The organism is Cerasibacillus sp. (genome assembly GCF_036516575.1).
Taxonomy (GTDB): Bacteria; Bacillota; Bacilli; order Bacillales; family Amphibacillaceae; genus Cerasibacillus.
This window is the reverse complement of the sequence record NZ_DATBTY010000018.1, coordinates 57,672-115,342: the sequence shown is the minus strand read 5'-3', so window position 1 is coordinate 115,342 and position 57,671 is coordinate 57,672. Positions and strand designations below refer to the sequence as shown.

Here is a 57,671-nt window from a genome sequence, read left to right as displayed (position 1 = left end):
CGCTGACCCACTGGGTGGATTGCAATCATTAGCACAGTTGGGTTTCGTCGGGGTGATGATTGATGGAATTGGAACGCCACAAAGAAATAAGGCTTTTCATGATTATTCATATCAAAACTTACAAGCTTGTTCCGGACTTAAAGATCATGTACATGTCATAAAAGAATTGGGAAAGAGTTATCCATATCTGGACTTAGAACGTGTCGGAGTGTGGGGATTTTCTGGTGGTGGATATGCAACTGTTCGTGCTATGTTTGAATATCCAGATTTTTATAAGGTTGGTGTATCAGCGTCGGGAAATCATGATCAAAGACTGTATAATGCTGCATGGGTAGAACGGTATAACGGTTTGTATGAAGAAGACGTTTATCAAAAGCAAGATAACACAAAGTTAGCTCACCGATTACAAGGAAAATTATTACTTGCCCATGGTGATCTTGATGATAACGTGCATATCTCACAAACAATTCGCTTAATTGACGCGCTAATTAAAGAAAATAAAGATTTTGATTTTGTCTTTATGCCAAATGAGTATCATATTTTATTATTTAACTTATATTTCATAAGGAAAAAGTGGGATTTCTTTGTTAAACATTTATTAGGTGTAGACCCTCCACAAGAATACCCTTTATAAAAAGGTAGAGAGTAAAAGTTGATTTACAAAACATAGGGAAAAAGGTTTGAAGTCCTTTTCCTTATGTTTTATATTTTGGTACTTTAATTATAAGTCCTAGTACATGAACAATGGATTAATAAAAGATATATAGTCTATACTTGGAGCAGAGGTGGTGGGGATATAGACCACTCTGCATCAGTCATAGGTGCCTTTGAATGCGATATGAATTTTAATAAACTTGATTTATTTAGTCAAAAGAACCTGCTGTTACACCAATATTTTCAGAACCAAATGCTAAAGAAAAAATCTTGTTCGTTATCTTTTCAGTTTCTACCCATGCTTCAGGATGAGTGTGAAAGGCTTTGTCGTTCTGCCAATAATTAAATAATCATACTTAGGGATTACTTTTTTAATTACCTCTAATTCATCAGGGTGAGAAAGACACCATGTCACCATTCGTTCAAGGTCACTGTAATGAAAATAATGATGTGGTGAATCTTTGACCAGTCGGAGTATATCTCTTCTCGCCTATGCGGCACCTTTTTTTTCTACAGTGTAGACGATGTAGCCAGAACCTGTTAATGTCTGTTTTATTTTATGATCTGTATTTTCACTTAGAGCAATATAGCCATTAAGATAGTATTTTTTAATACAGGTAATGCTTGCTTCAAGTTTAGTAATAATTTTCCCCCGGGATTATGCATAATTAATATAAAAATGACATCTTTTATTTTTACACTTCCCTTATTTCGTTCGTCCAGTTCAAGTGTGCACATAAATGTTGTCTTGCAACAAGTTATAATAGAAGTTTGCAGAAATATCTATCATTTTTTAATGAGAAAAGAAAATCCAATTTACTATTGGCTGGTCACTTAGATTTATTAGAAAAGGTTAACGACTCCCATCCAATAAAGCTACTATACAATTGATTTTTTAAACAATTCCAATTATAATGATGTAAACGCATACAATGCAAATTGATGAATTAGAAGTACAGATTCAATATTTTTGACTATAAAATGAATGATTACTCATTCAGGGAGGGTGTTTACGATGAAAGGTGAAGTTGTTATCGTAACAGGTGGATCGAGTGGTATGGGGAAAGCAATGGCAAAGAAGTTTGCCGACATGGGAGCGAATGTTGCCATAACAGGGCGAAATGAAGAAAGGTTGCTGGCGACGAAAGAAGAGCTTGAAAAAACAGCGAAAGGAAAAGTGCTATCAATCGTTATGGATGTTCGTAATATTGCTGATGTTGACCGCATGGTAGAAGAGACAGTAGCTGAGTTCGGCACGATTGATCATCTGGTTAATAATGCAGCTGGTAACTTCATTGTGAAAGCCGAAGACCTGTCAGTCAACGGATGGAATGCTGTTATTGATATCGTATTGAATGGAACGTTTTATTGTAGTCAACGTGTCGGAAAATATTGGATTGACGAGAACAAGAAAGGATCGATTTTAAACATGGTCGCCACCTATGCTTGGGATGCAGGGGCTGGTGTCATACATAGCGCAGCAGCTAAGGCTGGTGTGTTAAGTTTAACACGCACATTGGCGGTTGAGTGGGGTGGTCGTTACGGCGTTCGTGTCAATGCCATCGCTCCTGGTCCAATTGAGCGTACAGGTGGAGCGGACAAACTCATGCTGTCTGAAAAAATGGCTGAGCGCACACGACAATCTGTCCCATTGAAGCGCTTCGGTACACCGGAAGAAATTGCAGGGCTCGCATATTTTCTATTATCCGAAGACGCCGCCTATATCAACGGAGAAGTTGTGACGATGGATGGTGGAATGTGGTTAAATCAGTTTCCGTTTTAGTAGGTTAATGGGAGTAGTTTGTCAGTAGAATAGTAGGTTAGATATACGAGTTTTTTTAAAAAATAAACCACGTGATATCGAATGTAAAAACCTAGATCTCATGTGGTTTTATTGTTCGAGTTACCGTTCTTGCAAAATCGCGCGACCCCGGGCCAGAATCGCGCGACCATAGCAACCTCTATTTAAAAACGAGCACCCCCTAACTTGTGTGCTCACGTTTTTGTTTGTAAACATGTCATGAACAGACAGAAAGCATCTTGGTAACAGGTAAGGTTGCACGTATCGGATTCCATAAAGCGCGGTAGCCCTTAGATTTATTATTTTCCTTTAAACACCGGTTTTCGTTTTTCTAAAAAGGCGCGCACTCCTTCTTGGTGATCTTCAGTACTTCTCATTTTGAGTTGGCCTTGTTTTTCTCGCTCCAAGAAATGCCGAAGCTCATCTTTTTTCTCTTCATGATAGATTATCTTGGATTCAATGATGGCTTGAAGGGGAGCGGCTTGTAATTGGGTTGCTAGATGTTTGGCTCCCAATTGTGCATCCTGATCTGTTAGGATTTCGACAAAGCCGATATTTTTCGCTGTTTCACCGCTAACTTGTTTCAGGCTCCAAATAAACTGCTTTGCCTGATGTACGCCGAGGCGTTCTTTTAGGAAGAAGTGTCCACCACCATCTGGAATTAAAGCGATGCCAGCAAAAAGCATGCCGAACTTCGCTTCTTGATGGGCGACAATATAATCGGAGTTTAGCGCTAAGCTTAATCCCAAACCAACAGCTGATCCGTTAACAGCGGCAATCGTAATTTTAGGAAGCATATATAATTTCAATGCGATGGCTTCTAGTGTTAGCATCACATTTTTAAACTGAGTGGCATCATGAAGTTGTTTCATCATAGCAATATCGCCACCAGAACTAAACGCCTTGCCTGCACCGGTCATAATGACAATGTTGTCATCATTTTTTTCTACTTGTTCAATTTTCTCTAATAACTGTTCCATCGTTTCGACATCAATCGCATTATAGCTATCTGGTCGATTTAGCATAATAGTTGAAACGCCATTTTCTCTAACTAACTTAACTTTTTCCATCCATATCACTCCTAAGTTATTTTTTCTTTGTCTTACTCCTCACCAACTACCTCCAAACTCAGATTCAGTAAGGAGTAGAGTACCGCACTCCCCACAAACTTCACAAAAATCAAGAATAAACAAGGAGTGGTATCTACGCCCAACGCTCGAAACAAAGCCCGCATTAAATCTAATGAGTCTCATGGGGAAATTTACACTTTAAATTACAATTTCTGTCATTCCTTCTCATCCTTAATAAACGGATTGCTACTCTTCAATATCGAATCATTTTTGCTCCACACAAATATGAATGATTACTCATTCACTGCGTATGCCATTCATTATAATAGATTATTCATAAAATTGAAAGTGTTAATCTAAACGGTAATGCAACTGCCAATCTGCTATTTGTTTCCTATTTCTAGATCAAAAATGTTTCCTAAACGAGATGGTAACTCAAGTTAAATAAATTATTATCTGAGTAGAGCAACTTAATCGGTGCACATTTTTTCTATTGAATCAGCATATTAATGAAAAGGTAATGCATTTTTTTAAACAGGAAAATATAGGAAATTTCAATCAATTGATTAAATGGGAATGAGGGATATCTATGATGAAAAGGAAGTGGAAGCGAATTAAAGTCATGACTATTTTTGGCACAAGGCCAGAAGCGATCAAAATGGCGCCGCTTGTTTTGGAATTAGAGAAGCGGAGAGAGATGTTTGAATCGATTGTTACTGTAACGGCCCAACATCGCGAAATGCTTGACCAAGTGTTAGATATTTTTAATATCACGCCGGATTATGATTTAAATATTATGAAACAGAAGCAATCTCTCGTAGACATTATGAACCGGACCTTAGCTGGGTTGAATCAAATCATGATAGAAGAAAAGCCTGATCTAGTTCTTGTTCATGGTGATACAAGTACGACATTTGCAGCCTCTCTTGCAGCATTTTATAACCAAATTAAGATTGGGCATGTGGAGGCAGGGCTTCGAACATGGAATAAATTTTCGCCATTCCCGGAAGAGATGAATCGTCAATTAACAGGTGTAATGGCAGATTTTCATTTTTCGCCGACAGAGACTTCAAAGCAACATTTGTTAGATGAAAATAAACGAGAAGAAAGTATTTATGTCACAGGGAACACTGCTATTGATGCACTGAAAACAACGGTAAATGAATCGTATACACATCCACTTCTTGAAGAAATTGGAGACAAGCGTTTAGTTCTAATGACGGCTCACCGGCGGGAAAATATCGGTAAAAACATGGAACAAATGTTTCGTGCTATTAGGCGCTTAGTTGAAACACACGATGATATTCATGTCGTATATCCAGTACATTTGAATCCGGTTGTTAAACGAACAGCCCATTCCTTTTTAGGAAAGCATGAGCGGATTCATCTTATTGAACCGCTCGATGTCGTCGATTTCCATAATTTTGCCGCCAAATCGCATCTTATTTTGACAGATTCTGGTGGTGTGCAAGAAGAAGCGCCTTCGTTAGGTGTTCCTGTTCTAGTTTTACGGGATACGACAGAACGCCCAGAAGGGATTGAATCAGGGACATTAAAACTAGCCGGAACAGAAGAAGATACCATTTTTCATTTAGCTAATGAACTCTTAACGAATCAAGGAGCATATGACAATATGGCACAAGCTAAAAACCCATATGGTGATGGCGACGCATCCATTAAAATTGTCGATGCGATTGAAGATTTCTTCAACAAATCAGTTCTAAAATTAGGGCATGTTTTAGAAGTATAGAGCTGATTCATGTGGGCTATGTGTTTGGGGATGAGTGAGCTGAGTGAATTAGAAATATTAATGAGAGAAAAGATTTTTGGCAAAACTGGATATAAAGCAATAGATAAACAGTTGAATGTGAAGCTATGACAGTTTTTGGTTATGGTTATAGCTTGAATCATTCCTTTTACATGTCAGAAGACGACTAGTAATTGAAGATTTTTTCATGGCTAACATGAACACAAAGGAGCGAAATAAGTGTCAAGGAAAACATCTATTCTCATACTCATTATGATCATCTCACTTGCCCTTATTTTTTTCACATGGCAAGGTTTGAAAAACAATCAAGTCGAATTGGATGAAGTCAAGCATACAACCACTCTAATCAAAAGGGAGTATGAACAATTGAAAAAACAAATAGCACAGCCAAAATATAAGAGTGATGAATTTCAAGCTGGTATGAATGTTCTTATTTATGGTCATCCAGAAAAAGAAGCGGCGATAGAGATGTTTCAGCATTTGCGTAAGTTAGGGATTAATAGTGTGGCGATTGTTTTTCCGATTTATCAAATGGGCATTCAAGCAAATGAAGTAAAAAACAACCCCATGATTACACCGACGATGACAGAAATTCGGACACTCATAGATGAAGCTCATGCAATCGGTCTTAGTGTCATGCTAAGACCGATTCTTGATGAAGAAAGCTTTCAGGCTGCAAATATGTGGCGGGGACAGATTAAACCGACAAATCCTGAAGCTTGGTTTGACAGTTATCAATCCTTATTGCTCACATACGCTAAATTGGCACAAGCGACTGATGTTGAAATCTTTAATATCGGGACAGAGTTTAATTCACTGCAAAAAAGTTATCAAGCTCAGTGGCAACGACTTATTCATGCATTGCGCGAAGCTTATCAGGGGGAACTGATTTATTCTTTTAATTGGGATACGGTTCATGATATCCCTAGGATTGAGTTCGTTGATTTACTTGATTATGTCGGGATTGATGCTTATTTTCCATTACATGCTTCTAACGGTGCGAGTGTTGAAACATTGGAAAAGGCATGGGATAAATGGATTGATCAAGTGAAGCGTCCACTTAAAAATAAGTCCGTCGTCATCACGGAATCGGGGATTGTTCCCGTTCGGGGTGCCTATCGAACGCCTTATTCATGGCAATTTCCAAACGGTAAGCTCGATTGGGACGCTCAAGCTCATTATTACGAGGCGACATATCGGGTTTGGAAACCGCTCATTCAGGGGATTTATTGGTGGAGTGTCACGTTGGATGAGAATCCGGGTGCCGTTAATTATTCACCACTTCATTCGCAAACAGAATTTGTCATCAAACGTCACTTTTTAAAGAATTGGAAGAATGATTAACCTTGTAAAACAACATCGGAATAAATGTAAATATAACGACGAAAAATGACTCATTTAGTTAAGAAAATGAATGAGTCACTTTTTTATTTCATTTTTTGGTCTTTTTTCCCTTGCTCCTTAATAACATAGCCTTAGCGCTAAAGAAGAATATATTTATAGAAGGGATAGGGAAATGAGAGAGAGTATGAAGGTCGTATGCACACTAATAATTATCGGAGTGGTTATTTTTTTGCGTGTAACAAATCATGTTGTTTCTGCTGAGAGTGTGAGCGGAGAAAATCCTAATGTATTAGTTATTTATTCGTCCGAGAATAAGACAATCGATGAACATCAAAAAATGCTAGATATGTTAATAGGGCATTTTACTGAAAATATTCGATTTGTATCGACTTCAGAAGTGGAGAAAAAGGATATAGAGGAAGTGGATGTCGTATTTTACTATGGTCAACGAAAGGAGCTGTTACCAAGAATGTTAATCAGCACAGTCGCGAAATTTACAGGTGTAATGGTTGCGATAGGACATAATGTCGAACAGTTCGGGGAACGTTTTTCTTTCATAGACTGGAGAGTGGATAGTGCTGTGATCGAGGAAGTGATTCATACAAAGGAAATAGATAAGCAGATTTCTATTGTTCCCCAAAGTATTATAAATATTGACATTTCCAGGCAACAGCAAGCAATAGCAATATTGCTTGGAAAGAAGAAAAATGAGACACATCCATTATTGGTGAAGTATAAAAAAGACTATTATTTTGCTTCCAATCTATTAAAACAACCTTTTTCGATTGTATTTGCTGAAGCTCTTCACGAGGTATTTTCTACTGAGACTAGAGAAGATGCGGAGTCGCCGCTTGGTTATATTCGCCTAGAAGATATTCATCCATTAGTAGATCCTGAAAACATGATGGCCATTGCTAATATATTAGCGGAGAAAAATATTCCATACATGATAGCAGTCATTCCTGTGTATACAAACCCAGAGACAAAAAAACAATATCATTTATCCGATTCACCCAAATTATTAAAAGTACTAAAGTATATGCAAGATAATGGTGGCAGTATTGTTTTGCATGGCTATACACATCAGTTTCGTTTAAGTGAAACGGGGGAAGGGTTTGAATTCTGGGATGTAGAATACAATATGCCGATTTACCACGGACCGGATGATGCCGTTCGAGTGAAAACAAAAGATGATTTTGGAGATGAGGATGAATATGAGCAATTTTTAAGTGAACAAAAAGCGTATGAAAGGGAATATATTGAAGAACGATTAACGAAGGGGATTCAGGAATTAGCTAATTACGGTTTATATCCGCTTGCTTTTGAAGCGCCACATTATACGATGTCCCAGTATGGATATGAGGTGGCTTCTGAATTCTTTTCAACGTATGTCGGTCAGTTGCAACTGAGTGATGAAGATTGGGAAATCATGACGACAGTACCATATATGTCTAAGCCAAGTTTCTTGCATGGTATGCAGTTACTTCCAGAAACCATTGGCTATGTCAAACCTGATGATTCACAAGCGATAGAAAAAATGGTACTAAACGCGCAAGATTACCAGTTTGTTAGAGATGGGATAGTGGCGGGATTTTATCACCCTTATCTTGGAGTGAAGCTGTTTGAGGAATTGATAGCGGAGTTGGAAAAATTCCCACAAATAAACTGGATTGACTTAAAGCAGCTGAATCATCGTGTACAAACGGATTACGTGGATATAAAAACCAAAAACGGAGAAATCGTTGTAAAGATAAACCATTTAGGTCTTTTTAAATCCTCATTTGATTACTTTGGTTATCACATGAATAACATTCTCGTCATTATACTTTGGTCTGTTGCTGGTATTGGGGCACTTGCGGTTGTGAATTTTATATATCGAATTATTTCTATAAGCTATAGAAATGGGCGGATAAAACGGGGGTATTCGATTGACTAACCAATTATTATATGTATCGCTATTCATTATATGGTTAAAGCTTTTTTATCACATGATTTTGATTCAAGGCGGTTATTATTTTTCTTTAAAATATGAGCGTATCATGAAGTTGTGGTTAGAAGATTCGCCAGATCCACCGACTGTTAGCATCCTTATTCCAGCACATAATGAAGCAGTTGTTATAAAAGAGACGATTGAATCAATGATTCGATTAAATTATCCGGAAGATAAATTAGAAGTCATTATTATCAATGATAATTCATCGGATGCAACGGGTGAGATTACCGATTCGTACGCCAAGGACCATGCCTTTATCAAAGTCATACATAATAAACCACCTTTAGCAGGGAAGGGAAAATCAGGCGCTTTAAATGTAGGGTTAAAACAGGCCACTGGCGAGATTATTGTTGTTTATGATGCTGATAACACACCCGAGCCTGACGCTGTTCGGAATCTTGTACTAACCTTGCAACATGATAAAAAGGCAGGAGCAGCTGTTGGGAAATTTCGGGTTGTCAATGCGAAGAAAAATTTACTCACCCGTTTCATTAATATTGAAACGATTACCTTTCAATGGTTAGCCCAAGCTGGAAGATGGTTTTTATTTAAAATGACGACGATACCGGGAACAAATTTTGCCATTAGACGGTCTATTTTGGAAAGATTAGGTGGGTGGGACGAAAAGGCCTTATCAGAAGACACCGAATTAAGCATCCGTGTGTATAACTTAGGTTATTATATCCGGTTTAATCCAGCGGCGATTACTTGGGAACAAGAACCAGAAACATGGAACGTATGGTGGAACCAAAGAACACGATGGGCACGCGGAAATATGTATGTCATTGGCAAATATTTAACACGATTCCACCAGTTAGCGAATAAAAAAGTGTTGATCGATTTAGTTTATTTTCTATTAACTTATTTTTTATTTTTTACAGGTGTCTTGATCTCTCATAGCATTTTCGTCATCAATTTATTTGTCGACTTGGACATTTCCATTGGTCATGTTTCCGTTGTGTTATTGGTCGTCGGTTTTTTGCTTTTTGTTACAGAGGTATGGCTGGCACTATGTATTGAAAAGCAATTGAACGTAAAAAATGCTGTTATCGTGTTCCTCATGTATGCCATGTATTCGCAACTCTGGTTATTGTTAATCGTTTATTCCGCGATGATGGAGTTTAAGCGGGTCATGCTTAACCAGGAGGTAAAGTGGTATAAAACGGCTCGATTTAAGGAAGGGTCATAATGCATTGTTGGCATTAATTGAAACGGTCACGCTTGGAAAAGTGCGGCCGTTTTTATCTATTTTATCCGCCATTCTCTAGTTCCCGTTGTTTCGCCAAAAGGGCACGGACCCTAGCACGAAATGGGTCTTCTGGAATATAGACCTCGACTGTTTGATACACTCGTGTTTGGCAGCTGAGGCGCATCCCTTTTTCGATTTGTTCCTCGCCGAGTCTTTGTACCTCATTATGCCCGGGATGAGAAATACTATTTTGTTCATGGATTATTACTTTGCATGTCGTACAAGATGCTCTACCTCCACATTTATGTCTTAATGGAATACGTCCTTGCTTTGCAGCCCGTAAAATGGTATGTCCTTCGCGAATCGTTACTTCTTTTATATTTTCGTCTGCATCATGAAAAATCACTTTTGCCATTGTTTTGCTCCTCTATTGTTTTATTTTATTATATATGAATGAGCTCACCATACGTGTCATATTCATGCGTATAATCTGACTAATCGTGCAAGTTACCTCTTGCAATTTGCACAAATGATGTTGTCGCCCTGATTAATAGTGCAAGTAAATCCTATCAATATTCTAATTACGTACATCAACCGAGTAATAGGTACAATTGCCTACTTCAATTTGCTCTAAACTCGTGCATAAATCTCCAAGTAGGCACATTGTTATCACCATACCTTGGATGGCGGAGTGATGTGTATCATGGTTTGACTCCTTATTTTTATTTTTAGTATAACGGATGTTGAAAAACGAGGCGAGTAATTGTTATATATGATATATCAATTATCGTAGGTGAGATGTGTTGTAAGTTACCCTCTTTCTATGAGCATCGTTTGCTCGTTTCCATGACAGATGCTATTATTCTGATAGAATAGAAAGATATTCCGATGTGAAGTCGTGTCAGAAACGAACCCTATAACTCGCAGAGACCACCTACCCGATGTGATCTTGCCCAGAACAGGATAATCATAACGGATAGAATTTTTTACCCGATGTGAAGCGGGTGAGAAGCGTAACCCGCAACTGGTAGAGGTCCGCGCTTAATATGAACACATTCACGTAATAGAAAACGCAAAGAGTGCGAACGTAGACCTGATAAATATTCATAACCTTTTGCAATAAATAGAGTGTTAGCTTCTTAAAAATCAACTTTCGGAGGTCTTACATATGAAAAAAGTATTATTGACAGGTTTTGACCCGTTTGGAAAAGAAACAATCAATCCCGCTTTGGAAGCAGTGAAACAGCTTGATGGTTTGGTGGTTGATGATATCGAGCTTATCGCTTTAGAAGTGCCAACAGTGTTTCAAAAATCGATTGAGGTCGTTCAGAACGGGATAGAAAAGCATAACCCTGATGTTGTGATTTGTGTCGGACAAGCTGGTGGAAGAACGCAAATCACACCCGAAAGAGTCGCAGTCAATATCGATGATGCACGCATTCCGGATAACGAAGGCAATCAGCCAATCGATGAACCAATTGTAGAAGGAGGACCCGCTGCATATTGGACAACCCTTCCGATTAAAAAAATGATTCAAGAGATGCGCCGTGCAGGTGTGCCAGCTGCTGTCTCCAATACAGCCGGGACTTTTGTGTGTAATCATCTTTTTTATGGAGTGATGCATCATCTTCACGAACAAGCCCCTCATGTTCGCGGTGGCTTCATCCATATTCCTTTTATACCAGAGCAGACGTTAGAAAATGGTGCGGCAAGCATGAGTCTTGATGTGATTGTGAAAGGATTAAAGGGAGCTGCAGTCATAGCGGTGAAAGTAAAAGATGATATTCGTGACGGGGGAGGAACATTGCATTAGACGGAGACACTCGGATTTCGCTATGCTTGTTTTGATGCCTGTCCTAAATTAGAATGGGCATCCCTTATTTTTGGCCTTTTTATTGTATTTTTTCAAAAGAAAAGCCTCTTTTATTTTAAGGGCTTCTATGTTAATTTTTTTATCATAGGTGCAGCAAGAATATTCCTTAGTTTAACTTTTCCTTTACTCTTTGTATAAATTTCTCTTTATCAAGGATTTGCATTTCACCTTCTTTGATTGTGAGGTGAGTTTCATCAAATGTCTCAGAGCTTCTCTCAATATCTTTTAATTCATCCAACGGCTCACCTAGTTTTACAATATGTTCATCTGAATTAATATAAAACATGCCTGTGTCGGCACCAAAAAACCAATAATCTGCTTCACCAGCTACAATCTTTTTCATAAAAAGGATATATTTTTCTCCAGGGTGAAATGGCTTTAGATAGCTAAAAGGCCATTCCTTAGTACCTTCTTGTTTGATAGTGATTTTCTCATTGTCTTCGTTCCCTTTGATTGTATGGTTAACCTTGGCTTGGAATACTGAATATGGAATCGGATTTTCATCGACTTCCTCTATTTTCCCTATAATTTCAATTTCAGCAATTAAATCGGCGTCTTGTGCACCTTCAGTTAAATTAAACGCTAAGATTGTGGCATCAATATGAACTAATTCATCGTGATTGTTATTCTGCTTTTCTTCTTTATTTGTTTCTTTAGCATCACAGGCGATAAGGAATAGGACACAGATAAGCAGGCAGAGTAATTTTACTTTATTTATCATCCCTACATACCCCTTATGAGATATCGTATAATGAATGTTAATTAATACAAGTTGTGAATGAAGGATTAAACGCAGAGTAACGCGCTCTCCACTTCGCACAAACTCCGATAAAAATAAAAATAAAAATAAGCGAGGAGTAGAGCCTTCCACTTCGCGTAAACTCCAGTAAAAACCAAAGTAGACGAGGAGTAGAACACTCTCCCGCGCAAAAACATAGAATTTCCATCCCGCTAGTACATAGCCTTTTAAATAATACTCGTCAAATCCCCACCTGTTTGTTGCACAACTTTAGCTGCAATATCATTCCCTAATTGGCAGGCTTCTTTTACCGATAAACCTTGTGCGATTCCGCTGATGAAAGCGCCAGTATGTGCGTCGCCAGCACCGATTGTGTCAACGGCTGTTACAGGATGAGCGGGAATAACGCCGGATTGATACCCATCAAGAAAAAAGCACCCCTCACTTCCCAACGTTACAACGACAGCTTCATTTGTTATCTGATGGAGTTTTCTCGCGCTTTCTTCAAGGGATGCCGCTGGAACAAGTGCCATTAATTCATTCAAGTTACAATGCAAAATCGTACGTAAATGTAAAATAGCATCTAAAACAGTTTGATTGATATAGGATACGCGAGGTCCTGGATCGAAAACAACCACTGCATGGGGTGCTTTTTTTGCTTGCAATTGTTTCAATAAGACCACGCCTGATGGGCCTTCTAATTCATATCCTGATACATAGATGTAGTCATAGTCATGGAGTGCTACACCTTCAAACCATGCATCTTTCCAATTCGTCTCTAACCCAGGAACAGAAAGGAAAGTTCGTTCGCCATCGGGCTCGACAAATGAAATATTCCAGCCGTTATCTTGTGATGCATCATCGACCATCAGTGGGATGTTGAGCTTCTTAAAATGTGAGCGAATGATATCAGCGTACGGTCCGCTTCCAACTGGGACGAACAAAGTATTTTCCAAAGAAAAATTTCTAATGACCTGTTGGACATTATAAGCACAACCGCCGACCATTGTTTCGATATGTTCACCGTAAATATCTTCACCGGATTTCGGTAGTTGGCTTACTCGTACGATGACATCAATAACTGCAGCCCCGATGATTAAGATGTTTTTACTTGGCTTGTTGTTTCGGCTCACTGATGTGTCCTCCCTTGTTTATGAACGGATGTAAGATGATATAGGACAGATAACTACTCATAAATGCGAGTAATAATCCTAAGCTATTGTCCCGGAAAATTCCAATTGCAAACGGTCCGTCAAAAAAGTCCGTATTCGTAAATAGAAAACCGATAATAGTTCCGACAAACCAACTGATGACACCAACTTTGTTCAATGCATGATTCCCATTCGGGTTGAGTAGTGCTAAATCATAGCCTTGTTTTCTATTAAAATAGTAATCTGCTATAAAGACGGCACCCCATGCAGCGATTCCGATACCTAGTAGGCCTAAAAACAACTCGAAATTATATAAAAAGTCTTGAGAAATAAAGAGCACATAAATCGGAATAAAAATCATAATCGCACCATGTATCGTTAATGATACGCGGTCAGATACACGAATATTCATCGTTTCTAAATTAACGCGTGCCGACTTCAAACTAATAATACATTGTGGAATTAATCCACCCACCGCTGTTATAAAATAAATAACTGAAATCCATGACGGTAAAGCATGGGCGATGACATCAATTGGATTAGCAGATGTCGCGATATCTGGTAAAGATGTACTAAGCAAAATCCCAACAAACATAATGATAAATAAAGGAATAACAGCACCCAATACAACACTATACATGATTGCTGAATTCTTGTTATCTGGTGATTGATAGGCACTATAGTCTGCCCCAGCAATTGACCAACTAATTCCGGTACCAGCCATAATAATTGATACAGCAGGTAAGAACCCTGTTAACCAACTGCCATTTGGCATATTAAATAGTTGTTGCCAGTTGGTATCCGGAATAAGGATTGCTAAAACTATTAGAGTTAGACCGCCGAAGACATAGGTGAAAAATGTTTGTAGTTTTGCAAGTTGCTGTTGATTTAATAGTCCTGAGAGTAAAACTAATGAAGCAAAAATAAGTAGGCAGATAATCGTCGTGGTGTTATTTTGACTCATGTTAAACACATTCATCAAAGAAAGTAAAATTAATGTTCCAGTGACAACATTGACAGCAAGCCAACCGACTAGATTTAACCAACCTAGAAAGTTTGGAATCCAATTTCCTTTTATTCCAAAGGCGGCCCTAGATAACATAAATGTCGTAATCCCATTTTTCTTTCCAATCACACTAATATAACCGACCAAAATAAATGACAATGATGCAATCAATGCGGCTAATGTTGATTGAATGAAACTTAGTTGAAATGCAACAATCATGGCACCATAAACAACACCTAGAATACCAATATTAGCAGCAAACCAAATAAAGAATAAATCTTTTGGTTTCCCGACTCGTTCATCCTTTGGTACTGTAATCAATTCTTTATTTTTATTCATTTCTTACCCTCCAACTCGTTCCCTATAATTTAAAAGAAATTGCGCATAATGATTGAAGTCAACTTGATTATTTTCATTAATAATACGAATGTAGTTTTTATTGATTTGGTCTACTCCTTGTTTTGCTCCACAAATTGCGGTTGCCATTGCTCCGATGGTATCTGTGTCACCTCCTAGATTCGCACAAAAAATCGCGCATCGCTCCACAGTTTTCGTGTAATAGGCAATGCTTAGTGCAGCGGGTACGGATTCACTCGTTAATACACCCGCTCCAATGACATCATAAATATGCTTAGCGAATGTTTCTTCATCATCTGAAAATTCATGAGCATATGTGAGACCGAGTTCTAAACGTGCTTTTAATGAAGGACTAAATGTTTCAGAACCATAGCTAAGTGCTTGATCATAGATAGTTATCGTATCAGTCATAATCTCATCCCATGATTTTTGCTCCATTGCTGAGCTAACTGCTCCTGCAATCATGGCTGCTCCAGCAATCGCAACATCAGAAGCATGTGTCACTTGACTCACTTGCCAGACATAATCAATGAGAGCGTTGGATTGATTGGAATTAAATAAGCATCCGATTGGTGCAATACGCATCGCTGCTCCGTTTGTTTCAGCTTGTGCTGTGATTGTTGTTGGGTCTTGTCCATTTTTTACAGCGAAGAGCGCTGCTTTCGAATTGGGTCCAAGTATTTCATTATCAAATGCTCGGATGCGGTCAGCCCATTCAATTAGTTTTTTTGCGATAAGTTGTTGGTCTGGTTGAAAATCGTTTGCGATAAGTGCGTCTAAGAAGATGAGAGCTTGAGTGGTATCGTCGGTATACTGTCCTTTTGTAAAGTGTTTGGCTACTTCATTTGATTGTGGCCCATCTAGAAATGTATCGATTTTTCCGAAGTAAGATTTCACCTTGTTTCGGCTCCATAATTCAGATGGCATGCCCATTGCATCGCCTATTGCTAGTCCATAAAGTGTTCCTAATATATGATTTTTCATGTGATTCCTCCTTGATGCCTTACCACTTCAAACATAATTAAATACTAATAACAACATTAAAATCTGCCTTCTCATTATAGACGACATGAACTTCTTCTATCGCTCTTCTGCGCGTATCGAATACATAGCCTTGGACGGTTAACAATGGGGCGGGTGTGTCTAAACCAAAATAATTCATTAGCTTGTTATCTGCTAAGATTGCTTTTACATTTAATCGTGCATGATCTGGTGTTGTGTTGAATTTATTTTGGAGTGTGTCGTATAGTGACAAGCGAGAGAAATCATATTCTTCCAAACTAGGAAACATATCTAGATTTAAAATAGATGTATCTAAGGTGATCCACTGGTTGTGATCTGATTGTTTAAATCCACGCAAGCGCACGAGTTTTAAAAAATTAGTTTGATTAACTGTAAATATTTCGTGATTGATCACTTCTGTAACCGGCACTTGATTCGCTTTTTTTGCATAGGTTGAAAAACTACTGAAGTTCCAGATGTTTTTACGAACTGGACGCAATCGTACAAAACTCCCTTTCCCGTGAATTTTTTCTATAATTCCATCATTAACCAAAATAGCTAGCGAGCGCTGAATCGTTGTGCGTGTGACACCAAATTGCTCAGCGAGATCATTTTCAGAAGGTAGCTGATCACCATTTTTATATTCTCCTGATAAGATTCTCGTTCTCAAGTCCTCACTAATCTGAATGTAAATAGGGATAAAACTCTCTTTGTCAATAGCCAATGATGTTCGACCTCCTATAAGATGTAAATCATGTTGCCACTAAATGAACTTATGATTCTGATTGGAGCGAGATATTCGCCGTAGAACAACACAATTTTATAGAAACCAAACGTCACTTAACTACTTGAGTAGACAAGTTAATAAAATGTGACCGTTTACATTATATTAGACTTTTTGTCAAGTTGTGTCAAACATTATTCAAAAAATTTAAAATGATACATAGATTATTGTCAACTTATATAGGTTATAAATAAAATCGTAATAGATAATATGTTATAATTTATGAACAAATCAATATATTTATGGGGAAAGTGATATGTGGAAGGTTCTATTATTCATAATTCTTTTTTAGCCATGTTTTTTTGTTAGGTATTTTAACATATAAACGTAATTTGAGAAAAGATAAGTTCGATCTTTTAAGTTTTTATGAGCAAGAATAAAGAAAACCTTTCAGTTACGATGATAGCAAATGGAGAAGTAACACTTGAATATTGTGCAGTTTACAAGGATCCAGTAGTATTGCTAATGATAGGGAGTTTATAGAGAAGTTACAAACAATATTTTAAATGAAAATGTGATTTCTTAGGACTTTCATGGCTTTAAAAAATCCATATAGGAGAAGGTGATTTTATTGCCTAATCGCTCGGAAAACAAAAATTTCTTACGGATCTTTTTACCAATTTATTTATTGCTTATGTTTTTTTCATATGGTCTATATCTATTTTTAGAAAAATATCGTTTATTGCAAGCTGAGGAGCGTATGATGCAGAACGATATAACAGAGCAAGATATGAGTTTGATGGATCAACTCGGGAAGTGGCCGATGTATGCAGAAGAGGCGTTTTTCTTCATATTTATTGTGACAGCTGTGTATTTATTTATTAGGTATCGGAAAAATCGTCGATATGTGAACGTCTTCTTAGTTGTGAATGGAATCTTATTTGCTGGTATTTACCTCATCAGTTTATTACTAACTAGATTATTAGACATGACTATAGGCAATATGTATCAGCCGATGATTGTACCTGCACAGTTTCTAATATTACTATTCATTTATACATTATTCCGAAGAAGAAAGGAGTGTCAAGAGCGTTGTGTTCGTCAGTTTGTAAAATGAGTCTTGATAGAATTGAAAGGTAGAAAAAAGATCTAATATTTTAGTGAAGTGAATCGCAAACAATTATACCATCCTCATCTCAAAAAATAATCCGTGAAATGAAACAAGCGGAGAAAACCAGTTTTCTCCGCTTGAGTTTTTAATTGCTTACTTTTTTTGTTGAGATGTTTACAATAGGATCAATGCTGTGTATTCCTAATAAATAGCTCTTTGTTTCTACGGACGATAAAGCTAACTAGGATAAGTAAAAATCCCGAAATCATGAACACTACTCGTATTCCTATAACATCTGCTAGGACTCCCATCGCGAGTGAGCTAACACCAAAAATGCCCGTTGCTATCGCGCTCAGTGATGTGTATACTGTTGACAATTTTTCTTTTGCTACACTCGTTTGAATCACCGTTTGTTGGGGGATGCTTTTTATTTGCCCGAAAAACCCCACACAAAGTGATAGGAAGAGCGCCATAATTGGAAAGCTATTCACACTAAATAGAATGGTAACGCCGGCACTTGCTAAAGAACCGATGAAAATATATAAGCCTAATTTCTTTTCAATTAAATGGGCGTATCGGATGCAATATATACTTCCAATAATTAGGCCGACAAAGAATGCCCCATTGATAAAGCCCCACCATGTTTCATCAACATGAAGTGCATCGCTTACAAAGACGTATAGAATTGCCGCAATCCACACTGTTCCCGCGATCGTTTCTAATAGTTCAATCCAGACAATTTTTTTCAATACGGGTACTTGTGATAATGTTTTCCAACCAGCTTTTATTTGGTCGGATGCTTCTGGCGTTTCGGTTGATTCGTGTATGACATTTTCGAGTAAGCATAGAATGATACTTGAAATGAAAAATAATCCACCCACAATCCAAATTAATTGCTGTTGATCCATGACGATCAAAAATAAACTTCCGACAAACCACATGACCGTTTGGATGATTTGAGCAATTGTGTCGGCGAGTCCATTGGCTTTTAGTAATTGCTCTGGTTTCACATAATGTGGTATGAGAGTACTGCCTACTGGATTGGCGCAACCATCGAGAAAGGCGATCAGTCCGATGACGACAAACACAAGATAGTAATTCTCAGCTGTAATGTGAGTAAAGATGCCACCCAGTATGACCAGTAGGATTGTTTTTCCTACCTGTGAACTAGCTAATAGCCATTTCAAGTTGACTTTACCAATTAAAATCGGTGTCAAAAGGCTCGATATGAACATCGCTGTCGTAATTGTAAATGGAACAAATGATGCAACAGTTGCTGAATCAGTTAGGATGAAAATCGTGCTTATGATACTCACCATATAAAGGACATCACCAATATCAGCAAATGATAGTCCAAACAACAATAAAGAAAAATTTCTATTCAGTTTCATTTATTTCCCCCTATTTTTATGTCAATCTTTTTTTAAAAAAAGGGGTTAAATCAGATTGGACGAATCATTTGATGACTCCTTTTATATTAGAGGATAAATCTGGGGGAGCGAATTTATCCTTTTTTTATCCATGAAAAATATCTTTAATTTAATCATATATTATCATATAATTTAGAAAAGATATACTTTGTTTGGTATTACAAAAATTTCTTATAAAAGTGTTGCTCAAAATCGCGCAATCCCAGGCTAAAATCGCGCGACCCCGGCGAAAAATCGAGCATCCAAATTTTCAACCCGAACATGGTCCCCTTTAACAGTGTGTCCTAATCCCGAGCCGTCTTCTATACCCAAGTTTCCAATCCTGGTTAATCCATTCGTCTCACTGCTCAATCATTCGTGAGCGTTTCAGAATGGGTTGTACCTCTAATAAAATGATTGTGATTAAAAACAAGCTTAATAAATACCCACCGATGACATCACTTGGGAAATGAACGCCTAAGTAAATTCTACTCATACCAACAAATAAAATAAGGAGACTACTCGCGACAATCATTAAAACTTTACTGCGGCGCGATTGTATGTATGTTAATAAAATAAGTGCCATCATACCGTAGGCAGCAAATGCCCCCATTGAGTGTCCACTTGGAAAGCTGTAACCTGTTGCTTCTGCTAATCGATAAAAGCTTGGTCGTTCGCGTTGTATCGCGTATTTTAATGCTTGATTTATTATCCCCGTACCGATAATGGTCACTGATAAAATGATGATATGATTCGAATGTTTCCCCTTTACATATAAAAAGCCGGTCATTACCAAAAATACAAGCATAATGGTTTTGTATGAACCAATTAAGGAGAATATATTCATCACCATTGTCATAAAGGGTGATTCTAACCCTTGCACAATTTCAATGATAAAGAGGTCGAATGTTTGTAGACCGTCTAAATATACGAATACTGCTATAGCAAGAAAACCGATTAATGAGAGATAACTTATTGTAGCAAGAAGGCGCTTTTGGTTGCGCTCCATATACTATCACCTGCTTTGTGAAAAAATGATTGCTTTCAATTAAAATACTAAAACTTTATTATATAGTTATTTCCAGTTTCTTATCAAATAATGTTATTTCTTATGGAGTATACTTCCATATAGTTACCCAAAAATAAAGAACATGTTTAAAAAGGCAACACTTCTTCATAAAGGTACGTCTAATAGAGAAAGGGAGGAAGAGCTAAAATGCGGCCATTCATTGTTTCGATTTTACTCATTATTGTTACTGTTGCAGGATGTTCGGCAGGGGAAGAAGAAGTAACTATTGACACGATTGATGCTGAAGAGGTTTTATCATTGGATCCCGATGCTGATATTTTTCAATTCGATGGTGTCATTTACCAGACTAATATTGATTGGGTAGAAGAATTAGATTTAACAAAGGACGTTCAAATTGGTGAAATAAAAAAGAGGAATGATACGAATACAGACTTTAGTGATGACATGTCTAATAAACTTCCTGTTGGTACAAAGATTTTTTCAGCAAAAGAAAGAGGGGATATTTTACTGGTTGAATTCTATGGGGAAATCTTGAAATACCTAGTAGTTGTTGAAGGTTAATGTGATATTTTAAGGAGGCTGTGACATTAAGAATGTACTAACTTCAAAGGCGAACATGTTACGATTTTAGCAGAGGGAATATACGTAGCTTCCAATTGAGAAAAAGGCATGGTGAGACCCAGAGTGCGTTAACACAAGGAGGCTCACCAGCAGCTAGCAGATGTCGCGCTAGTACCCCGAGTGGTGAAAGCGAAATATATTTTCGAAGCGGTGGATATGGACTTCGTTCGGATTTTTCTTTTGTAAAATACATTTTGTCTTAGCCTCTTCTAATGTGATTTTTTTGGAAACAAATTTTTTGAGATGGCGAGGTTATTTATATCTGTTTACCAAATCAATTTTCCTTAATCATGATCATATTCGAGTTGCTCTACTTCCCATGGGCCACAACAATCGTGATAGTGCCATCCTTTTTTAGCTAAGCCTGGATCTAATAAGGATCATTAAGCTCATACATATGAATACCATGTTCTGCCATGTCATTCAGTTTATTTTCCCAAGTGTCATGCCAATTTAAGTATGTTGCCCGCATATGATCGTATGAATATATGGATGGAACTTGTCTTTGTAAGAACGTTCACTTTGCAACAAATGCTCCTCATAACAATGATCGTTACAAAAGATGTCCTCTAAATGGTTGACGCGATTATTATAATCAACTGTTTTTCCGCAATGAATACAATTCATAAAAATAACCTCCCTTATTGGTCTTCCGACATGCTCAAAATATACAAACGCGATTTTTATTTTGCTACGAAACATAGTCGAAACATTTCCCGCAAGCATCTATAAAATCTATTCTTATAATAATGTTTTTACTATGGACAACGTAAAAATGGTATGTTAACATATCCAATGTACCAATCATCCTACAAGTTGGAGTGATAACATGTTAAAGAAAACGAAGCGATTGACGTTGGTTGAACAAGTAGCATCTCAAATAGAGCATTTGATTGAATCCGGTCATTGGGAAGTGGGGATGAAGATTCCGTCTGAAGCGAAACTAATGGAGACTTTCGATGTGAGCCGAAACACATTACGTGAAGCGATAAAAGCGTTAGTTCATGCAGGGTTGTTGGAGTCTAAGCAGGGAAAAGGTACCATTGTGCGTTCATCAAGCGCATTAAGTGTAGCATTAGATCGTCGAATGGAAAAGATGAGCTTAGTTGATACATTTGAAGTCCGTTTGGCGTTGGAGCAAAAGGCGGCGGCACTTGCGGCTGAACGCCGTACGGCAGCTGATCTTAAACAATTAGAAACATATATTGAAAATAGTATCGAAGCAGCAAAGCAAAGGGATATGGATGCTTTTATTAAAACAGATCTTTTATTTCATAAAGCGATTGTTCAAGCTGCAGATAATCCTTTGCTTTACGAATTGTATGAACATATGGCGGACGCAGTGTCTAGTTCGATTAGCGATATGATGCAAGTCGATTCCATGTTCAATTATGAAGCGGGGATTCACCGTGAACTTTTAGATGCTATTCGTAATCAAGACTCAGAAAAAGCTACTACTTATGTAAATGAATATATCACAGTATTAATGCAACGATTAGAAACAAGATGACGGAGGATGACATTGAGTAAAAACATAGCAAATAATCAAGCACAACAAGCACAGCAAAATCATTTAAAACAATGGCTATTAATCATCGGGGTTTTAATTATAGCGGCTAACTTGCGGGCACCTTTAACATCGGTAGGTTCGGTTATTTCATTTATTCGAGATGATTTAGGAATTAGTAATGCGTTAGCCGGTTCAATAACGACATTGCCATTACTCGCTTTCGCTCTTTTTTCACCTGTCGTGCCTAAAATTGCCTATAAATTCGGCATGAATTGGACCATTTTTATTTCGCTCATTATTTTAATTATAGGGATTATGATTCGCTCGTTATTTGGTGTTAATGCACTGTTTATTGGTACAATGTTGATTGGTATCGGTATTGCAACGGGGAATGTGTTACTTCCAGCTCTTATAAAAATAAGTTTCCCTTTAAAAGTCGGCTTAATGATGGGATTGTACGGCGTATTCATGAACGTCTTCGCTGCTTTTGCTTCAGGATTAAGTGTTCCGATTGCATCAATTGATGGACTGGATTGGGAAGCGTCACTTATGTTTTGGGGAATTTTAGCAATCATTGCAACAGTTCTCTGGCTACCACAATTGAAAAATCATAAAAAGCAATCTGCCACTCAGCCTAAGCCAAAACAAGCATCAACACAAACGAAAAATGGTTTACTAAAATCGCCACTTGCTTGGCATATTACGATCTTTATGGGTGTTCAATCGCTTATTTTTTATACACTCATTACATGGTTACCAGAATTATTATATATTCACGGTTACCAAGCAGGTACAGCAGGATGGATGCTTTTCTTATATCAATTCGCAATTATTCCGGCGACATTTGTCATACCGATTATCGCTGAAAGAATGAAGGATCAACGGTTACTTGCAGCCATTGTTGCGGGATTATTTTTTGTTGGTATTCTCGGATTATTAACAGGTGCGAAATCGCTCATCGTATTATCGATTATCGTTATAGGGATTGCGTGTGGAAGTGCGTTTAGTTTATCGATGATGTTTTTCACCTTACGTGCAACAGATGGAAAGCAAGCTGCTGATATTTCAGGAATGGCCCAATCAGCCGGTTATCTTTTAGCCGCATTTGGACCCGTTCTATTTGGTTGGCTAAAAGACGTGACACATAGTTGGACATTTTCAATTGCTACTCTACTTGTAGGATCTATTATATTATTAATCACAGGTCTTAAAGCTGGTGAAGATAAAGTGATTTCTGAAGTCAAACCACAAAAACAGACCGTTACGACGTGATAGCAAACCCCCATCGAGAGAACTATGGGGGTTTTATTGTGGTGTGATGAGACAAAATTTCTTATTACAGTGGAAATGACCACCATAATCTTCACAAATCCTTTACAAATCGCTCATCATTTTTACAAATCTCTAACAAAATACGTACAACCTTGTTAAAACCCAGATTTCTCTATATAAAAAGGATAAGATAATAGTGGTATCATCATTAAACATTGTTTAAAGGATGAAAAATAATGAAGCGTTATGCATATTTTGATAATGCGAAATTGCTGTTAATTTTCTTTGTCGTTTTTGGACATATGATTCAACCATTTACTGAAGATATACCAGGAGTCAATACCGTTTATACATGGATTTATACATTTCATATGCCGGCGTTTATCTTTTTAGCTGGTTTTTTTGCCAAAGGATCAGGTAATAAGGCTTATATATTAAAGTTAGCACAAAAATTATTAGTTCCTTATATTATTTTTCAAATCATATATACGGGATATTATTTTTTAATTGGAAAAGATGGTTGGTTGGTGGATAGCATCTTTTATCCACATTGGTCATTATGGTTTCTGTTTAGTTTGTTTTGTTGGCATATCCTTTTAATTTTATTTAATAAATTACCACCCATTATTGGAATTCTGATTGCGGTACAAATCGGACTATTAGTCGGCTATTTCGGGAATATCGGGCATTCCTTTAGTCTATCGCGGACATTTGTATTTTTCCCATATTTCCTTCTCGGCTATTGGGTAACAGTCAAACAGTTAAGCTGGTTAAAACATAAGATGGTAAAAATTGTCTCACTTGTTTTTGTAATTGGTGTAGCGATTGCGATTCACTATGCACCTGATATTAATGCGGGTTGGTTGCTTGCTTCTAAATCTTATAGTGATTTAGGATTACCTGAATATGGTGGATTTGCTCGTTTCTTTATTTACCTGACATCAACTTTAATGATGGTTAGTGTATTAGCCTGGATTCCACGTCGTCAATTTAAATTTACACTGCTTGGCGGACGGACACTTTACGTTTATTTATTGCACGGGTTTATCATTCAGTATGCCCGCCAAGCTGATTTATTTAAAGTCGACCATATCGTTGATCTCTTCGGTTTAGTAGCTTTATCTATTGCGATTGTGTTTGTTTTATCAAGCAGACCTGTGCAAGGTATTTCACAACCTCTTATCGAAGGGCGAATGTCGATTTTAAGGAAAAATGTTTATTAGTCTGATAATCGCTTGACACGTGATTGCTTAAGCAAAGAATGGTACATTCCATTCTTTGCTTTTTTTAATTCAAATGATTAACTAAACACATACATATACAACCCTATCTTAAAAAATGACGAGAGAAATGCTCATAAAGGCGATGCCAAAGACTGAAAAAGTGTTCCACGATAAATAAATGGAGGAACCTCATTTTTCAATTATATATGTGGAAGAAAAAATATTGACATGAATGTATTTCATTATACATAAGCTAAAGATTGGTGGATTATACCACTTTGGAAAGGAGAAAAATCTTGTGAAAAACATGTTACTAAAAAGGTTATTGTTGTTAGCATTGATATTGTTTCTGACAGCATGTGGAACAGGGGTTATGAAAAAGGAAATAAAAGTAGAGGAGAAGGTAACCGATGAAGAGTTTGGTATGATCGCATACTCATCGGTATCGGAAGAAGAAGTATTTAATGAATATTTTGATGATATTAACATTGAAATCACGTACGTCTCATTATCGCATGGTGAAGAAAACGACCAAGGTTCCGTTGCATTGAGCTTTAATATAACAAATCAATCGAGGGAGGATATAAAGTATCGTGTTCAAGATATTAAGTTGTCGACGGATACATTAGATAAAGTTGAAGTAAAAGATTACGGCGTATTGAATATGGAAGATGGTGAATTTGTATTGGAAGAACTTGAGCTTAAAGCAGATGAAACGAGAGAGTTTATGATGTCATGGCTGATTGATGAAGGGGCATTAGATTTAGAATGGGTGATGTTTCATCTAGCTGATACAGATGGTGAAGAAGTGGCGGAAGTAAAATACATCTTTGATTAGGTGATAAAATTTACTGAATATAATTACTTTAACTACGTGAAAACCTTTTTAATCATTTCATGCATAGGATAGTTACATAGAAAATCGTTGAAACATAAGGCATAGTTAATTATCGCTAGTCAAAAACTTGCTAACCATAACGAATTTTAACAATGTTTGACATCATTCATATTTAATGATAAAAATAATTAGAAGTTTAATAGTTAAGAGTAAATTTTTGAGAGAAGGAGTTTTTACACAATATGGAACAACCCAAAAAGGCAATGGAAAAGAAGTCTCTATTTGCAATTGCATTAGTTGCGCTAATTGCAGTTGGCGGAGTATTAGTATATTTTATGTTGAATACCTCTCCAAAGCAGAAGTATTTTGAAGCGGAGATGGCGTCTTACAATGTGATGGAAGATGCGATGAAGACACGCTTTACATCTGAAGTAAAGTGGGATGAAATGTCTAGAAAATACCCGATGGAAACGGAACTCGAATTATCAGGGGAAATGAATATACCATTTGATGAGGGTAGCTTTGATGATTTGGCGATGTCACAAATCATTAATAATGCTAAATTAAACGGTACGCTTCAGACGGATATGGATAAGAAAATTATTACCGCTGATTTATCAGCTAACGTAGCAGGTATGACATTTAAAGATTTTACATTCCTCATGGATGCTGAGAAATTACAAGTCGGCATGCCATTTATTGACGATGTCCTACAAGTGAAAGCGAAGGATTTAGAAGAGCTTTTACGTGAAGAAGGCGAACTTGGTGAGGATGAAGAATTAGACTTTGAGAGATTCTTTGAGCCTGGGTTTATAACGGAAGAGGATCGTAAGCATTTTCAAAAAGAATATATTGATTTTCTTTACAATGAAATTTCTGATGAAGCATTTACAGAAGAAAAAGATACTGTTTCTGTAGACGGTAAAGATGTGAAGGCGAATAAAATTACGTTTCATTTAGATGAAAAAGAATTTCAGCGTTTACTTAAAGAAACATTAGAAAAACTACAAAAAGATGAGACATTAAGACGTATCATTAAAGACAGTATCATTAAAGACGAATTTATAGGTTCTTCATCTGAAATGCTGGATTTTGATGCTGATTTAAACGATATGTTTACTGAAATGATAAATAGTATTGATTCTATTAAACTTCCAGATGGAATGAAATCAATGATTTGGATAAATAAAGATATTATTGTGAAACGGGATTTCAAAATGACAACACTTGATGAATTTGATGAAAAGATCACAATTTCAATTGAAGGGACACAGTCTTTAACGAAGGACAAACAAACTTTTGACTATGCTTTTAAAGGATCTGATGCTCTAGGTGAAGGTGGCATTAATATTAAAGGAGATTTATCTTTAGAGAAAGATAAAGTTAAAGATCATGTTACTTTTGCTGTTGATGACATGACAATGTTGGAATACAAGTCTGATGAAACATTGACTAAAAAAGATCATAAATTTGAACGCGAGATTATAGCAAGCGATGGTTTCGAAACCTTTAAAATAGGTTGGAATGGAGATTCGAAATTCGAAGGAGATACGATTAAATCTGATTATAGTTTTGCATTTAATACAAGTGGGTTGGATCTCTTTACATTAAACTTGGTCACAGACGGTAAAAAGATTAAGAAAGTCGAAAATGTTCATGATGGTAAAGTCAAAGACATCGGTGGTATGGATGAAGATGAACTTGAGGAATATTTTAGTGAACTTGAATGGCAGTTCAATGAATGGATGTTTGATTTCTAATAATATGTTCACTGTTAAGGACTTGGTGTCATGATGCACACATTCAGTCATTTAAAATTATTTATAAACAATAATTTTAAGCAAATTAAGAGGAAGTGGTATCTGCTTCCTCTTCTTTTGCTTTTTCCGATTATATTAATTGGACTTGTAATCATCATTATTTCAGCATTTCTTCAACCCGATGAAGAGAACCCCGTTCGGATTGGCTTAGTTGATTTGGATCAATCTGAAGAGATTCAGATGATTACAACTGCATTAGCTCAAACAAATCATCTCGGTTCTATGGTAGAGCTTTCCGTTCTTAATGAACCTGATGCATCACAACAACTAGATGCTGATGAATTGACTGCTTATGTTGTTTTTCCAGAGGACTTTACAAATGATTTATATAGAGGAAAATCTGTTAATCTATCTGTTGTCGGAAATTCTCAGCAATTGAATGAAGCATACTTAGTCAAAGAGTTAATGGATAGTGTGACACGTCATATTAATACGTCACAAGCGAATATTTTGATGATTAATGACTATGCTGATCGTTTTGGTATGGATTATGAGGAAAGAAAAGAATATCTGTTTGAACAGTTTAAATCCTTTTTCCTATTTTCTTTAAGTAAGGATAAGTTAATGGATGAAGAAAAACTTGTCAATCAAGCGACAGTTTCACCGTTTCATTACTATACAATAGCAGCGTGGTTTATTTCCATAATAGTGTGGCTCCTTTTATTTTTTAATTTTTTATATAAAGAAGATGTCGTCCGGATTAAAAAGCGTATGCTGTTATACGGGGTTAAAGAATGGCAACAGATTTTAGCGCGTGTCATTGTCAGTTTATTCATCGTTATGATGGTTTCTGCTTTATTTTTCATCGGTATTCAACGTGGTTTAGCATTTGAATTATATGTAGAAGATTATTTCCGTATCGGGCTCATTGTCTTCCTATTTAGTATGAGTTATTTAATGGTTTTGGCTGTGATTGAAGTTATCGTTACTTCACAAAAATTACGATTGCTTTGTCAAGTCATTGTGACGGGATTATTAATTGGTTTAAGTGGAGCACTTTTGCCTGTTATTTATTTACCGCTCGCTATTCAAGATGTCTTACCGTATGTTTTTTCAGCTGAAGGATTTTATTGGATTCAAGAAATAATGTTAAATGGCCGTTTTTATGCAGAATACAACATGTTATTGGTTATGAGCGGGATTAGTTTTATGATTTTCATTCTTTTATCTTTGTGGAAGGAGCGTGTGCGTGCATGATGAACATCTTACAAACACGACTCATCCATTGGAAAAAGCAAGGTTTACATCTATTGTTTTGGTTATTATCCCCAATGATCGTGACGTGGCTCGTTATTACTGCTGGAAATGCAATTCAAGATGATACGAAAATTCCGGTTGGTGTGGTGTTGAAAGAAGATACTGAGCTAGCACATGATTTATATGAATCGATTCATACGACACCATTTATTAGAGCTTATGCACTTGATGAACGAGAGGCTCTTCATAAATTGGAAAAACATGAATTAGATAGTGTATTTATTATTGTAGAAGGTTATGAAGAAGATATACGCCATGGTAATCGAAATGAGTTAATTAAGGCCTATGAATCGGATGTTTCCTTAGCATATACCCCTGTTAGTGAGATGGTCATGTCTTATGTACAGCAGGATGTAGGGCGTTCAAAGGCCGCATATGCTGTTAAAGAGTTGGCGGATACGCTGCAATATCGTTTTGAATTCAATTGGGATGATTTGATCGCCCGCAGTAAGCAAATTGAAAAAGAGCAGGACTTATTGCAAACGACATTGACATTTCTGGGTAATGGTTTTGTTCATATAGATGAAGGGAAAAATCTCTTTCAACCTTGGCATATATGGGCATTAGCAGCTTTTCTTTCAACGTTACTTTTATTTGATTGGGTTATTAAAGAAAATAATCCAGCTATTTTACCACGCTTTGCTTTTACGCGGATGTCAATGAAGACATATTTTGTACAGAATATGCTTATATATATCACTTTATTGTTTGCAGTTGATTTATTAACTGTACTTGTCTTCTATTATGTTTTTTATGAGCCAATTAGTTTCTCTTTTATTATCAGTTTACTTAGCTATCGTTTAATGATTAGTCTCGGTGCTTTTTTATTAGCTTTAATTATCAGGCAGACGTACGTCTTTTACGCGACCGCCTTTATATTAACGTTTGTTAGTGTCATTGCAAGTGGTGCTATCATCCCACTTGATGGTTTATTAGCAAAGTATCCATGGATACATTATTTTAATCCATTAAATGCTTTTTTACAGGGTGATTTTTTTCATATCGGATTAGGCATACTTTTTGTTATTTTGCTCTTATGGTATGGTCGTAAGGAGGAATATGATGCTACAAGTTGAAGCATTACATAAATCATATGGAAAGCGCTCCATCTTAGAAAATATTACATTTACGCTTAAAGAAGGGGATATCGTCGGTTTAGTCGGTGAAAACGGCGCTGGAAAATCGACCTTATTGCATGTATTAGCTACCTTACAAAAACCAACAAAAGGAAAAATAAACTTGAACGGCATGACCTATCATTGGAAATCATTTTCACAAATTCGCAAACATATCGGTTTTGTGCCACAGGAAGTAGCGATATGGGAGCATTTGACCGTTGAGGAAAACATGCTTTTTTTTGAAAAATTATCATGGAAGAATAAGAGCAAAGAAGAATTACAAAGTCTTTGTTTAGATATGAAGCTCAATCGTTGGAAAGAACCTGTTCATACATTGTCTGGTGGGATGAAGCGAAAATTAAATTTGGCTATTTCACTCATCCATGAGCCAGAGCTATTATTACTTGATGAACCAACTGTTGGGATTGATTTGAAATCAAAACAAGAAATCGCATTTTATTTAAAAGATTTAACGGCAAAAACAGGCATGTCGATTATTTATATTTCACATGATATGGATGAAATTATGAACTTATGTGATCGGGTGTTTTGCATAGGTAATGATTTGTTTTATTATGAATTATTAGCACAAGCAGGCCAAGAAGTTATCCAGTTATAATGAACTCAGCCAGTCAGTTTGGCTGAGTTTTTTGGTGCGAATTTTGCTGTTTAGTTACTATCTCTATCCCTTTTGCAATGTGAACTGGCTCACATGTGAGCAAGAGAAAACAATTTATTTTAATAAAAAGTAATGTGTTATAATATGAGAAATAGATATTAAAAAAGACGTTTAAGAATGAAATGAATTGGGTAATAAAATGTGAGGGCACTTATCATTAAAATAGACATGAAAGGGGTGATATAATGGTCGAGCAGCTGTTGAAGAAAATCTCAGATGATATAACAGATATAAAAAAGAATCAACAAGCCATGCATGAAGAACTGACCGGAGTAAAGCAAAGTCAAGAGGCTATGCGTGAAGAACTAACCGGAGTAAAGCAAAATCAAGAGGCTATGCGTGAAGAACTAACGGGAGTAAAGCAAGAAATAGCGGAAATGAAACAAGAACAATCGCAAATGGTTAAAGATATTCAAGATATGAAAGAAAAACAGCTCGTGATGAATGAGCGATTAATTAATGTAGAGTCCAAGCAACAACTTGTGTTCGAACAGACGGGAAAATTAACGGCGTATTACACGAATATGATGTCGCAACTGAAACAAACTGCTAGAAAAGAAGACTTAGAGTATTTTGATAAAAAACTTGGTCATCATGAAAGAGAAATATATCAGTTGAAGCAACGCTTTCCAACATCTTAATAAACTTTTTTGTAAAAAGGTGCATGGTGCATCTTTCTTTTTTCTTATAACATAATCCTCTTCACTTTACAACTTCACAGTTCTCTACAAATATATTTTTCGCTAGTAATAAATACCTATTTTCCCTGTATCTTTGTAAAGTTATTTTATATATTTTAACCAAAAATTTACAAATAAGTTCAAATTATTAACATTCCCCTATTCGCAGGTCTATTTACCTATAAAACAAGTAAAATCTTGGTTAGAAAAATAGTTCATTCGTTGCAATGACAATTTCGAATAGTATGGCTATAATTGTTGTAAGAAACAGGTATGACTTCACTTATTGATGCTAGATAGCAGACATAGATTTTAAAATTGTTACTATAGATTGCCGAACAATCTGTCGATATTCAGAATTAATGTCGAGATATATGACGAACATCAAGATAACCTCATCAAGAATGACACCAACTTTTCACTCAAAACATACAATATCATCATTCAAACAATCCAATATATCCATATATAAAATCCAAGAATAAAATCATAAACAAATGACGACTAGAAACAATAAATCAAATGTGAATATATCTATATATCTATTAAAGATTTATTAATAAAGGAGTTTCATAGATGACATATCTAGCTGCATATCACACGGACGTTGGTTTACGAAAAAATATTAATCAGGATGCTTTGTTAATTAAAACAGCTCAGACGCCAGTAGAAGAAATCGGATTATTTGTTGTTTGTGATGGGATGGGGGGGTTGTCGCATGGTGAGTTAGCGAGTGCAACAGTGATTTATGGACTTTCCCAGTGGTTTGAACATGATTTACCTGAGCTTCTTGAATATGAAAAGGACAATGAAGAGATCATTTTTCAGCAGTTGGAAAACACGGTTGAAAAATTGAATGCCGACATTGTTTCCTATGGTCAAGAAGAGGGCGTTGTGTTAGGGACGACTTTGACAGCTTTGCTTATTCTTGGTAAGACGTTCTTCCTTGTGCAGATGGGGGATAGTCGGGCATATGCTATCGATGATAATCAAGTGATTCAACTAACAAAGGATCAAACATTTGTAGCTCGTGAGGTAGCGCGTGGCCATTTAACACCAGAAGAAGCAAGAAATCACCCGAAACGTAATATTTTACTCCAATGCATCGGTGCCCGTGAAGAGATAGAGGTCGTCATCACGAAAGGTATAATCGAACAAGGGATGAGTTACCTACTCTGTACTGATGGATTTTATCATAAGTTATCACATGATGAATTAATCGGCTATTTGCAAACGGAGGCAACAGAAACGGATATGAAACAAGCCATCCAAACTTTAAGTGAAATAGTAAAATCAAGACATGAGACAGATAATATATCAGCCGTGTTGTTAAAGGTTGTATAGAAAACTTGATGTTGGCTTAGGCTTAGGCTTAGAGCTTAGAGCTTCAGTGACGATTTGCAAATCGAGCGGTGACGGGTCAAAATCGAGCGGTGACGGTCTAAAATCGAGCGGTGACGGGTCAAAATCGAGCGGTGATGGGTCAAAATCGAGCGGTGACGGGTCAAAATCGAGCGCCACAGGGCCAAAACCAAAATCGCGCACCGACATGGTTTATTATAATGGATACAGAAAAGGGGGGAAATCGATGCTAAAGATTGGTGATGTCGTTGACAAGCGTTATGAAGTATTGAAAGAGATTGGCCGTGGTGGAATGAGTGTTGTTTATTTGGCGATGGATAATCGTCTGAATAAATCGCTTGTTATTAAAGACATCCGGAAGCGGGACAAATTTCGCAATGAAATTCTCGTCCATAGTTTGGTCGTTGAAGCGAATCTTTTAAAAAAATTAGATCACCATGCCCTTCCACGGATTTATGACATTATCGAATCTTCCGGTGATATATATGTTGTGATGGATTATATCGAAGGGGAGTCGTTAAAAGATAAAATGGCGCGTGAAGGAATTCAGTCAGCAGATGATGTGATTGAATGGGCGAAGCAGCTTGCCGATGTGCTGCATTATTTGCACACGCGTAAGCCGAATCCGATTATTTATCGTGATATGAAGCCGGATAATATTATGCTCACACCAGATGGCAATATTAAATTAATCGACTTTGGAATCGCTCGGGAATACAAAGAGGAGCAATCGACCGATACAACAAATCTAGGGACTAAAGCATATGCGGCACCAGAGCAAATCTCCGGAAAGCAGACAGATGTACGGACAGATATTTATAGCTTGGGGCTGACACTCTACCATTTAATTACAGGAAAGACATTAAATGATCCCCCGTTTGAAGTGAAGCCGATTCGGTATTGGGATTCGACATTGCCAGAAGGATTGGAATATATCATTAGTGTTTGTACACAAGCAGAACCAGAAAACCGTTATCAATCATGTGCTGACCTATTAATCGACTTGGAAAATATTGAAAAACTTACTCAAGGGTATAAAAAAATCCTTTATAAAAAATTGATGCAATTTATCATACCGACTGTCTTTTTAATTTTATTTACAACATCTACTGTTCTTGGTTATAACGGAATGCAAAAGGAATTATTTCAAGATTATACACGACTTATTAATCAAGCCAATCAAGAAGTTGTTGCTGAACGTGAGTCTGATGCAATTCATTTACTGCAAGAAGCGATTGATTTGGACCATAAGCGATCTGAAGCGTACATAAATTTACTGAATATTTTTATTAACACAGAAAAAGTTGATGAAGGACTCGATATTGTAGAGACATATATAAAAGATAAATATGGCAATACGCATAAGAATCAAGAAGTACTCTATAAAGTGGGAATGACATATTTTGATTATCAAAATGATTATCAACAAGCCCTCGATTATTTTAAACAAATCGATGAGGAAGAGGTACCGGCAGTTAAATATTACAAAACATTAGCGACAGCAATGAGCCAATTAGAGATTAATTTTGCTGATTTTTCGAAAGAGCTGTCTGCCTTTGAGTCATACAATGATTCATTGCCCAACGATGTGAAAAAAATTGAAAACTATCATGCTCTCGTAAATATCTATATTTCTTATAAAGCACATCTTCAAGAGGCAAATACGAAAGCCATTGAGATTATTGATAAAGCCACAAAGGTATTGTCTTTAATCGATGATGAGTCATTACGTGCTTGGTATGATTTGAGTTTTGAAAGAAAATTGGCCCAATCATATTACAGCCGAGGGTTTGATCAGCTCTATCAAACCGATGGGGCTGTAACCGATAGAGAAGCGTCACATTCAGATTTTTCACTAGCAATTGAGCACTATCAAATGTTGCTAGATCGAGTAGATGATGATGAAAAGGAAGATATTTTGGTTACAATTGGCGTTATTTTACAAGAAATGGAGAGAAGTGATGAAGCCGAAGCGCAATTTCGACAAACGATCCAAGCCTATCCTGAAAACATACAAGCCTATGTCAAATTAGGGAACTTATTAATAGATATCGAGGTAGAAAAAAATAAGCCAAATGTTACTAAAGTTAAACAGGTTATTAATGATGCTAGGGAAATAAATGATATTGATAAAGATGAAGGATTCAAAAAGTTGCTGACAAGATTTAATCAACTAACAAGTAAGTGAGGGGGAGTATGATGACATATCAAATCATGTTTTATGGTGGCCTAATTGGTATATTTCTCTCCCTTCCATTAGTCATATTTTTGTTTATCCGTCTACAAATCATTGAAGTATTTGAAGATTTAACAGGGCTTCGAATTCGAAAAAAGACGCGTGAACAGCTTGAAGTGTACCATTTACAAACGAGTGGGAGTCTAAGGCAAACATCAGAAAGCATTCGAATTCGCAAACAATATACGACAGGACACCAATCATATACTGAACGGTCTGGTTCGTTAAAGCCAATCGCTATTGGACAGGCTCAATCTGCTGCGCCAGTGAACCAGTCTACACCGATTAAATTACAGCATGTGAATCGTACGAATGAATCGGATGAAACCGCATTATTAAATGAAGTAGAAGAAACTGAGTTATTACAGGAAGATGCGGCACATGAAACTGCCCAATTGGTGAATGAAGGATATGAAGAAACGGAGTTACTGCAAAATGGTGATTATGGCGAAACCGCCTTATTAGAAGATGAAATGGAAGAAACGGCATTGTTAAATGGTACAGTCGAGGAAACAATGCTGTTAGATGACGCTGATGAAACAACTCTTTTAACAGATGATGAAACGGCACTTTTAGAAGAGGAAGATAATGATTTTATCTTGCAGAAAAACATTATCATTGTCCATTCAAAACATATTATAGGGGAGGAGAGATGACATGGCCGAGATGATTATGAAATATAAAAAGACTTATCAAAAAAATAAGAAAGCTGTATGGATTTCTGTACTTATGATTGCCTTTTTATCGGCTATTATTTTTGCGACGACCGTTTTATCAGCAGACAAATTGCATATGAAAGTTGTTTATAATAACTCAGAGTGGAATGTAAATAATGAAGCACCAAATTGGTACACGAATAAAGATTCTGTGTCTTTTATCGTTGATTTAAGTGAGGAATTCCAAGGAGTTGGTGGTGAAAAGGGAGAAGAACCGACTAGTCCTGGGGATAGTGCTAACAATCCGGAAGAACCAAGTAAGCCAGGAGATGAAAGTACACCGGAAAATCCTGAAGATGGGACTGAGTCAGAAAAGCCTTCCGAACCTGAAGAAAGTGATACATCAGCGGAGCCAACTTCCCCAGAGAGAGAAGGAACATCAGAAGAAGCAGTTGAATCCGAAACTGGAGAGGAGCCAGTAGACGATGAAGAACAAGAAAATTCATCTACCACAGATTCTCGACCAGTAGATGAGGGGAAAGAACAGGTAGAAAAATCGTCTGATGCAGTTGGAAAGGTCGAAGGTAAACCAAAAACAGAAGTGACGAAAGTGGCGACGGAAACAAAACAAACGTTGAAAAAAACTCCGACACAAACGAGTGTAGAAGAAAATCCAGCTAAAAAGGTGCCTTTCACTGTAAAAGGAATCTATCCTTTTCGTGGTGAAATGAATACAGAGATAAAACCAATTATAAATGAAGAAACAAATCAATTTGAAGGGAAATTCCAAGTGACTGCTACCCCAACAAGAAATTTAAGATCTGAAGGGGCATTTGAATTTGAAATATCGATTCCAGAAGATAATGAGTGGGGATTACCAGGGCGCACTGGAAATAATTCGATTACATTTAAAGTCAATCGTGACGTGACAGCTCCAGAAATCAACATGACCGGTGTTAAAGATAAAGAGATTTTTGTTCCAGATCGCAAAGGCAGACCACAAACACCACATATCGTTATGACGATATCGGAGGCAAATTTTAATCCTGAAAAACTAGTGATTCAACTAGAAAAAGATGGCGAAAAGAAAAATATTAATCTAATAGAGGATCATGAGAAAAAGACATATACACTCGATGTCGAAGAAGATGGTCGCTACAAATTATTTATTAAAGTAACTGACCGAGCAGGGAATGTTAGTGAAAAGGAAATCACGTTCTTTATTAATAATCATGGACCTGAGTTGACTGTCTTAGCGAATGGTGACGAGATGGAAGAAGGGGAATTCTTCAGCAAGCCATTCGATCTAACGCTTCAGCTGAAAAATAGTTTGAATATGAAATCAGCTCAGATAACTATGAAAAAAGACGGTCAAATTTTAGAATCAAAAGACATAGATATCAATGATTTTGAATTTGAATATGAATGGCCTGAACCATTCAGTGAAGATGGTCAATATACGCTTGATATTGAAGTAGAGGAAGAGCCTGGAAATAATAAGCGTCGACTGTCATCAGCCTTTACAATTGACAGTACAAAACCAGTTGTTCGTTATATGCAGGGACGCGATACGGAATTAATTGGCGATATGAGTGAAGAAAAATTAGTCACTGTAAAAATAGAAGAACGACATCTTGACACAGAAAAAACAGTTGTCACAGTTGAAAAGAAAAACACTGACGGGACATGGGAACAAGACTTAGATGATACATTCCCTGATTTTAAAGGAAATAATGGAGAACATCAAGCAACGGTTCATTTTAAAACAGAAGGAACATATCGTATTAAAACAACTGCTAAAGATATGGCTGGAAATACAACATCCGCGACTTCCGAAGTGTTTACAATTGACCGAACGCCACCTGAGATAGCCATTGTTGAAGCAGATGGGGAAGAAGTAAAAGCTGACTATTCAAAAGAAAAAACGGTTACTGTTCAAATTTCCGAAAAGCATCTTAAAAAAGATGAAACGAGAATAATCGTCTATGAAAAAGATGAACATAATCGCTTTATTGAATCGGATACAATCGTTTTTCCACCATTAGAGGAAAATAAATCAGGTCAGTTCACATCAGAATTAACGTTTAAAATAGATGGCGACTATCGGATCACAGTACGTGCTGTTGACGAAGCAGGCAGTATTGTCGAGAGACATTCAGAAACGTTTACGATTGACCGTGTCGCTCCAAAAATAGATATCGATGGAGACGGTGTATCGCTTAATCCAACAGGAGATAACAAAGATAAGCTCATTATTAGTAACTCAAGAGTTGTGACATTAAATGTTGAAGAACTTCATTTTGATTCTGATTTGGCTAGTATTACAGTGCTACATGCAGATGAACTTGATGGTAAGTTTTCCGAGGTGGAACAAGACAAATTTTCAAGATGGAGCACAAGAGGAAACCTTCATACAGCGACTCGCCACTTTGTTACTGATGGAGTTTATAAAGTTAAAGTAGAAGTAACTGATAGAGCTGGAAATAATCACGTCGTTACCTCACTTCCTTTTGTCATCCAAACAAAAGGTCCAATTATTAAAGTAAACGGTGTCAATAATAGTGAGCATTATCATAATAATCGTGAGACAACGATTGAAATTATCGGGGGCTATTTGGATGCAGATGAAGATAACACATATGTCACCGCGCAAAAAGATGGTAAGTCATATGATGTCGGTCAACTTGAATTCAGTGAGAATAAGGCAGTCCTAAAGCATACATTCTCTGAAGAAGGCATATATGAATTAACCATTGTGGCTCAAGATATGGCTAACAATCAACCATCAACTGAGAGGCTTGACTTTGTAATTGATAAGACAGCACCAAAACTGCATATTAGTGATGTCGTCCGTTTTAGTCAAGACAAACAAAAAGTAACAGTTACGGTTGAAGAGAAATATTATGAATCAAATCAAGTCAATTTTGAAGTTAAGAAAGATGGAAAAGATATAACGGACGAAGTCGTTAAGGGTCATCCAGAAGGAAATAATTGGTGGAAATTGGCTGCGGAGTCAGAACTAACCTATATTTTTAAAGATGATGGAGATTATGAAATCCATCTCAGTGCGACGGATAAGGCTGGAAATGAAGCAAAAAGTCAAAAAGCGGTATTTACAATTGACGCAGATATGCCGAAGATCACTATCAAAGATGCTCATAACAAACCAATTGAACATCAAAAACATTATCCAAATGCCCAAGATGTCACAGTTGAAATAAAAGATAATAATTTAGAAGAAGCCCTAATTGAAGCAACTCGTGATGGAAAAGTTTATAACATTGAGGAAGATTTCGAGGAAAAAGGAAATAAGGCGTTGTTAACGCACACATTTAGTAAAAATGGTGAATATGAACTTAAAGTAACAGCAAAAGATAAATCTGGTAATTCAGCCCGTGAAACAGTTACCTTTACGATTGATCAAGTCGATCCAAAAATCAGTCTCGACCACAATATAACAAACGATGTCACAAAAGATTATATTAATAAACTAGGTATCAACCAGTTTATTAAAATCGGTGTGACTGAGCGACATGTCAAGTCTAAATCAGTGACAGTCACATATACAGATCTAGATGGCAAGCGTGAAACATGGCGTGGACGTGATGTTGGTGAATGGTCTAATCCAGATAAAAACCACCGTTATCAATTTAAACTGGAAAATGGATTGTTCAATAAAGACGGTGATTATCAATTAACGGTTAAAGTTGAGGATTACGCTGGGCGAGCAACTACGAAAAGTGCCGACTTTACAGTTGATAATAAGAAGCCAAAGATTTCGTTGTCTAAAATTAATCGCTATAATAATACCGGACAAACAGTTACAGTTACGGTAACTGAACATAATTATAAGAAAAACAATGTCAAAGTCCGTGTGACAACCCCTGATGGTGTAAAACCGGAGTATAAGTGGGTAAATGAAGATAAAACATCTAAATTGCCAATCGCTTTTAATCATGATGGGACGTATACATTAGAAGTTGAAGCGATAGACGATGCTGGTAATAGAGCACAGGACGCTGTCACTTTTACAATTGATCAGGTTAAGCCGAAGTTATCGATTCGTGGCATTGACAACACCGATGAGATTAAACATTATCGTCAAAGTAAGCGTGTGACATTTGAAGTAACAGATAAACATTTAGATCCGAACAATACAATTTTATCTGTCAAAAAACGTAATCGTTCTACAGGGAAGATGGAAAACGTCAACGTCGGCAACATGTCAATGTCTAAAACAAAAGCGTCATTAACACATACATTTACTTCTGAGGGTGAATATACGGTAGAACTTAGCGCAACCGATAAAGCTGGTAACCGTGCAGAACCAAAGAAAATCACATTCATTATTGATAAAACAGCACCAACATTATCAATTGATGGTATTAAAGATGGGGCTTTTTATCCAGCAAGTCGCCAAGTCACAGTTCGTGTCAATGAAACGAATTACAACACGAATAACGTTCAGTTTACAGTGACAAAAAATGGCGCTGATATAACGCAACGTGTGGAAAAAAAAGCAGGTGGTCCAGGTTGGAGAACAGCACGTACCAATTCAACTTTACAGTATAACTTTAATGAAGATGGATTTTATATGATTCAGATTAGTGCTAAAGACAGAGCTGGTAATGTTGCAAAAACCGTTAAGAAGTCATTTATAATTGATACGAAAAAACCTGTCATTGATATAACGGGTGTTAAGAATGGAGAACATTATAATACGAATAAAAAAGTCCAAGTGATGATTAAAGATGTGAACTTTGATAAAAATACGATTCGTGTGACAAGAAATGGTCAGCATTATTCTGTTGGCGGTTTTTCAATAACGAATCATCGTTATTCAGATTCAATTGCTTCATTAGCACATACGTTTAGCCAAGAAGGTGATTACGAAATTTTTGTCGAAGCTATTGACCGTGCGGGTAATCGCGAGCAAGCACGTATGTCTTTTACAATTGATAAGACCTCTCCTAAAATTACACCAAAAGTCAAAGGCGAAAATCGCGTGATCAAAGATGGTGAATATATTAATCGTATCATCACACCCGAGTTTGTCTTAGATGAATCTGAAGATAAAATTGTTTCTGTTACATTAAATGGTGGAAAGAACATTGCTGGAAAAATCCCTGTTTCGTCAAAGGAAATGGCATATAATTACAATGTCGTTGCTCGTGATAAAGCAGGGAATGAAACGAAATTGAAAGTGAGTTTTACAATTGACACAACAAAACCGAAATTGCATATACATCATTTACTACGCGAACCATTGAAAGGAGGATTTTTCAATAAGAAAATCTCACCTATTGTGACGTATTCGGATAAACATTTAGATAAAAAGCGGACATCGGTTACATTAAACAAGCGCCCATTTGGTGGGACACCACGCTTAAATAATGCTGGTGATTTTGAATTAAGTGAAGAACTAAAAAATGAAGGACATTACACATTAAAAGCTGTCATTACGGATCTAGCAAATAATATTTCCCAGCAATCTGTGCACATGACACTTGATAAAACAAATCCGAAAATCATTTTTTCAGAACCAATCAATGGTAAATATTTTAACGAAGTGATTATTCCAGAGTTCGAGATTTTCAATGAGCTAAGTGATTATGAGATTATAGCTCTAACATTGAATGGTGAACCATATGAGCTAGGCGACCCAATTGATAAAGATGGTAAATATGTCCTTTCTATTGAGGTTAAGGACCAAGCAGGAAATATTGCAAGACAATCATTTGAATTTATTATCGACATGACACCACCGAAAATAGAATTTACTGGTGCTAAAGATGATGAAACATATCATAATCCAGTAAAAGTAGAAGTGAGTGTCGTCAATCCAGAAGATTGGATTACGTCAATTACTAAGAATGGTGATGTACTCGAAGGAGAAATAATCGAGAAAACAACCGATGGCAAACCAACAAAAGTTCGCCTCAACTTTAGTGATATTGCAAACTATAATATTTCAGTTGAAGCTGAGGATACAGCGGGGAATAAAGGCGAAAAAAGCGTTGAGTTTAGTATTGCTGAGCAAAGCGCTCTTACAAAATGGTTCGAAAACAAAACGGTTTTCTACGGTTCACTCGTTGGAATCTTTATCGCCGTTTTGCTTGCTGGTATATTATTAGCACTGAAACGACGGAAAGATGATGATTCAGAAGTCGGGGTAGAAGAAGCAAGTTAACCGAAAACTAGGTAAATCTAAACCGATGTAACAGGATGATCTGTCTTGAGAAAAGCTCCCTTTTGTTGAGGGAGCTTTTTCTATGATTTTTAGTAGAAAGCAAGCGTTGAACAACTGGTTGTAATCTGACGCTATTTTATTAGATCGTGCGAAACTTTTTCCAGCTTTATTCGTATGAAGAGATAGGAAAATACTCATAGAGGAGGACAGGAAGATGGCTACTAAGAAAAGTAAAAATAAGATCCTCAGATACATATTAATATTTGGTGCACTTATAATTGTTGTTCCTACATTTTGGTTCAATTTCTTTAATGACGATAATGACCGCTCTTTTTCCATCGATCAAGTAACGATTGATGCAGAGATTAAGGAGAATGGTGCCATTCATGTTCGGGAGTTATATACATATTCATTTTCTGGTGAGTTTAATGGCATGACACGTTCTATTTACTCGGATATTGAGAATTTCAAGGCCTATCTTCTTAATGATTCCACACTGAAAATAGATGATGAAGCATTGTTTACACAAGATTTATCAGATTTAGCTTTGCTTGAAGTTGAATATGATGACGATGATCAAGTATATAAAGTGATTACGAATTCTAAAGATGAAATGAAGCATGTTGTCTATGAGTATGATATTTTTGAGTCTGTTAAAAAATATGCTGATGTTGCTGATTTAACGTATTCATTTTTTGATGAAACGAATGAAACTGACTTACATGATGTTACGATAACGGTAAGACTTCCGAATTCTAATATGACAGAAGTCGCATCCTTTTTACATGCGGATTCAGGAGAACTTGTAGAAATAGGAAATGGTGTACGCTATCAGAATGATTTATTGAAAGCAGGTGCAGGATCAGAAATCCGGCTTATTTTTCCGGAACACTTTGTTGCGGCGGCTGAACGTTATAAAAACAAAGTAGTTGGACAAGCCTTTTTACAAGAAGAAAAGGAATTAGCGAAACGTCGTGCGGAACTAGATGATAATATGAATCAACTCCGTCCGTATGTTGTGGGGGCAATTGTGATTGTTCTAGCAATCGGTCTCATTTTATTTATAAAGCACCCGAATCGCCATCGTGGACAGGATGATCTTGACGATCTGTTTAATCTATTGGAAGAAACAGACCCACTTTTTATTCAATATGTAGATGACGGTGGTTTCAACAATGCGAAAAGTATAATAGCAGGATTATTTTCATTGAAACAACGGGGCATCATTAAGATGGAAGCTGTATCATCAACGCGTTTTTCAAACGAAACAACGTACCGCTTCACTATTGGTGATAGCCAAATGAAGTGGACTAATTTAGACGCAGCGGATCAATATTTATTAAGTTGGTTATTCACTGAAAAAGGTGAAAAAGGCTCCTATTTTATGCTCGATTCTATCCTGGAACACGAAGAGGAGAGCGATCAGGTTAAGGAAGCAAAAGCTGAAAAACTTGAAAAAGGAATGGATGGTTGGTCAACTCTTTTAAATGAGCGTGAAGGGTATTTGGATTTCCACTCACCTTTCCGAGGCTATTCGATATTTTCTATACTATTATTAGCTATCTCTTATAGTATCTTCTTTATTATTGCTCAGATTGATCTAGTGACATCGTTTGACCAAACGATTATTAAGATTATTCTATCCGTTGTTGGTTTACTTGCTATTATGTTTAGTCGTAATAAATGGATTCAAAGTATTTCTTATATCACACTTATAGTACTGACAAGTATTTTTATGACGTTTACATTAACGACATGGTTAGCCTTTCTACTCTATGCGACGGCATTTTTCATGATTTTAATCAATGCGAATTATATTTGGCATGACCATATTAAAAAATTCAAACGTGCGATTCGCATCGCCCGTATTGAATATCGAAAAAAACGCTATCCAATTGGCATTGATTCAACACAAATTGAAAGACGACTTGAAAATGCTATCATTCTTGGTGTAGGCGAAGAATATGGGAAGCAAGTTGGCAAAGACGAGCAGGTTAAACAACTCGATGCAAGTCATCTTCCGCTATTAAGTAATCCTTATATTGCTGGAAGCACATTCGATCTCGTTCTAATTGATTTATACAGCACGGTCGATGCATCATCAAGTTCTTCTAACACAACTTCATCAGTTGGTGGGGGAGGAGCTGGGGCGTTTTAAACGGGATCGTTCTTGTAAGCTATTTTCAAGCTAACTTACTTTGGTTCACCGCGGGAACAATCGGGATATAATGTAGCACTAAGTACCCGTAGCAAGACTATTTTTAACATGTTTGTGAATAATTATATTCTCTTTATCATAGTGATGTAAGGTGTGGTAAAATGTGATTAGATGATAAAGGATGTGGTGGATATGATTGAGGCTCTACTTCACGGACAGGGAACATGGAATCTGCCATTGTTAGGGATTGCGATGATTATGTTAATGTTATTTTGGTGGTTCAGCCGACGGGATTTTACTACGAACAATCCAACTGAAGGACAGTGGCACTTCCACTGGATACAGTCATTATTTTTTGTTGGTGGCATCGTGTTACTCTATCTCATCGTTGGCAGTCCGCTTCTGGTCATTAGCTATTTATCATTTAGTTTTCATATGATTCATATGAGTGTGTTATTTTTTGTTGTTCCACCGTTATTACTTCTTGGTGTTCCGTATCAATTGTATATCGCATTCCGTCGCATTCCTTTGATAGAAAAGATAGCTGAAATCATCACACCGAATCGTGCTCTTATAGCGTTTTCGTTTCTATTTTTACTCTATCATATCCCGATGTTTTTAACGTTTTTATCTACCTATGCACATGGGCAACGGTTATTTATGCTTGTCTTATTTTTTTTATCGTTCCGTATGTGGTGGCCGATTGCTTCACCCAACCGTAAGCGACGTCTAGACCGACAGAAGATGAAACAATACGCGATGAAAAGCGGCATATTTATTATGCCCGCTTGTTTGTTTTTTATTGCAAGTGGCTGGCTAGGCAGTGTACCTAATCCATTTTTTTCACAATTGACGACGCATCTTTGTATCCCACCTAATGGTTATATTCCACCATTATTGCCACCTCCTTTTAATACAAAATACGATCAAGTGTTGGCGGGATTATTGATGTTGGGGTTACACAAGGTCGCATTAACCGTAACATACCGTCTCAGTACGAAATAATTTATTATTTTATTCTCCATAGAAAGGATGCGATCAATAAAAACACAGAGCTACTACATATAAACTAGCTCTGTGTTTTCTATATTAGCCTACAAGTTCAACCAGTTTTCAAAAAACTTCTTAGCATGTTCAAGCCATGGAGCTGTCAGATTATCATTTTTTGGTGGTTGAACTCGTATCCCGTGCTTTTGATCACGTTCATATTCTTTTTGTAATGTATCTTTTTCATATTCGGGATGTGCTGTTAAATAAATATGTCGGTTATCTTTCGATTTGACGAGTGTGATGCCTGCTTCTTTTGATTTGATAAGTATCTCAAGCTGTGCCACTTGATTTATTTCAGCTTCATTTAGGTAGACATAGCGTGAATGGGGCATCAAGAAACCGTTATTTAATCCATTTAGTAAGTCGTGTTTTTCACAGATTGTATGTGGGAAGATGCCAAATATTTTCCTAACTGTCGTCAACTTCTTTAAATCGTGATGGTAATACAAACCAGCGACTGCTGCCCAACAGATATACAGGGTGGAAGCAGCATGTTGATGTGTATAAGAAAATATTTTTGTTAGCTCTTCCCAATAATGTATCTCTGAAAAAGGTATAAATTCAAGTGGTGCACCAGTAATAATGACACGGTCATAGGTTAATTCCTGAATATCGTGGAATGTTTTATATGCTTTGGCCAAATATGCGCTATCGGAATTTTTTGGCTTATGGCTTTTCATGTGTAAAAAGTCAACCGTTACATCAAGTGGCAAGCTCCCAATAAGCGAAAGAAATTGAAACTCCGTATCTATTTTTTTCGGCATTAAATTAACAATTAATAAGCGAATTGTTCGGTTGGAATGTTGATTATTATCTTTAATGCAAATCCCTTGTTGCTTTAATCGTTTAATCGAGCGCAAATGTCGGTTAACATATAACACCACCAATCACCTCATTTTCATTCATTTGCTTGAACTGCTATTTTAAGTGCTTGGTCAATATCTTGTAATAAATCGTCTGCGTCCTCAAGACCGATGGACAGGCGAATCATATCAGGTGTCACACCGGCTTGTCGCTGTTGCTCTTCACTTAATTGGGCATGTGTCGTGCTTGCTGGATGAATGACAAGTGATTTCGCATCCGCAACATTTGCTAGATGAGAAAATAATTGTAAGACTTCGATAAAGCGGCTGCCTTCTTTAACGCCACCTTTAATTCCGAATGTAAAGATTGATCCAGCTCCGTTTGGAAAATAGGTTTGGGCTAAATCATAATATTTGTTTCCTTTTAGATTTGGATAGTTCACCCATGAAACGAGTGGATGTTCATTTAAAAATTGGACAATTTTCTTCGTATTAGCGACATGTTTTTCCACGCGTAAGGAAAGAGTTTCTAACCCTTGTAAAAATAAAAATGAATGAAATGGGCTTAAAGTAGCACCCGTATCCCTTAATAGTTGTACACGTGCTTTCGTAATAAAGGCGGCTGTACCAACATCTTTGGCATATGTCATGCCATGGTAGCTCGAGTCTGGTTCATTAAATTCAGGAAATTTCTCGTTATCAAGCCAGTTAAAATTCCCACCATCGACAATCACACCACCAATCGATGTTCCGTGACCACCGATAAACTTCGTCGCTGAGTGAATGACTATATCAGCTCCGTACTCGATTGGACGGATGAGATATGGCGTGCCAAAGGTGTTATCGATGATTAATGGTATATCGTGTGCATGGGCGATGTCAGCTACTTTTTCAATATCAACAAGATTAATGCCTGGATTCCCAATTGTTTCCAAAAATAAGGCCTTTGTCTTATCGGTAATTGCACACTTAAAATTTTCTGGGTCATCTGGATTGACAAAGGTTGTCGTAATACCGAGCTTAGGTAGGGTGGTCGAAAAAAGATTGTACGTTCCACCATATAATGTGCCTGCTGAAACAATGTTGTCACCTGTACCTGCGATATTAATAATCGCATTTGTTATTGCGGCTGCCCCAGATGCAAGGGCAAGTGCACCGATTCCACCTTCCAAGGCGGCAATTCGTTTTTCAAATACATCGGTTGTCGGGTTCATGATGCGCGTATAAATATTACCTTCTTCTTTTAGTGAAAATAAATTTGCTCCATGCTCGACGCTGTTAAAAACATAAGATGTTGTTTGATAGATGGGTACAGCCCGTGACCCTGTTGTCGGGTCAACCTCCTGACCAGCATGAACTTGTAATGTGTCGAACTTTAATGTTTTGTTACTCATTTGTTTCTCCCCTTATTTTTGATATATAAAAACCCCTTTCATCGTATAGACGAAAGGGGAGTTTATAATAAATTACTCTTCCCTCTCATCTTTCTCATTGGGAGCTCCCCAAGAGTAGGATTTAGCACCGTTTCAGAAGATTACTCTGAAGGTTGCCGAGGTTTCACAGGGCCTAATCCCTCCACCTCTCTCGATAAGAGTTTGTTATTTAATTTTTATTTAAATCCTATGGCTTAAAGATTTTTCTATGACTAAAACAAAAAACCTCTTTCGCTAATAACTGAAAGAGGAGTATCATCTCTTATCTTTCAGCTCTTGCTGCAGGAATTAGCACCTTCATATGAGGTTGCTGGGTTTCATCGGGCCTGTCCCTCCACCACTCTTGATAAGTTTATTTATAAGGTTATATGACATTGTAGTCATAATTCAGATAAATGTCAAGGGTATTTTTTTATTGTTCGTCGTTTCGTTTTGCTTTGTCTTTATCGAACCAACGCTTTTTGGCTTCTTGTTGCAGTTCACGTTCTGTTTGTCTTGCACGTTCAATTTCTTCTTTAACAAGTTCTAAGTCAAGTTGTAATAGTCTGCCACCTTCTAATTCATCATAGGCTAAGTCTTGTAATGTATCACGACTTTCAGCAGTTGCAATGACCATTAGTCCAGTTTTCCCCGGAGAGATCATTGATAGCGTTTGATCAAAGACTGACATCGCATCTCGTACTTCACGGGCATCACCTGAAGCACCAATCATTGTACCAGATACCCATCCTAATAACATGCCAATTGGTCCTCCTAAAATACCAATCAATAAACCGATTAGACTACCACGAGATGTTTTATCTGGTCCGGTCATATCCATGAAATCTTTTATTTGCAGTTTTTCTTCAACACTATTCGTTATGACTGCCATCTGTTCGATTTGAACTTTTTTTGCAACATGTAATTGTTTAAGCTCTGAAAATGCTTGATATGATTTACTGTCTTCTTCAAATGTCATGATGAAAACACGCTTACCCACACGATCACCTCAATTCTTTTATTCACTCTCATCTTATCATAGAAGAATGGAAAAAGAGAATATTTGCTAAATCAGTTTATACATAAAAAACCCTAATCTGTATGTCTCAGATTAGGGTTGTGTGACGAATTTTATTTAACACCAATCATATATTTTTGAATTTTCGGAGCTACTATAAATAATAGGAAACTGAGTGCTACAGCCGTTCCACCAATTAATCCGAAGTAAAAGACTTCAGTTTCAGGCGTATATAGTTTTACGAGCTGAGCGTTAAGCGCTTGTGCTGCAGCGTTTGATAAAAACCAGAGACTCATTGTTTGGGCAGAGAAAGCTGCTGGTGCTAGTTTTGTTGTTGCTGATAATCCAACTGGTGATAAACAGAGTTCCCCAATAACAGCTAATAGAAAACTTAATGTTAACCAGATAGGATGGACAAGTGCCTCTGTTCCATACATGAAAGCTGGCACAATCATGATTATAAATGATAGCCCAGCAAAGAATAGACCAAATGAAAATTTGCGTGTTGTTGATGGTTGACGTTCACCTAATTTAATCCATAAAGTGGCGAATATCGGTGCCAACGTAATAACAAATAGTGGGCTGAGAGATTGGAACCATGACGAATGTAATTGGATACCAAAAATCTCTAACTGTGTTCGTTTATCAGCATATTCTGCTAAAATAATCGCTCCTTGTTCATAGATTGCCCAGAACAAGACAGATGTAATAAATAGTGGAATATAAGCAAGTAGTCGTGATTTTTCCACACTCGTTGTTTTTTCACTGCGATACATGAGGATGAAGTATGCAGTTGGAATAATAATCCCTAAAAGACTAATTAAAATAGTGAAACGATTAATGGTTAATATGTTCGTAGGGATTGTTGCAAAACCTAATCCGACAATAATTAAGAGTCCGATTACAATTCTTTTAATCACTCTAGCCTTTTCATCTGGCTGTAATGGGTTCGGTACTTGAGTTCCAGCAAGAGCTAAGTTTTTCTTTTTTGTAACTACAAAAACTATAAGCCCTAATAACATACCAATTGCTGCCATTCCGAAACCGAGGTGGTAATTATATTTTTGTCCCAACGTTCCGACGATAAATGGCGCAATGAATGCACCCATGTTGATTCCCATATAAAAAATACTAAAACCTGCGTCACGACGATTATCTTCTGGATGGTACATGTCACCAACAATACTTGATACGTTTGGTTTTAAAAGCCCTGTCCCAATAATAATCAGGAACATGGATATAAATAAAGCGGTTACACCTGCCGGTAAAGCTAGTACAATATGTCCCGCCATGATTAGAATTCCACCATAGAAAATCGAGCGCTGTGTGCCGAGTAAGCGGTCTGCTATCCACCCACCTATAATCCCAGACATATACACTAATGATCCATAAACAGCCATAATTGATTTAGCTGTTCCTTCTTCCATGCCGAGACCACCATTTACAACTTCACTGTACATATAGTAGAGCAATAATGCGCGCATACCATAGTATGAGAAGCGTTCCCAGAACTCTGTAAAAAATAGCGTAAATAATCCTTTTGGATGGCCAAAAAAGCCTTTTTGCGGAACACTATTTACGATGGCTTCTCGATCTATTTTACTCATTAACTGTAAACCCCTTTCGTAAATCCGCCCCATTTGTTTTGAATAGTCAGACGAATGCCGTTTTTGTTACCTTTTAAATATAATACATTAAAATTCAAATAGCAAATGAAATTTTTGTCAGTAAAATGCGTATTTTTGTAGGATTCTTGGGTTGGAATGAGTGATTGCCGTTATACCTTAACGGGTTTTTATTAAGTGAGTGGTTGGTGGTGATGGAATGTTTTCTACTCTGTACGAACCCTGTTAAAGATATCAATCGATGGAGATTAGAGCGTTCCACTCCGCACGGCCTCTGTCAAAGATATCAATCGATGCGGAGTAAAGCGTTCCACTCCGCACGGCCTCTGTTAAAGATATCAATCGATGCGGAGTAGAGTGTTCCACTCCGCACGGCCTCTGTTAAAGATATCAATCGATGGAGAGTAGAGTGTTCCACTCCGCGCGGATACTGTTAAAGATATCAATCAATGCAGAGTAGAGTGTTCCACTCCATACGGCCTCTGTTAAAAATAGAAAGACATGAAGAGTAGATCACCAGATAAGAACAGCAAAATAATTAATGTTATGGCCTTATGTCGTAATAAGAGTAAGGCCCATTATGAATGAAGATAAAATGCTTTGATAGTACTTTTCTAATGGTTGTAGGTGACCGAAATATATGACACCACTCATAAATGACATTGGTTGTTATTTTCATACCTGGAAATAGTAGATGGAACTCATACACGTTGCGCAATATCCCTTTTTCTAATGTCTCAGTATATCCGCAGTTATCACATAATAAAAAGCTTTGTCTCTCCCTCGATAAAAACATACAGCACTCCGGGCAGGTGATGCCTTTTCGTAGTTGTTTGAAGTCATAGTCTGGCAGGTTTTCAAAGAAAGTATCAGTTATTTGAATCTCCTTTAAATCCTGAGCTAACCGATGATGCTCTTGTTTGAGCGGGACGTGTGATTTGTTCAGGAATTGGATGAATCGATTTAATTGGCTTCGAAGTAGGATAGGTAGGTTAGGTGGAAGTTGATATAGAGTAAAGTCTCGGTTAATAAAAACGAGATATGATTTTACGGGTATATTGTGACCGAGATTTTTGACGAGCTGGCGTAGTAAGTAATCGCTCTTATTTAATTGATTGAGCGGATTTCGAATTTCTTGCTTAGTTGATTTGACAAACCAATTTCCATTATCAATATAAAATTCACCTTCATAGTTTTTTACTTCGAATGAAAAAATGGTATGAGCATGAATGAGTGTGTGATCAACTTGAAAAAGGGAGTTGTTACTTTGGAGTAGAAGATTGTGGAGAAAAATAGAGTTGGTTGTGAGGTTGTTTTTTATCAAGTGATAGAATTGTTTTTCTCCTTCATATCCTTTTAATAGTCGAATATAATGTTGTTTCTCTTTTTTTGAAAGGTTCATGCGAGCGAATAGAATACGCCTTTTTTGTAAATCTTTTGGCATGACTATTTTTTGCTGAACGTCTTTCATAATATCAACCTTTCTATTCATTTTTATTTTGCTGGTATTATTAAAGTCCTATAGATAGGGGAAAACAGCTCAAAGTGGCAGGGAAACGACCGGGGTAGTGGTTATTCGTCCACAGAAAAATATTTGTAGAGCGTAAGTGCGACAAGGTTCAGTCTAGTAAAAAGGCTATCTAAATTTAGTGAACCTTATATAGATTTTAAGCTAAAAAGAAAGTGGAATCAAGTTTGCTAGGGGAAGAGTGCGCACCATTTTTTAGATTGAGTGGGGGAAAAAAGTATGCTCCTTACTTCGCAAAAAGCGTTAGAAAGAGGTAGTGTAGTCTTTCTTTTGGGAGGGAGAGAGATGCCAAATCTCCCTCACTCAATACCCCAATCAATTTCTTCTTGTCCGGTTTGCTTTAGGAGTGTGTTTGTTTTTGAAAATGGACGACTTCCAAAAAAACCACGGTGTGCTGAAAGGGGACTCGGATGTGGTGCCGTTAATACAAAATGTTTGTCCAAATCGATTAAAGCTTGCTTGTTTTGAGCAGCTCTGCCCCAAAGGATATAAACAATCGGCTTTTCCTTTTCATTTAATGTTTTTATAACTTGGTCTGTAAAGTTTTCCCAACCCTGTCCACGGTGAGAATGGGCTTGACCACTACGAACTGTTAATACGGTATTCAAAAGAAGCACGCCCTGTTTGGCCCACTTAACAAGATTGCCGTGATTCGGTGACTGAAAGCCAAGGTCATTTTCTAATTCTTTGAAAATATTTATTAGAGATGGTGGGCGCTTCACACCTGGTTGCACGGAAAAACTAAGCCCGTGTGCTTGGTTTGGTCCATGATATGGATCTTGTCCGAGAATGACGACTTTCACATCACTGAAAGGTGTATAATGTAAGGCGTTAAAAATATCGTACATATTCGGATAAATGGTCTCTGTTTGGTATTCTTTTTTCAAAAATTCTCGTAGTCTTAAATAATATGATTTGGAAAATTCCTTTTTTAGCCGAGGTGCCCAGTCATTTTTCAAAATCTCTGTCATTTTATTCATCCTTAAATGTCATTTTTATAGCTATTAATATGTTATGGTATGTGACAAAATCGTACAAGTAAAGTGAAGCGTCAACTAAATTACTACTAAAGCGGCGTCAATGGATCGGTCAAAATATTTAACGAAGCCATGTGAAACCTAAACTAAAATACTATTAAAAGCGTAAAAAACTACCCAGAAATTTCGTCATTGCTCATGATTTTCTGGGCAGTTCCATAATCAAATAACTAAGTTTAATAATGCAGGCTTTCTGTGAAATGACAGATTTTACATTTTCTTATGACTGTTGTTTCGAAAAAATGGTGATTGCATTGCTGTTGAATATGTTCTAGTTCTTGTTCGAGTAGCTTTAGTTTATCTCGTAAAACAGTCATCTCATTTATCAACCGTTTAGCTTGTCGCGTTCTTGGATTACTGATAAATGGACGATCCATGTTCGATAAACTCCTTTGATTTTTGTTTCATGCCTTCTTCGATGACTTCAGATTCTGTTGTTCCTTTTTCTTTAGCCATTTTTCTTAAGTCATGAGAAATCCGCATGGAGCAGAATTTTGGCCCACACATGGAACAGAAGTGGGCTACTTTTGCACCTTCTGCAGGAAGTGTTTCATCATGATATTCTCTAGCTCTGTCAGGATCAAGTGCTAAGTTAAACTGGTCTATCCAGCGGAATTCGAACCGTGCTTTTGATAAGGCATCATCTCGAATTTGTGCTCCAGGGTGTCCTTTGGCCAAGTCGGCTGCATGGGCTGCGATTTTATAAGCGATAACTCCTTCACGGACATCATCACGATTCGGTAGTCCTAAATGTTCTTTTGGTGTCACATAACATAACATTGCGGTACCGAACCAACCAATCATGGCAGCTCCAATCGCTGATGTGATATGGTCATAGCCAGGCGCAATATCGGTTGTTAATGGTCCAAGTGTGTAGAAAGGAGCATCATGACAATCTTCAATCGCGCGATCAACGTTTTCTTTAATTTTGTTCATTGGAATATGCCCAGGACCTTCAATCATCACTTGAACATCATGCTTCCAAGCAATTTTCGTTAATTCTCCGAGTGTTTTAAGCTCCGCGAACTGGGCTTCGTCATTAGCATCAGCAATCGATCCTGGTCGTAGTCCATCTCCAAGTGACACAGAGATATTATATGCTTTAAGAATTTCACAAATCTCTTCAAAATGTGTGTACAAGAAATTTTCTTTATGATGAGCGAGACACCATTGCGCCATGATTGAACCACCACGGGATACAATTCCAGTCGTCCGTTTAATCGTCATTGGAACATAGCGTAATAGGACTCCGGCATGAATCGTGAAATAATCAACACCCTGTTCGGCTTGCTCGATTAAGGTGTCACGATACACTTCCCATGTTAAATCTTCAGCAATACCGTTCACTTTTTCAAGTGCTTGATAGATGGGTACGGTACCAACTGGGACCGGTGAATTTCTGATGATGAATTCCCGTGTCGTATGAATGTTTTTCCCTGTTGATAAATCCATCATTGTATCGGCGCCCCAATGTGTTGCCCAAGTCATCTTTTCCACTTCTTCTTCGATTGATGAACTAACAGCTGAGTTCCCAATATTGGCATTTATCTTGACGTGAAAATTCCTTCCGATAATCATCGGCTCACATTCAGGGTGATTAATGTTTGCTGGAATAATCGCACGTCCTTCAGCAACTTCTTTTCTAACAAACTCTGAATCTAAATTTTCACGGATGGCAATAAATTCCATTTCGGGTGTAATGATTCCTTTTTTAGCGTAATGCATTTGGGTGACGTTTTTTCCTTCTTTTGCACGGAGTGGTTTACGCTTGAAAGGCGGAGTAATGGCTTTTGTATCACTTTTTCGAAGTCCGTTGTCTTCTGGTTTAATTACTCTTCCTCCATATTCTTCTACATCATTTCGTTCTAAAATCCATTTTTTCCTAAGTTCCGGTAATCCCTTATGAACATCTGGTATAAAGTCTGGGTCAGTATATGGTCCGCTCGTATCATAAACACGGACAGGCTCATTATGAAAAACGCCTGCATCTGTTTCTGTTGGGTTTAATTCGATTTCACGCATCGGTACCCTTATATCAGGTCTTGACCCCTCAATATACACTTTCTTACTTGCTGGAAATTGCTTTTTAAAATCAATGTCTACTTGATTAAGTTGCCTCATGAATAATTCCTCCCTCTGATGTTTATTGGAATACTATCGAGGTATAGGAAGAAAGTAAGTCACCTTAAAAAATAAAAAAATCGAGTTCTTTTTCAAGAACCCGATTCATTGCCTACACAAGAGCATGGACTTACAAAAAACGATGCATCACAAAAGGATACATGTATGCAGACTACTTCCCTCCGCTGGTACAAACCAGATCAGGTTCTAAGAGTCAAAGAGCTTAAAGCGCGCTCTTCTCTCAGTCCAAGCTGTTTGGACACCCCTAGTAGATTCCTAATTATTCATTTGTGTAAACGTTATCATATTATACACGTTTTGTAAAGCTGTTTTTTATTATGAAATTCTTTGTTGCTTAGATTGTCTTAATTCATCTCTAATTTCAACTAATGTTTCGTGCATTTTAAACATGACAATAAGTAGTTCGCAATAGACTTTTACAAAGATTGGACCAACGACTAAAATGCCAATACCAGAAAGTGTAATAAATCCACCAGCATATGTATTAAGCCCTGAAATAATAAAGACTAAGCCTGTTAATCCTACGAAAACAAGTCCAATCCAAAAAAGAATTTTAATAATTGTAGGTGTAAGCATCTTGTCAAAACTAAAAAAGCGATCCATTGTAATCCCTCCCTCCATATACTCCTTTATTAAGGCATTATAACGGTGTTAGCCAAAAATTTGTATATAATTTACTGTTTTTTACATAAATTTAATTTGTTTGTAATAATTGCTCTAAATAATGAGTCTTTAGGATTATATAAAAGTTAGTTTTTTGAGCTAGCTAGGAAGCTATAAAATTAATCTATTATATTGTGTATAATACGATATAGATTAAGTCTAGGGTTTGTTGGAGGTAGAGAGATGAAAAAAATAGCTTTGTTCTCTATGGGGGGAACGATCTCAGCGAAAGGGAAGAATCGGTTAGATTTAAAAGACTATACGTCTGGAAAAATAACAGGTGAAGAGCTTTTGGACTCCCTTCCTGAAATCAATCAGATTGCAGAAGTTCACCCGGTACAAATTGATAATATTAGTAGTACTAATTTAAAAGAAGCACATTGGCTGATTTTACAGCGTGAAGTTAATCGATATTTAAATGAGTTAGATTTTGATGGTGCTGTTATTACACAAGGGACAAGTACGTTGGAAGAAACAGCTTATTATTTACATTTAACGTTAGCGACGGATAAACCTGTTGTACTTGTTGGAGCTCAACGACCATCCTCAGCTCTTAGTACGGATGCGCCACTAAATTTCCTCAACGCAGTTCGAGTGGCGACCCATGAACAATCGAAAGGAAGAGGTGTGCTTGTCGTCGCAAATGATCAAATTAGCTGTGCGCGTGATGTCACTAAAGTGAATACATATCGCGTCGAAACATTTCAATCGGGTGAGTTGGGCCATTTAGGGTGGGTCAATCCGAATGGGACTGTAGAGTTTTATCGCGAGCCGACAAGGAAACATACGGTTCATTCGATTTTTACTCAGCTTGAAATGAATCAATTGCCACGTATTGCCATTGTTTACTCATACGCAGGTGCAGATGGTGATTTAATTGATTATATTTCTTCCACTGATTCTTATGATGGTCTGGTCATTGCAGGTGTGGGGGCGGGGCGTTTTTCCAGAGTTGAGGAGCGCGCGATTCGTCACGCGATTGAGAAAGGTCTTCATGTCGTGCGCAGTAGTCGTGGTGGGCAGGGGTCTGTTGTTGATATAGCAGCTTATGAAGGACTACGTACGATTGCGGGTGATAACTTAACACCACAGAAAGCACGTATTTTATTAATGTTAGCTCTCTGCATGACTGAGGATTATATGGAGATTCAGCGTTATTTTTATGAATATTAATATAAAAAGAGTTTTGAGCAAAAGGACTGAACTCGTTAGCAGACCTATTTTATGCTTTTGTAAATTGTTAAATATTCACTGCTTACTTAAAAAAGCAAGAACACTTTCATTTTCTCAATGAATATGCGAAAATATGTTAGTATGATTATTATTAAATCTACGTTTATAATGTGTCGCTAAATATACTATGTATTAAAATAAAGGAGAATCACAGCAGTGAAAATAGGTATTGACAAAATAGGTTTTTTCACACCACATTTATATATTGATATGAATAAATTGGCGTTGGCGCGTAAGGAAGAGCCAGAAAAGTATACCATTGGAATCGGTCAGGATGAGATGGCTGTGGCGCCGATTACTCAAGATCCAGTGACATTGGCTGCAAATGCTGCATTCAATATATTAAATGATGATGATAAAAAGGCGATTGACTTTGTTATTTTTGGAACTGAAACAGGTATTGACCATTCAAAATCAGCAGCGATTTATGTCCATCATTTATTAGGCTTAAAACCAGAAGCGCGTTCAATTGAAATGAAGCAGGCATGCTATGCAGCAACAGCAGCGATTCAATTAGCGAAAGGCCATATTGCCTTAAATCCAGACAGCAAAGTTTTAATTCTTGCTTCCGATATTGCAAGATATGGCTTGAATACGCCGGGCGAAGTCACACAAGGGGCAGGCGCTGTCGCAATTGTTATTAGTGCCAATCCAAGAATCATGGCATTAGAAGAAACAAGCACATATCAAACAGATGATATTATGGATTTCTGGCGTCCTGTATACTCAGACACTGCTTATGTTGATGGAAAATATTCAAATGAAAAATATATATCCTTTTTCTCATCGGTGTGGAATACGTATAAAGAGAAAACAGGGCTTGGTCTAAGTGATTTTGAAGCATTATGTTATCACTTACCATATACAAAAATGGGATTAAAAGCATTGCGTACGATTTATGATGAAGGTACAGAAGCTGATAAAGAACGATTAGTCGACTATTATCAAACAAGTACAACTTATAATCGAAGAATCGGAAATATTTATACTGGATCATTATATTTAAGCCTGTTATCTTTACTCGAACAAAAGCCATTGAAAGATGGCTCACGAATCGGCCTATTTAGTTATGGGTCTGGTGCGGTCGGTGAATTTTTCTCTGGAATTTTACAACCGGACTATCGTGAACATCTTTTTATTGATAAACATATGGAGTTATTTGCAGCACGTCAGGAAATTTCAATACCAGAGTATGAAAAGATTTTTGAAGAGGTACTTCCGGTTGACGGTTCTTCATTAGATTTAGATGTAACGAAAGACCCTGCTCCAATTTGTTTAGCTGGAATTAAAGATCACATGCGTCAATATATTAATAAAAA

44 protein-coding genes and 3 riboswitches (2 of these 47 cut by a window edge) are annotated in these 57,671 nt (G+C 37.0%); of the genes, 26 read left to right on the top strand and 18 right to left on the bottom strand.

The window, feature by feature from the left end:
* A protein-coding gene (locus VIG73_RS03320) for a S9 family peptidase (RefSeq protein ID WP_331639128.1) crosses the window boundary here: on the top strand, nt 1-634 show its final stretch. It extends 1,649 nt beyond the left edge of the window; 634 of the gene's 2,283 nt are visible here — the last part of the coding sequence; its start codon lies off the left edge, out of view; the stop codon is at nt 632-634.
* A gap of 1,035 nt (nt 635-1,669) precedes the next feature.
* Nucleotides 1,670-2,437, top strand: coding sequence for a 2,4-dienoyl-CoA reductase (fadH, locus tag VIG73_RS03315; protein ID WP_331639127.1), 768 nt, complete (start codon nt 1,670-1,672; stop codon nt 2,435-2,437).
* A gap of 317 nt (nt 2,438-2,754) precedes the next feature.
* Here fadH and VIG73_RS03310 read toward each other — a convergent pair whose 3' ends face one another.
* Complete coding sequence (locus tag VIG73_RS03310) at nt 2,755-3,525, bottom strand: enoyl-CoA hydratase (RefSeq protein WP_331639126.1); 771 nt, start codon at nt 3,523-3,525, stop codon at nt 2,755-2,757.
* A gap of 592 nt (nt 3,526-4,117) precedes the next feature.
* Between VIG73_RS03310 and wecB the strand changes: the two genes are divergently transcribed.
* The 4 genes from wecB (at nt 4,118) to VIG73_RS03290 (ending at nt 9,819) form a co-directional block, all read left to right on the top strand.
* Nucleotides 4,118-5,275, top strand: coding sequence for a non-hydrolyzing UDP-N-acetylglucosamine 2-epimerase (wecB, locus tag VIG73_RS03305; protein WP_331639136.1), 1,158 nt, complete (start codon nt 4,118-4,120; stop codon nt 5,273-5,275).
* 237 nt (nt 5,276-5,512) lie between these two features.
* A complete protein-coding gene (locus tag VIG73_RS03300) occupies nt 5,513-6,637 on the top strand; it encodes a glycoside hydrolase family 113 (protein WP_331639125.1) in 1,125 nt (374 codons plus the stop codon).
* A 229-nt stretch (nt 6,638-6,866) separates the two neighbouring features.
* Nucleotides 6,867-8,573: a polysaccharide deacetylase family protein gene (locus tag VIG73_RS03295; RefSeq protein WP_331639124.1), complete on the top strand. Its 1,707-nt coding sequence runs from the start codon at nt 6,867-6,869 to the stop codon at nt 8,571-8,573.
* Nucleotides 8,566-9,819 (top strand): glycosyltransferase family 2 protein, encoded by a 1,254-nt coding sequence (locus VIG73_RS03290; RefSeq protein ID WP_331639123.1) that lies wholly within the window; start codon nt 8,566-8,568, stop codon nt 9,817-9,819. The genes VIG73_RS03295 and VIG73_RS03290 overlap by 8 nt, the downstream gene beginning before the upstream one ends.
* A gap of 61 nt (nt 9,820-9,880) precedes the next feature.
* Here the strand turns inward: VIG73_RS03290 and VIG73_RS03285 are convergent, their stop codons facing one another.
* Entirely contained in the window at nt 9,881-10,234 is a 354-nt protein-coding gene (locus VIG73_RS03285) for a 2Fe-2S iron-sulfur cluster-binding protein (RefSeq protein ID WP_331639122.1), read from the bottom strand.
* Nucleotides 10,235-10,987: 753 nt separating this feature from the next.
* Here VIG73_RS03285 and pcp point away from each other — a divergent pair.
* Complete coding sequence (gene pcp / locus VIG73_RS03280; protein ID WP_331639121.1) at nt 10,988-11,632, top strand: pyroglutamyl-peptidase I; 645 nt, start codon at nt 10,988-10,990, stop codon at nt 11,630-11,632.
* A 166-nt stretch (nt 11,633-11,798) separates the two neighbouring features.
* On the opposite strand, the gene VIG73_RS03275 is transcribed toward pcp, so the two are convergent.
* The 5 genes from VIG73_RS03275 to VIG73_RS03255 form a co-directional block, all read right to left on the bottom strand.
* Nucleotides 11,799-12,413, bottom strand: coding sequence for a hypothetical protein (locus VIG73_RS03275; protein WP_331639120.1), 615 nt, complete (start codon nt 12,411-12,413; stop codon nt 11,799-11,801).
* 245 nt (nt 12,414-12,658) lie between these two features.
* Nucleotides 12,659-13,564 carry a PfkB family carbohydrate kinase gene (locus VIG73_RS03270; protein ID WP_331639119.1) on the bottom strand — a complete coding sequence of 302 codons (906 nt, stop codon included), beginning with the start codon at nt 13,562-13,564 and terminating at the stop codon, nt 12,659-12,661.
* The gene (locus VIG73_RS03265) at nt 13,539-14,927 is read right to left on the bottom strand and encodes a purine-cytosine permease family protein (RefSeq protein ID WP_331639118.1); all 1,389 of its coding nucleotides are present in this window, start codon (nt 14,925-14,927) and stop codon (nt 13,539-13,541) included. Before VIG73_RS03265 ends, VIG73_RS03270 begins: the two co-directional genes overlap by 26 nt.
* Before the next feature lie 3 nt (nt 14,928-14,930).
* Nucleotides 14,931-15,929 (bottom strand): ADP-ribosylglycohydrolase family protein, encoded by a 999-nt coding sequence (locus tag VIG73_RS03260; RefSeq protein ID WP_331639117.1) that lies wholly within the window; start codon nt 15,927-15,929, stop codon nt 14,931-14,933.
* Nucleotides 15,930-15,966: 37 nt separating this feature from the next.
* On the bottom strand, nt 15,967-16,671 hold the full coding sequence (locus VIG73_RS03255; protein WP_331639116.1) for a GntR family transcriptional regulator: 705 nt from the start codon (nt 16,669-16,671) through the stop codon (nt 15,967-15,969).
* Between the two features lie 631 nt (nt 16,672-17,302).
* Between VIG73_RS03255 and VIG73_RS03250 the strand changes: the two genes are divergently transcribed.
* A complete protein-coding gene (locus VIG73_RS03250; protein WP_331639115.1) occupies nt 17,303-17,788 on the top strand; it encodes a hypothetical protein in 486 nt (161 codons plus the stop codon).
* Between the two features lie 179 nt (nt 17,789-17,967).
* Here VIG73_RS03250 and VIG73_RS03245 read toward each other — a convergent pair whose 3' ends face one another.
* Entirely contained in the window at nt 17,968-19,173 is a 1,206-nt protein-coding gene (locus tag VIG73_RS03245; RefSeq protein ID WP_331639114.1) for an MFS transporter, read from the bottom strand.
* A gap of 379 nt (nt 19,174-19,552) precedes the next feature.
* Nucleotides 19,553-20,200 carry a phosphatase PAP2 family protein gene (locus VIG73_RS03240; protein WP_331639113.1) on the bottom strand — a complete coding sequence of 216 codons (648 nt, stop codon included), beginning with the start codon at nt 20,198-20,200 and terminating at the stop codon, nt 19,553-19,555.
* 207 nt (nt 20,201-20,407) lie between these two features.
* Here VIG73_RS03240 and VIG73_RS03235 point away from each other — a divergent pair, with 207 nt between their 5' ends.
* The 16 genes from VIG73_RS03235 (at nt 20,408) to VIG73_RS03160 (ending at nt 44,846) form a co-directional block, all read left to right on the top strand.
* The gene (locus tag VIG73_RS03235) at nt 20,408-20,782 is read left to right on the top strand and encodes a hypothetical protein (RefSeq protein ID WP_331639112.1); all 375 of its coding nucleotides are present in this window, start codon (nt 20,408-20,410) and stop codon (nt 20,780-20,782) included.
* An 889-nt stretch (nt 20,783-21,671) separates the two neighbouring features.
* On the top strand, nt 21,672-22,352 hold the full coding sequence (locus tag VIG73_RS03230) for a FadR/GntR family transcriptional regulator (protein WP_331639111.1): 681 nt from the start codon (nt 21,672-21,674) through the stop codon (nt 22,350-22,352).
* Between the two features lie 12 nt (nt 22,353-22,364).
* Complete coding sequence (locus VIG73_RS03225; protein WP_414648362.1) at nt 22,365-23,624, top strand: CynX/NimT family MFS transporter; 1,260 nt, start codon at nt 22,365-22,367, stop codon at nt 23,622-23,624.
* A gap of 236 nt (nt 23,625-23,860) precedes the next feature.
* Nucleotides 23,861-24,847 carry an acyltransferase family protein gene (locus VIG73_RS03220; protein WP_331639110.1) on the top strand — a complete coding sequence of 329 codons (987 nt, stop codon included), beginning with the start codon at nt 23,861-23,863 and terminating at the stop codon, nt 24,845-24,847.
* A gap of 298 nt (nt 24,848-25,145) precedes the next feature.
* Entirely contained in the window at nt 25,146-25,685 is a 540-nt protein-coding gene (locus VIG73_RS03215) for a hypothetical protein (RefSeq protein WP_331639109.1), read from the top strand.
* Nucleotides 25,686-25,927: 242 nt separating this feature from the next.
* A complete protein-coding gene (locus VIG73_RS03210) occupies nt 25,928-27,445 on the top strand; it encodes a DUF6583 family protein (protein ID WP_331639108.1) in 1,518 nt (505 codons plus the stop codon).
* A gap of 30 nt (nt 27,446-27,475) precedes the next feature.
* The gene (locus VIG73_RS03205; protein WP_331639107.1) at nt 27,476-28,702 is read left to right on the top strand and encodes an ABC transporter permease; all 1,227 of its coding nucleotides are present in this window, start codon (nt 27,476-27,478) and stop codon (nt 28,700-28,702) included.
* On the top strand, nt 28,699-29,838 hold the full coding sequence (locus VIG73_RS03200) for an ABC transporter permease (RefSeq protein WP_331639106.1): 1,140 nt from the start codon (nt 28,699-28,701) through the stop codon (nt 29,836-29,838). The genes VIG73_RS03205 and VIG73_RS03200 overlap by 4 nt, the downstream gene beginning before the upstream one ends.
* Complete coding sequence (locus VIG73_RS03195) at nt 29,825-30,499, top strand: ABC transporter ATP-binding protein (RefSeq protein WP_331639105.1); 675 nt, start codon at nt 29,825-29,827, stop codon at nt 30,497-30,499. The genes VIG73_RS03200 and VIG73_RS03195 overlap by 14 nt, the downstream gene beginning before the upstream one ends.
* Nucleotides 30,500-30,744: 245 nt before the next feature.
* Nucleotides 30,745-31,200, top strand: coding sequence for a hypothetical protein (locus VIG73_RS03190; RefSeq protein WP_331639104.1), 456 nt, complete (start codon nt 30,745-30,747; stop codon nt 31,198-31,200).
* 615 nt (nt 31,201-31,815) lie between these two features.
* Nucleotides 31,816-32,583, top strand: coding sequence for a PP2C family serine/threonine-protein phosphatase (locus tag VIG73_RS03185; protein WP_331639103.1), 768 nt, complete (start codon nt 31,816-31,818; stop codon nt 32,581-32,583).
* A 244-nt stretch (nt 32,584-32,827) separates the two neighbouring features.
* A complete protein-coding gene (locus tag VIG73_RS03180; protein ID WP_331639102.1) occupies nt 32,828-34,789 on the top strand; it encodes a protein kinase domain-containing protein in 1,962 nt (653 codons plus the stop codon).
* 11 nt (nt 34,790-34,800) lie between these two features.
* Complete coding sequence (locus tag VIG73_RS03175) at nt 34,801-35,493, top strand: hypothetical protein (protein ID WP_331639101.1); 693 nt, start codon at nt 34,801-34,803, stop codon at nt 35,491-35,493.
* 1 nt (nt 35,494) lies between these two features.
* Nucleotides 35,495-41,683 carry an Ig-like domain-containing protein gene (locus tag VIG73_RS03170; protein WP_331639100.1) on the top strand — a complete coding sequence of 2,063 codons (6,189 nt, stop codon included), beginning with the start codon at nt 35,495-35,497 and terminating at the stop codon, nt 41,681-41,683.
* A gap of 214 nt (nt 41,684-41,897) precedes the next feature.
* The gene (locus tag VIG73_RS03165; protein ID WP_331639099.1) at nt 41,898-43,841 is read left to right on the top strand and encodes a DUF2207 domain-containing protein; all 1,944 of its coding nucleotides are present in this window, start codon (nt 41,898-41,900) and stop codon (nt 43,839-43,841) included.
* A 192-nt stretch (nt 43,842-44,033) separates the two neighbouring features.
* On the top strand, nt 44,034-44,846 hold the full coding sequence (locus tag VIG73_RS03160; RefSeq protein ID WP_331639098.1) for a cytochrome c oxidase assembly protein: 813 nt from the start codon (nt 44,034-44,036) through the stop codon (nt 44,844-44,846).
* Nucleotides 44,847-44,935: 89 nt separating this feature from the next.
* Here VIG73_RS03160 and VIG73_RS03155 read toward each other — a convergent pair whose 3' ends face one another.
* The 9 genes from VIG73_RS03155 to VIG73_RS03115 all read right to left on the bottom strand — a co-directional run bounded on the left by VIG73_RS03155 (nt 44,936) and on the right by VIG73_RS03115 (nt 55,059).
* Nucleotides 44,936-45,775 carry a homoserine O-acetyltransferase/O-succinyltransferase family protein gene (locus tag VIG73_RS03155; RefSeq protein ID WP_331639097.1) on the bottom strand — a complete coding sequence of 280 codons (840 nt, stop codon included), beginning with the start codon at nt 45,773-45,775 and terminating at the stop codon, nt 44,936-44,938.
* A 14-nt stretch (nt 45,776-45,789) separates the two neighbouring features.
* Nucleotides 45,790-47,088 (bottom strand): O-acetylhomoserine aminocarboxypropyltransferase/cysteine synthase family protein, encoded by a 1,299-nt coding sequence (locus VIG73_RS03150; protein ID WP_331639096.1) that lies wholly within the window; start codon nt 47,086-47,088, stop codon nt 45,790-45,792.
* Nucleotides 47,089-47,170: 82 nt separating this feature from the next.
* Nucleotides 47,171-47,288, bottom strand: a riboswitch (SAM riboswitch).
* 98 nt (nt 47,289-47,386) lie between these two features.
* Nucleotides 47,387-47,480, bottom strand: a riboswitch (SAM riboswitch).
* A 59-nt stretch (nt 47,481-47,539) separates the two neighbouring features.
* A complete protein-coding gene (locus VIG73_RS03145; protein WP_331639095.1) occupies nt 47,540-48,106 on the bottom strand; it encodes a DUF1269 domain-containing protein in 567 nt (188 codons plus the stop codon).
* Nucleotides 48,107-48,237: 131 nt separating this feature from the next.
* The gene (locus VIG73_RS03140) at nt 48,238-49,731 is read right to left on the bottom strand and encodes a peptide MFS transporter (protein WP_331639094.1); all 1,494 of its coding nucleotides are present in this window, start codon (nt 49,729-49,731) and stop codon (nt 48,238-48,240) included.
* Between the two features lie 562 nt (nt 49,732-50,293).
* Entirely contained in the window at nt 50,294-51,241 is a 948-nt protein-coding gene (locus VIG73_RS03135) for a nuclease-related domain-containing protein (RefSeq protein WP_331639093.1), read from the bottom strand.
* A gap of 335 nt (nt 51,242-51,576) precedes the next feature.
* Nucleotides 51,577-52,248, bottom strand: coding sequence for a uracil-DNA glycosylase (locus VIG73_RS03130; RefSeq protein ID WP_331639092.1), 672 nt, complete (start codon nt 52,246-52,248; stop codon nt 51,577-51,579).
* Nucleotides 52,249-52,490: 242 nt separating this feature from the next.
* Nucleotides 52,491-52,691, bottom strand: a complete 201-nt coding sequence (locus tag VIG73_RS03125) for a hypothetical protein (protein WP_331639091.1) — start codon at nt 52,689-52,691, stop codon at nt 52,491-52,493.
* Nucleotides 52,669-54,435, bottom strand: a complete 1,767-nt coding sequence (gene thiC, locus VIG73_RS03120; protein ID WP_331639090.1) for a phosphomethylpyrimidine synthase ThiC — start codon at nt 54,433-54,435, stop codon at nt 52,669-52,671. Before thiC ends, VIG73_RS03125 begins: the two co-directional genes overlap by 23 nt.
* A gap of 160 nt (nt 54,436-54,595) precedes the next feature.
* A riboswitch (TPP riboswitch) is annotated at nt 54,596-54,712 on the bottom strand.
* Between the two features lie 59 nt (nt 54,713-54,771).
* Complete coding sequence (locus VIG73_RS03115) at nt 54,772-55,059, bottom strand: DUF4282 domain-containing protein (protein ID WP_331639089.1); 288 nt, start codon at nt 55,057-55,059, stop codon at nt 54,772-54,774.
* Between the two features lie 243 nt (nt 55,060-55,302).
* On the opposite strand from VIG73_RS03115, the gene VIG73_RS03110 reads away from it, so the two are divergent.
* Both VIG73_RS03110 and VIG73_RS03105 read left to right on the top strand, forming a co-directional pair.
* Nucleotides 55,303-56,292 (top strand): asparaginase, encoded by a 990-nt coding sequence (locus tag VIG73_RS03110; RefSeq protein ID WP_331639088.1) that lies wholly within the window; start codon nt 55,303-55,305, stop codon nt 56,290-56,292.
* Nucleotides 56,293-56,508: 216 nt separating this feature from the next.
* Nucleotides 56,509-57,671: the 5' portion of a hydroxymethylglutaryl-CoA synthase gene (locus tag VIG73_RS03105; protein WP_331639087.1), read on the top strand. The gene runs 4 nt beyond the window's last position; the window shows 1,163 of its 1,167 coding nt (coding positions 1-1,163); its start codon is at nt 56,509-56,511; the stop codon falls past the right edge of the window.

Bases quoted from the DNA above. Each gene is read 5' to 3' on its own strand.
- VIG73_RS03140 (WP_331639094.1), bottom strand. From the start codon at position 49,731: ATGAGTAAAATAGATCGAGAAGCCATCGTAAATAGTGTTCCGCAAAAA.
- VIG73_RS03175 (WP_331639101.1), top strand. From the start codon at position 34,801: ATGACATATCAAATCATGTTTTATGGTGGCCTAATTGGTATATTTCTC.
- VIG73_RS03235 (WP_331639112.1), top strand. From the start codon at position 20,408: ATGCGGCCATTCATTGTTTCGATTTTACTCATTATTGTTACTGTTGCA.
- VIG73_RS03190 (WP_331639104.1), top strand. From the start codon at position 30,745: ATGGTCGAGCAGCTGTTGAAGAAAATCTCAGATGATATAACAGATATA.
- VIG73_RS03165 (WP_331639099.1), top strand. From the start codon at position 41,898: ATGGCTACTAAGAAAAGTAAAAATAAGATCCTCAGATACATATTAATA.
- VIG73_RS03185 (WP_331639103.1), top strand. From the start codon at position 31,816: ATGACATATCTAGCTGCATATCACACGGACGTTGGTTTACGAAAAAAT.
- VIG73_RS03265 (WP_331639118.1), bottom strand. From the start codon at position 14,927: ATGAATAAAAATAAAGAATTGATTACAGTACCAAAGGATGAACGAGTC.
- VIG73_RS03160 (WP_331639098.1), top strand. From the start codon at position 44,034: ATGATTGAGGCTCTACTTCACGGACAGGGAACATGGAATCTGCCATTG.
- VIG73_RS03115 (WP_331639089.1), bottom strand. From the start codon at position 55,059: ATGGATCGCTTTTTTAGTTTTGACAAGATGCTTACACCTACAATTATT.
- VIG73_RS03230 (WP_331639111.1), top strand. From the start codon at position 21,672: ATGTTAAAGAAAACGAAGCGATTGACGTTGGTTGAACAAGTAGCATCT.
- VIG73_RS03125 (WP_331639091.1), bottom strand. From the start codon at position 52,691: ATGGATCGTCCATTTATCAGTAATCCAAGAACGCGACAAGCTAAACGG.
- wecB (WP_331639136.1), top strand. From the start codon at position 4,118: ATGAAAAGGAAGTGGAAGCGAATTAAAGTCATGACTATTTTTGGCACA.
- thiC (WP_331639090.1), bottom strand. From the start codon at position 54,435: ATGAGGCAACTTAATCAAGTAGACATTGATTTTAAAAAGCAATTTCCA.
- VIG73_RS03130 (WP_331639092.1), bottom strand. From the start codon at position 52,248: ATGACAGAGATTTTGAAAAATGACTGGGCACCTCGGCTAAAAAAGGAA.
- VIG73_RS03150 (WP_331639096.1), bottom strand. From the start codon at position 47,088: ATGAGTAACAAAACATTAAAGTTCGACACATTACAAGTTCATGCTGGT.
- fadH (WP_331639127.1), top strand. From the start codon at position 1,670: ATGAAAGGTGAAGTTGTTATCGTAACAGGTGGATCGAGTGGTATGGGG.
- VIG73_RS03200 (WP_331639106.1), top strand. From the start codon at position 28,699: ATGATGAACATCTTACAAACACGACTCATCCATTGGAAAAAGCAAGGT.
- VIG73_RS03285 (WP_331639122.1), bottom strand. From the start codon at position 10,234: ATGGCAAAAGTGATTTTTCATGATGCAGACGAAAATATAAAAGAAGTA.
- VIG73_RS03220 (WP_331639110.1), top strand. From the start codon at position 23,861: ATGAAGCGTTATGCATATTTTGATAATGCGAAATTGCTGTTAATTTTC.
- VIG73_RS03245 (WP_331639114.1), bottom strand. From the start codon at position 19,173: ATGAAACTGAATAGAAATTTTTCTTTATTGTTGTTTGGACTATCATTT.
- VIG73_RS03195 (WP_331639105.1), top strand. From the start codon at position 29,825: ATGCTACAAGTTGAAGCATTACATAAATCATATGGAAAGCGCTCCATC.
- VIG73_RS03240 (WP_331639113.1), bottom strand. From the start codon at position 20,200: ATGGAGCGCAACCAAAAGCGCCTTCTTGCTACAATAAGTTATCTCTCA.
- VIG73_RS03210 (WP_331639108.1), top strand. From the start codon at position 25,928: ATGGAACAACCCAAAAAGGCAATGGAAAAGAAGTCTCTATTTGCAATT.
- VIG73_RS03135 (WP_331639093.1), bottom strand. From the start codon at position 51,241: ATGAATAGAAAGGTTGATATTATGAAAGACGTTCAGCAAAAAATAGTC.
- VIG73_RS03275 (WP_331639120.1), bottom strand. From the start codon at position 12,413: ATGATAAATAAAGTAAAATTACTCTGCCTGCTTATCTGTGTCCTATTC.
- VIG73_RS03110 (WP_331639088.1), top strand. From the start codon at position 55,303: ATGAAAAAAATAGCTTTGTTCTCTATGGGGGGAACGATCTCAGCGAAA.
- pcp (WP_331639121.1), top strand. From the start codon at position 10,988: ATGAAAAAAGTATTATTGACAGGTTTTGACCCGTTTGGAAAAGAAACA.
- VIG73_RS03260 (WP_331639117.1), bottom strand. From the start codon at position 15,929: ATGAAAAATCATATATTAGGAACACTTTATGGACTAGCAATAGGCGAT.
- VIG73_RS03180 (WP_331639102.1), top strand. From the start codon at position 32,828: ATGCTAAAGATTGGTGATGTCGTTGACAAGCGTTATGAAGTATTGAAA.
- VIG73_RS03310 (WP_331639126.1), bottom strand. From the start codon at position 3,525: ATGGAAAAAGTTAAGTTAGTTAGAGAAAATGGCGTTTCAACTATTATG.
- VIG73_RS03205 (WP_331639107.1), top strand. From the start codon at position 27,476: ATGATGCACACATTCAGTCATTTAAAATTATTTATAAACAATAATTTT.
- VIG73_RS03170 (WP_331639100.1), top strand. From the start codon at position 35,495: ATGGCCGAGATGATTATGAAATATAAAAAGACTTATCAAAAAAATAAG.